This window comes from Actinacidiphila acididurans, from assembly GCF_016918855.1.
In the GTDB taxonomy this organism is placed as follows: Bacteria; Actinomycetota; Actinomycetes; order Streptomycetales; family Streptomycetaceae; genus Actinacidiphila; species Actinacidiphila acididurans.
This window is the reverse complement of sequence record NZ_JADKYB010000005.1, coordinates 459,572-502,652: the sequence shown is the minus strand read 5'-3', so window position 1 is coordinate 502,652 and position 43,081 is coordinate 459,572. Positions and strand designations below refer to the sequence as shown.

General features: G+C 71.8%; 41 protein-coding genes, 1 tRNA gene and 2 pseudogenes (1 of these 44 only partly in view). 13 read left to right on the top strand and 31 right to left on the bottom strand.

What is annotated here, in order from left to right; translation table 11 throughout:
* Positions 1–646, top strand: a 646-nt coding sequence (locus ITX44_RS12405; protein ID WP_205357169.1) for a M23 family metallopeptidase, incomplete at its 5' end; no start/stop codon positions are given.
* Between the two features lie 411 nt (positions 647–1,057).
* On the opposite strand, the gene ITX44_RS12400 is transcribed toward ITX44_RS12405, so the two are convergent.
* Positions 1,058–1,717 carry an NADPH-dependent F420 reductase gene (locus ITX44_RS12400; RefSeq protein ID WP_205357168.1) on the bottom strand — a complete coding sequence of 220 codons (660 nt, stop codon included), beginning with the start codon at positions 1,715–1,717 and terminating at the stop codon, positions 1,058–1,060.
* Positions 1,718–1,816: 99 nt separating this feature from the next.
* Here ITX44_RS12400 and ITX44_RS12395 point away from each other — a divergent pair, with 99 nt between their 5' ends.
* Positions 1,817–2,290 (top strand): winged helix-turn-helix transcriptional regulator, encoded by a 474-nt coding sequence (locus ITX44_RS12395; protein ID WP_205357218.1) that lies wholly within the window; start codon positions 1,817–1,819, stop codon positions 2,288–2,290.
* Between the two features lie 94 nt (positions 2,291–2,384).
* On the opposite strand, the gene ITX44_RS12390 is transcribed toward ITX44_RS12395, so the two are convergent.
* From ITX44_RS12390 to ITX44_RS12345, 10 genes are all read right to left on the bottom strand, one after another.
* On the bottom strand, positions 2,385–2,690 hold the full coding sequence (locus ITX44_RS12390) for a hypothetical protein (protein WP_205357167.1): 306 nt from the start codon (positions 2,688–2,690) through the stop codon (positions 2,385–2,387).
* A 230-nt stretch (positions 2,691–2,920) separates the two neighbouring features.
* Positions 2,921–3,928, bottom strand: a complete 1,008-nt coding sequence (locus ITX44_RS12385; RefSeq protein ID WP_205357166.1) for a beta-ketoacyl-[acyl-carrier-protein] synthase family protein — start codon at positions 3,926–3,928, stop codon at positions 2,921–2,923.
* A 78-nt stretch (positions 3,929–4,006) separates the two neighbouring features.
* Positions 4,007–5,005 (bottom strand): MBL fold metallo-hydrolase, encoded by a 999-nt coding sequence (locus tag ITX44_RS12380; protein WP_205357165.1) that lies wholly within the window; start codon positions 5,003–5,005, stop codon positions 4,007–4,009.
* A complete protein-coding gene (locus ITX44_RS12375) occupies positions 5,002–5,937 on the bottom strand; it encodes an MmyB family transcriptional regulator (RefSeq protein ID WP_205357164.1) in 936 nt (311 codons plus the stop codon). The genes ITX44_RS12380 and ITX44_RS12375 overlap by 4 nt, the downstream gene beginning before the upstream one ends.
* A gap of 180 nt (positions 5,938–6,117) precedes the next feature.
* Entirely contained in the window at positions 6,118–7,203 is a 1,086-nt protein-coding gene (locus ITX44_RS12370) for a helix-turn-helix domain-containing protein (RefSeq protein WP_205357163.1), read from the bottom strand.
* A 277-nt stretch (positions 7,204–7,480) separates the two neighbouring features.
* Entirely contained in the window at positions 7,481–7,873 is a 393-nt protein-coding gene (locus ITX44_RS12365; protein WP_205357162.1) for a very short patch repair endonuclease, read from the bottom strand.
* 226 nt (positions 7,874–8,099) lie between these two features.
* Complete coding sequence (locus tag ITX44_RS12360) at positions 8,100–9,350, bottom strand: PrsW family intramembrane metalloprotease (RefSeq protein WP_307795225.1); 1,251 nt, start codon at positions 9,348–9,350, stop codon at positions 8,100–8,102.
* 316 nt (positions 9,351–9,666) lie between these two features.
* Positions 9,667–10,380: a tRNA (guanosine(46)-N7)-methyltransferase TrmB gene (gene trmB, locus ITX44_RS12355; RefSeq protein ID WP_205357216.1), complete on the bottom strand. Its 714-nt coding sequence runs from the start codon at positions 10,378–10,380 to the stop codon at positions 9,667–9,669.
* Between the two features lie 343 nt (positions 10,381–10,723).
* The gene (gene lhgD / locus ITX44_RS12350) at positions 10,724–12,040 is read right to left on the bottom strand and encodes an L-2-hydroxyglutarate dehydrogenase (RefSeq protein ID WP_205357161.1); all 1,317 of its coding nucleotides are present in this window, start codon (positions 12,038–12,040) and stop codon (positions 10,724–10,726) included.
* Positions 12,041–12,119: 79 nt separating this feature from the next.
* Complete coding sequence (locus ITX44_RS12345; protein ID WP_205357160.1) at positions 12,120–13,535, bottom strand: NsdA family TPR-like regulatory protein; 1,416 nt, start codon at positions 13,533–13,535, stop codon at positions 12,120–12,122.
* A 1,431-nt stretch (positions 13,536–14,966) separates the two neighbouring features.
* Between ITX44_RS12345 and ITX44_RS12340 the strand changes: the two genes are divergently transcribed.
* From ITX44_RS12340 to ITX44_RS12320, 5 genes are all read left to right on the top strand, one after another.
* Complete coding sequence (locus ITX44_RS12340) at positions 14,967–17,237, top strand: asparagine synthase-related protein (RefSeq protein WP_236060394.1); 2,271 nt, start codon at positions 14,967–14,969, stop codon at positions 17,235–17,237.
* Between the two features lie 264 nt (positions 17,238–17,501).
* Complete coding sequence (locus ITX44_RS12335) at positions 17,502–18,818, top strand: DNA polymerase III subunit delta' (protein ID WP_205357159.1); 1,317 nt, start codon at positions 17,502–17,504, stop codon at positions 18,816–18,818.
* Positions 18,819–19,616: 798 nt separating this feature from the next.
* Positions 19,617–20,780, top strand: coding sequence for a hypothetical protein (locus tag ITX44_RS12330; protein WP_205357158.1), 1,164 nt, complete (start codon positions 19,617–19,619; stop codon positions 20,778–20,780).
* A gap of 88 nt (positions 20,781–20,868) precedes the next feature.
* On the top strand, positions 20,869–22,437 hold the full coding sequence (locus ITX44_RS12325) for an alpha/beta hydrolase (protein ID WP_205357157.1): 1,569 nt from the start codon (positions 20,869–20,871) through the stop codon (positions 22,435–22,437).
* Between the two features lie 114 nt (positions 22,438–22,551).
* Positions 22,552–22,625, top strand: a tRNA-Thr gene (locus ITX44_RS12320).
* Positions 22,626–22,670: 45 nt separating this feature from the next.
* Here ITX44_RS12320 and ITX44_RS12315 read toward each other — a convergent pair.
* From ITX44_RS12315 to ITX44_RS12275, 9 genes are all read right to left on the bottom strand, one after another.
* A complete protein-coding gene (locus ITX44_RS12315) occupies positions 22,671–24,059 on the bottom strand; it encodes a tyrosine-type recombinase/integrase (RefSeq protein ID WP_205357156.1) in 1,389 nt (462 codons plus the stop codon).
* A 67-nt stretch (positions 24,060–24,126) separates the two neighbouring features.
* Positions 24,127–24,327, bottom strand: a complete 201-nt coding sequence (locus ITX44_RS12310; RefSeq protein ID WP_205357155.1) for a helix-turn-helix domain-containing protein — start codon at positions 24,325–24,327, stop codon at positions 24,127–24,129.
* 171 nt (positions 24,328–24,498) lie between these two features.
* On the bottom strand, positions 24,499–25,791 hold the full coding sequence (locus ITX44_RS12305; protein ID WP_205357154.1) for a DUF3631 domain-containing protein: 1,293 nt from the start codon (positions 25,789–25,791) through the stop codon (positions 24,499–24,501).
* Positions 25,788–26,693, bottom strand: a complete 906-nt coding sequence (locus tag ITX44_RS12300) for a bifunctional DNA primase/polymerase (RefSeq protein ID WP_205357153.1) — start codon at positions 26,691–26,693, stop codon at positions 25,788–25,790. The genes ITX44_RS12305 and ITX44_RS12300 overlap by 4 nt, the downstream gene beginning before the upstream one ends.
* Before the next feature lie 86 nt (positions 26,694–26,779).
* Entirely contained in the window at positions 26,780–27,118 is a 339-nt protein-coding gene (locus tag ITX44_RS12295) for a hypothetical protein (RefSeq protein ID WP_205357152.1), read from the bottom strand.
* 16 nt (positions 27,119–27,134) lie between these two features.
* Complete coding sequence (locus ITX44_RS12290; protein WP_205357151.1) at positions 27,135–27,641, bottom strand: hypothetical protein; 507 nt, start codon at positions 27,639–27,641, stop codon at positions 27,135–27,137.
* A complete protein-coding gene (locus tag ITX44_RS12285; RefSeq protein ID WP_205357150.1) occupies positions 27,629–28,474 on the bottom strand; it encodes a phosphoadenosine phosphosulfate reductase in 846 nt (281 codons plus the stop codon). Before ITX44_RS12285 ends, ITX44_RS12290 begins: the two co-directional genes overlap by 13 nt.
* A 208-nt stretch (positions 28,475–28,682) precedes the next feature.
* Complete coding sequence (locus ITX44_RS12280; RefSeq protein WP_205357149.1) at positions 28,683–30,842, bottom strand: FtsK/SpoIIIE domain-containing protein; 2,160 nt, start codon at positions 30,840–30,842, stop codon at positions 28,683–28,685.
* 84 nt (positions 30,843–30,926) lie between these two features.
* Entirely contained in the window at positions 30,927–31,187 is a 261-nt protein-coding gene (locus tag ITX44_RS12275) for a DUF6257 family protein (RefSeq protein WP_307795224.1), read from the bottom strand.
* Between the two features lie 60 nt (positions 31,188–31,247).
* Between ITX44_RS12275 and ITX44_RS12270 the strand changes: the two genes are divergently transcribed.
* On the top strand, positions 31,248–31,418 hold the full coding sequence (locus ITX44_RS12270) for a hypothetical protein (RefSeq protein WP_205357148.1): 171 nt from the start codon (positions 31,248–31,250) through the stop codon (positions 31,416–31,418).
* A gap of 55 nt (positions 31,419–31,473) precedes the next feature.
* Here the strand turns inward: ITX44_RS12270 and ITX44_RS12265 are convergent, their stop codons facing one another.
* The 8 genes and pseudogenes from ITX44_RS12265 to ITX44_RS12230 all read right to left on the bottom strand — a co-directional run bounded on the left by ITX44_RS12265 (position 31,474) and on the right by ITX44_RS12230 (position 35,398).
* The gene (locus ITX44_RS12265) at positions 31,474–31,983 is read right to left on the bottom strand and encodes a hypothetical protein (RefSeq protein ID WP_205357147.1); all 510 of its coding nucleotides are present in this window, start codon (positions 31,981–31,983) and stop codon (positions 31,474–31,476) included.
* 419 nt (positions 31,984–32,402) lie between these two features.
* Positions 32,403–33,131 (bottom strand): annotated as a pseudogene (locus ITX44_RS12260) (protein spdB); the annotation flags it as partial.
* On the bottom strand, positions 33,128–33,361 hold the full coding sequence (locus ITX44_RS12255) for a hypothetical protein (protein ID WP_205357146.1): 234 nt from the start codon (positions 33,359–33,361) through the stop codon (positions 33,128–33,130). The pseudogene ITX44_RS12260 and the gene ITX44_RS12255, both read right to left, overlap by 4 nt.
* A complete protein-coding gene (locus tag ITX44_RS12250) occupies positions 33,358–33,702 on the bottom strand; it encodes a hypothetical protein (RefSeq protein ID WP_205357145.1) in 345 nt (114 codons plus the stop codon). Before ITX44_RS12250 ends, ITX44_RS12255 begins: the two co-directional genes overlap by 4 nt.
* Positions 33,699–33,998: a hypothetical protein gene (locus ITX44_RS12245; RefSeq protein ID WP_205357144.1), complete on the bottom strand. Its 300-nt coding sequence runs from the start codon at positions 33,996–33,998 to the stop codon at positions 33,699–33,701. The genes ITX44_RS12250 and ITX44_RS12245 overlap by 4 nt, the downstream gene beginning before the upstream one ends.
* 85 nt (positions 33,999–34,083) lie before the next feature.
* Positions 34,084–34,554: a transcriptional regulator gene (locus ITX44_RS12240; RefSeq protein WP_205357143.1), complete on the bottom strand. Its 471-nt coding sequence runs from the start codon at positions 34,552–34,554 to the stop codon at positions 34,084–34,086.
* Positions 34,555–34,823: 269 nt separating this feature from the next.
* The gene (locus tag ITX44_RS12235; protein WP_205357142.1) at positions 34,824–34,994 is read right to left on the bottom strand and encodes a hypothetical protein; all 171 of its coding nucleotides are present in this window, start codon (positions 34,992–34,994) and stop codon (positions 34,824–34,826) included.
* Between the two features lie 17 nt (positions 34,995–35,011).
* Positions 35,012–35,398, bottom strand: coding sequence for a RapZ C-terminal domain-containing protein (locus ITX44_RS12230; RefSeq protein WP_205357141.1), 387 nt, complete (start codon positions 35,396–35,398; stop codon positions 35,012–35,014).
* A 769-nt stretch (positions 35,399–36,167) separates the two neighbouring features.
* Between ITX44_RS12230 and ITX44_RS12225 the strand changes: the two genes are divergently transcribed.
* The 3 genes from ITX44_RS12225 to ITX44_RS12215 all read left to right on the top strand — a co-directional run bounded on the left by ITX44_RS12225 (position 36,168) and on the right by ITX44_RS12215 (position 38,045).
* Complete coding sequence (locus ITX44_RS12225) at positions 36,168–36,950, top strand: GntR family transcriptional regulator (RefSeq protein ID WP_307795223.1); 783 nt, start codon at positions 36,168–36,170, stop codon at positions 36,948–36,950.
* Positions 36,947–37,450 (top strand): GNAT family N-acetyltransferase, encoded by a 504-nt coding sequence (locus ITX44_RS12220; RefSeq protein ID WP_205357140.1) that lies wholly within the window; start codon positions 36,947–36,949, stop codon positions 37,448–37,450. Before ITX44_RS12225 ends, ITX44_RS12220 begins: the two co-directional genes overlap by 4 nt.
* A gap of 361 nt (positions 37,451–37,811) precedes the next feature.
* Positions 37,812–38,045, top strand: coding sequence for a GntR family transcriptional regulator (locus ITX44_RS12215; RefSeq protein WP_205357139.1), 234 nt, complete (start codon positions 37,812–37,814; stop codon positions 38,043–38,045).
* Between the two features lie 289 nt (positions 38,046–38,334).
* On the opposite strand, the pseudogene ITX44_RS12210 reads toward ITX44_RS12215, so the two are convergent.
* Both ITX44_RS12210 and ITX44_RS12205 read right to left on the bottom strand, forming a co-directional pair.
* Positions 38,335–38,670, bottom strand: a pseudogene (locus ITX44_RS12210) (tyrosine-type recombinase/integrase); the annotation flags it as partial.
* Positions 38,671–38,685: 15 nt separating this feature from the next.
* Positions 38,686–39,879, bottom strand: coding sequence for an Arm DNA-binding domain-containing protein (locus tag ITX44_RS12205; RefSeq protein WP_205357138.1), 1,194 nt, complete (start codon positions 39,877–39,879; stop codon positions 38,686–38,688).
* A 194-nt stretch (positions 39,880–40,073) separates the two neighbouring features.
* Between ITX44_RS12205 and ITX44_RS12200 the strand changes: the two genes are divergently transcribed.
* Both ITX44_RS12200 and ITX44_RS12195 read left to right on the top strand, forming a co-directional pair.
* On the top strand, positions 40,074–40,334 hold the full coding sequence (locus ITX44_RS12200) for a helix-turn-helix domain-containing protein (RefSeq protein WP_236060393.1): 261 nt from the start codon (positions 40,074–40,076) through the stop codon (positions 40,332–40,334).
* A gap of 119 nt (positions 40,335–40,453) precedes the next feature.
* On the top strand, positions 40,454–41,413 hold the full coding sequence (locus ITX44_RS12195) for a recombinase family protein (RefSeq protein WP_205357137.1): 960 nt from the start codon (positions 40,454–40,456) through the stop codon (positions 41,411–41,413).
* A gap of 13 nt (positions 41,414–41,426) precedes the next feature.
* On the opposite strand, the gene ITX44_RS12190 is transcribed toward ITX44_RS12195, so the two are convergent.
* On the bottom strand, positions 41,427–43,081 hold the 3' portion of the coding sequence (locus ITX44_RS12190) for a helix-turn-helix domain-containing protein (RefSeq protein ID WP_205357136.1). Its footprint extends 4 nt past the window's final position; 1,655 of the gene's 1,659 nt are visible here — the last part of the coding sequence; its start codon lies off the right edge, out of view — the gene reads right to left on this strand; the stop codon is at positions 41,427–41,429.

Genomic DNA, 43,081 nt, shown 5'->3' with positions numbered 1-43,081 from the left:
CACCACCCCCGCCCCCACTCCCACCGACCCCGGCGAGGCGCTGCGGGCCCGCATCCTCGGGCAGGTCGCGGCCCAGCGCGAGGCCGTCGCCCGGGCCGAGCGCGAGGTCGCCGAACGCGCCGCCGCCCGCGAAGCCGCCGCCCGCAAGGTGCGCGAGCAGGCTGCCGCCGCGAAGGCGGCCGCCGAGGCCAAGGCCCGCTCCGAAGCGGAGGCCGCCGCCAAGGCCGAGGCCGAACGCCTGGAACAGCTCGCCCGCTCCTACACCACCCCGCTCGCCTCCTACACGCTCACCGCGGGCTTCGGCGAGGCCGACCTGTGGGGCAACTTCCACGCCGGGCAGGACTTCTCCGCCCCCACCGGCACCCCGGTGCACGCCGTCCACTCCGGCACGGTCACCTCGGCCGGCTGGGCCGGCGCCCAGGGCTACCGGGTCGTGCTCACCCTCGACGACGGCACCCAGCTCTGGTACTGCCACCTGTCGACCATGGTCGTCACCTCCGGCCGCGTCACCACCGGGGACACCATCGGCCGCGTCGGCGCCACCGGCAACGTGCCCGCTCCTCACCTCCACCTCGAAGTCCGTCCCAACGGCGGCGAACCGGTCGACCCGCTGCCCTGGCTCGCCTCCCACGACGCCACCGCCTGACCCACATCCCGCACCACCCGAGCACATCCCCCCGCCCCCGGCGGCCCTGGCCGACACCCCCCCTAAGCCAGGGCCGCCGGTCTGTCGTCCCGCCACCCCCGAACAGCGGGTGCGCTTCCCTGCCTTGCCGTGCCCCCGAGGTCGCCGGGGCGCCCTTCTCCTTTCGCCCGAATCTGCCTTCACCATCTGAACGTGGGCCCCCGCGCGGCACGGCCGGCCCTGAGCCCGCACCGTGGCCCGCTCAACGGCCCCGCCCGCCCGGACGCCGGGACCGACCGGCCCGAACTTCCCGACGGGGCCGCGCCCCCGACCAGCCCGGCTCGGACCAGCCGAACCAACCGGACAGACCCGCTGCCGACCTGTCAGGCCCGGACCACCTGACCCGAACCGGCCCTGACCGGACCCATCCGCTCAGCCCGCGGTCGCCGACTGCTCCTTCGTCAGGACGGGCACCCGCGGGATCGCCGCGTTCGGGTCCTGGCCGGAGAAGGCCAAGGCGATGACGAACCCGGCCACTTCCTCCAATTGCCGGGCCCGGTTGAGCGAACCGAGGACGGTGGGATGGCCGCCCGCGTCGCGCACCAAGGTCGAGACGGTCCGCAGCGCGGGCTCCTCGTCGCCGGCGAGCACCACTGTGACCGGCTCGCCGCCCGTGCCCCACTGCTCGGCCGGGAAGAGATGGAAGCCCTTCACGACCTGGGCGCCCGGAGCCCAGTCGGCGATGTGCTCGGCCGCTGCCCGGCCGTCGGCCGGCAACAGCACGCCCACCCCGTGCTCGACGGCGTTGGTCGGGTCGATCAGCGGGGTCCCCGCCAGCGACCCGGCGTCCGCGCCCGCGGCCCGGAGGATGTCCGGCACACCCTCCCAGGCCACGGCGAGCAACACCGCGTCCCGTCCGGTGACCGCCTCCGCGGGGGAGTCCGCCGCCCTCGCCCGGCCCCCGATCCGGCTCGCGGCCACCACCGCCCGGTCCCGCGAGCGGCCTGCGATCACCACCTCGTGCCCTGCCCGGTCCCATACCGTTCCCAGGGCGACGGCGAGGGCGCCGTTGCCCAATATCCCGATCCGCATGGCCATTCCGCTCCTTCAGCAGCTCGTCTCGACGACGGCTACCGTAGGAAGGCCGTTACGCACCGACCGGTAGGGAACGGATGCGCGACCATGACCGCGATGGACGAGAACCGCAGACCTGACACGTACGCGCACGACCACCACGACCACTGCGAGACCGTGCTCGCGGACTGCCGACTGCGTGCGGGTACCGAGCTGTTCGCCCACACCTGGGACCCGGTCGTACTGGCGGCGCTGAGCATCGGGCCCCTGCGCCGCAGCCGCCTCCTTTCCATGACCGGCGGCATGAGCGACAAGGTACTCACCGACACCCTGCGCCGTCTGCTCGCCAACGGACTGGTCGCACGCCTCCACTACCCCGCGGCGCCGCCCCGCGTCGAATACCAGCTCACCGCTCTCGGCACTTCACTGGTCGAAGGACCCATGCGCGCCCTCGGCGACTGGGCCGTCCGGCACGGCGACGAACTCCTCGAGGCCCAGGAGCGCGCCGCGCGATCCGCCGGGCCCGAACCTGAATCCCCACCCGAGCCCGATCCCGTGCTCGCCGTCCCCGCCGAACGCCGGGCAAGCTGACCGACCGACCGGCACAGGCACCCCGCGGCGACACGTCGCCCTCGCCGCCCGCGGGCCGGGGCCCCGCAACCCCGGCCCGGCGAAGGGACCGCCGCTACTTCGTCCCGCGCCCCGCGACCGCCCACGAGGCCGCGGCTATGCCCCCGGCCACGGTGAACACCGCAGGCCAGGCACCGACCTTCTTCGCCAGCGGATGGGATCCGGCGAAGGCCGCTATATACGCGCCCGTGAGCGCCGTCGCCGTCCTCGCCCCGGCCCGCTGCTGCCACCCCCGGGCCGCGACGGCGCCCGCGGCGGCCAGCGCGACGCCGCCCAGCTCACGCCGCTTGGTCCACCGGGCCACCCCGTACCCGCCGATCAGTCCGCCCGCCGCCACGACGCCCGCGGAAACCCCAGCCATCACGTCCTCCTCGATGCTTCTCGACACCCCTCGGCTGTCTCGCCGATCTCGATGTCCCGAGGCTAACCCGGCCCGTGAAGCAGCCGCGCAAGGCCCTGTGGATAACTCCCCAGGCCTTGCGGAGCCGCAGTGAAATCGCAGGTCAAACCCTGTGGATAACGTGATCGGCGAAAATCGGGGCATCGTGCAGACTGGAGTTCCGGCTGGGCGGGGACCCGGCCGGCCGGGCCCTAGTCCCGCCAGCGCACCCGCAGCGCGGCGGTCACGAAGCCCGGTCCGAAGGCTGCGATCACTCCCTTTGTCCCGTCGGCCGGGTGGGCCGGATCCTCCAAGGTCCGGCGCATCACGTCGAAGATCGCGACGCCGCCGCCGTTGCCCAGCTCGCTCAGCGTGGCCCGGGAGTGCCGGACGAAGTCGTCGGCGACGTCCAGCCCCTTGACCACATTGTCCAAAATCGCCGGACCACCCGGATGGACGATTCCGAACTCCGGATCGGGCGTCCACGCGACCATCTCCGGCATCACGTCGGTGACCGCGTCGACGGCGGCCTTCGTGCTGTCGAAGTGGTAGCCGTCCGCCTCCACGCGCAGGTAGTACGCGCGCGTAGAGGCCGGCAGCCAGTACTCGAAGGTGTCCTCCACCACCAGGCCGGGGCCCGGGCCCAGCGGCTCGTCGGTGACCAGGCAGGCCGCCGCCGAGTCGGAGAACAGGAGTTTGTAGATGAGTGCGTTCACACCGCTGTCGGCCCCCTGGTATACGGTCGACAGCGTCTCGGAGATCACCACGAGCACCCGCCGCCGCCCGGCGGCGATCAGCCGGGAGGCCTGCACCAGAGCCTGGGCTCCCCCCGCACAGCCCAGCTGGGTCATCGGCACCCGTGCGACCCGAGGCGACAGCCCCAGGTCCTCGACGAGATGGACGTCGAGGCCGGGGATGGACAGGCCCGTGCTGTGCGAGGTGACGACCGCGTCGATCTCGGCCGCCGCGATGTGGTGGTCGGCGAGTGCCTGGCGCGCCGCGCGCACGCCCATCTCCCGGACGTGCCCGTACGCCGCCGCGTTGCGGTCCGCCAGCTCACCCTGGCGCGCCACTTCCTTCAGGGGCGCCACGAAGCGCCGCGTCTCCACCCCGATGCGGCTGCCGAACCTGTCGATGATCTGCGGCCTGGGGTGGTCGGGATGGTCGGCGTGGATCTGCGCGATCACATCCGCCGTGGCGACCACGTGCGGAGCCAGCACGACGGAAGGACGCGACACATGAATCGGTACGGCGGGCAAGCCGGGTCTGACAGGCACGGCAGCTCCTCTCACACGAGATCAGGAGACATCAGGCACGGACACGACCTCCGGCGCACCGCCGGCGGGCACGGTGAACCCGGCGGCGAAGTCGACCAGATGCAGCAGGTCCGGGGGCGTCGAGGCGCCGTCCAGCGCGCGGTACTCGATGGCGGCCAAGATCGCCATCCGCTCCGTGAGGCCCCAGTGCGGGCGCGAGTCGCCGTCGATCAGCTCCGCCGACACCTCCGTCAGCGGGCGCCCGGCGGCGTGCCCGGCGTGGATCGCGCCGCGCAGCTCCAGCAGGTAGTCGGCATACACGCGCACGTCCGCCGGTGTCATCACCGGCCCGTGCCCGGCCACGACCAGCCGCGGGTCGCACTCCAGCACGCGCAGGGTCGCTCGGTGGATCTGCTCGATCGGTCCGGCCCAGTGCACGGGGTGGTCGTCGCTGAACACCACGTCGCCGGTGCAGACGATGCCCTCGTCCGGCAGGTGCACGATCAGGTCGCCGACGGTGTGCGCCGGCCCGACCTCCAGCAGACGGACCGTCACTCCGCCCACGTCCAGGGTGAGTTCGCCGGAGAAGGTGCGGTTGGGGGGCGTCACGGGGACCCCGCCGAAGTCGCCGTATCTGCCGAAGTGCCGCCTGACGTACGCGCCCAGCGGAGAGTCCGGATCGCTGCTCGCGACCAGGTGCGCCAGTTCGGCGGGAGCCGGTTCGGCGCACAGGTGGTGGGCGTTGGCCTCGGTGCCGATGATCTGCGCTGCGGGGAACAGCGCGTTGCCGTAGGAGTGGTCGCCGTTGCCGTGGGTGTTGACGACCGTGTCGATCGCCGTGCCCGCCGGCAGCACCTGCTCGGCCAGTTCCTGCAGGTGCCGGGTCATGTCGGCGGTGTAGGGGGTGTCGACCAGAAGTGCGGTGTCCTGCCCGGTCACCAGGACGCAGTTGGCCATGCCCCAGGTCGCGTGGCCGTCCGGCAGCCACACGTGCACACGGGGGGTCAGTTCCCGCAGGCCGCGGGGCAAAGGGATGCTCATAGCGCCTCATTGTGGTGTGGGTCGGACGGGGGTGTGCTATGAGTCTCGCCACAAGGTGGTCGGTCCTCGCGATGCACCTCGTAGCGCTGGTCGACCGGGGCCTGCGCCGGGGCGAACACCGGCGTCCCCGGGTCGGGCCGCTCGTTCTGGTCGAACAGCACGAACATCAGCCGCCCGCCCGGCACCCCGAAGGGCCCGGCGGCGCACAGCGTCACCCAGCCCAGGCCCAGTTCGGCGTGCAGCAGCGGCCGGGCGCCGTCCGCGCGCGGCTGCACGTACTCCGCGGTCGGCTTCTCGAAGTACGGCGCCACCAGCGGGTCCCGCTTGGCGTCGGCCTGCAGCCGGGCCAGCACCCGGTTGTGCGGGTTGGCGGCGACCGCGGCCCGCACCTGCGGCACCAGCAGCGGCAGCCAGTCCGTCTCCCACTCGGCCAGCGTCACCCGGGCCGACGGCTCCAGCAGCATCCACCGCATGACGTTGTCCGGCACGGCGCGCCCGGGGAACATCGTGGTGAAGGCGGAGTTGTACGCCACCATGTCCCACGCCACGTCGTTGACGTACGCCATGACGTTCGTGGCGGCGAGCACCCGCTCCCAGGGCCGCGGCACCGCCGTGCCCAGTTCCGGGTCGAGCCGGAAGGCCGGCGGGGACCCGGTCGCGTACAGGACCAGGGCCTCCCACTCGTGGTCCGACAGGTGCAGGATCCGCGCTATGGGGGCAAGCACGTCGGCGCCGATGTTGGCGAGCTTGCCGCGTTCCACGTAGCCGTACTTGTGCTCGGGCCAGCCCAGCAGGCGGGTCATGTGCTCGTGGGTCAGGCCCTCCACCTTGCGGCCGCGCGGGTCGTTGCGCGGCGCGAGCCCGAGGTCCGTGGGGTCGACCCGTGCGCGGGCACGCGAGAGCAGCGTCTGCAAGGCCTCGCGGTTGCGCATGACTCTTCCCCTGTCGTCACTCGCCGGGCGCGCCGAGCGGGCCGCGCGCGGGTCCCGTACGGCTTCCCCTCCGTACGGGACCTCGCGCGGCATGTCCGTCGACGTCGTACCGTCAACATACGGGACGTCGAACGGACTTCCGCAAACGTACGGGGTCATCCCCCATACGTTCCACAGAAGCTACAGGTCTCTGGGGTCCAGTTCGCGCGCGAGCTTGTAGCCGACCTCGAAGCGGCTGCCCGCGCCGAGCCGCTCCATGAGGGAGGTCATCACATCCTGCACCGCGGTGGTCTCGATGCCCAGCTTCCGGGCGATCCGGTCGTCGCTGTAGCCGTTGGTCATCAGCCGCACCACCGCGCGCTCCTGGGGGCTCATCTCCGCGTGGTGCGGGCGTGCGCCGGCCCGCGACAGGGGAGTGGCCCGCTGCCAGTACGACTCGTATATCGAGGCGAAGGACTGCACCAGGACGGCGCCGCGGATCCGGATCATGGACTCCGAGATGTCGCCGAGGCTGCCCGGCAGGCACACCGTGTGCCGGTCGAAGACCATCATGTCGTGGGCGACGTGGTCCACGACCCGCACGGTGACGCCCATGTCGGACAGGTCCTGGAGCCGGCGGGCCTGCCCGGGCGCGCTCAGCATGGTGCGCGGGTACAGGGCGCGCACCCGGATGCCGCGCCGGGCCAGCCGGGCCAGGCCCTCCGGGGCGTCGCAGGCCATGCCCTGGTAGGCGGTGTCCAAGGTGTCCCGCAGGGTCGCCGCGATGTCCCGCAGCGCCCGGTCCCGGCCGGCCGGCCCGGTGAACTGGTCGACGGCCACCTGCTCCTGGCGCCGCGCCGCGGCCGGACGGAAGACGGTCAGCAGCTTCTGGGTGGCGTCGTTGACGGCCAGTGCGCTCTGGAGCTGCTCCTGCACGTTGGCGGTGTAGCGGCCCATCACCACCGCCAGCGCGGTCTCGGGGTCCACGGTCTCCACCCGGCCGTCGGCGATCCGGATGAGCCCCATCTCCTGCAGCGTGCGCCAGCCGGCGGCGGCCCGCTCGCCCTCCAGGCCGGCCTTGCGGGCGATGTCCTCGCAATCGCCGCTGCCGTACGCGGCGGCAACCTCGTACAGGGCCACGGCGGCCGCCATGTCCCGCAATTCGTCCCGCTGCCGGGCCGCGGCCACGCGCCCCATCGGCGCCCTCAGCGCTTCAGTCACTATGTCCATCGTCTCGGATGTCACCGCCTTGGACTTCCATCGCCCGTCCCGAACGTCGTCGGTCATGGCCGCTCCTTCGGCACGTCGCGAGCCCCCCGTCCTGCCGCGGACCCGTTAGGCACAGAGTGTTACAGCGGCATCACTGGTTTTCCAGGTCGAATCCGTCGAGGGAATAAACGGGACGAAGGGGGCGCACGGCGTGCACCCCCCAGGCGCGCGCCGCCACGAGTCCCCCGGGGGCGTACGCCGGGCGCGAGCCGTCGCCCGCCGTCATCAGCCGGCCGCCACAGACCCCCTCCGGGCCCGCCCGGAGGAACCCGTCCACCGCCGCGTCCGCGCCGCGCTACGACCGCTTGGACCCGCCTCGGGCCTCCATGACGACCTCCGCCACGCGGTCCGCGACGGAGAGGGGGTCCTCGTGCTCCCAGAAGCGCAGGACCGTCCAGCCCTGCTCTGCGAGCCGGGACGTCGTCTCTGTGTCGCGGGCCATGTTGCGATCCAGCTTCGCGCGCCACCACTCGGCGTTGGCCTTGGGCTGTGTGGCGTGCTTCGGGCAGCCGTGCCAGAAGCAGCCGTCGAGGAAGACGGCGACCTTGGGGCCCGGGAAGACGATGTCGATCGTCCGGCGGGGGAGACCGGGGACGGGCCGATGAAGGCGGTAGCGGTGGCCGGCCGCGAAGAGCAGCCGACGTACGGCGACTTCAGGACCCGTGTCGCGGCTGGCCTGGCGACTCATGCGAGCTGACACGCCCAGTGAGGAGGGCTTCACGGCCATTGAGGATCTCATGCGGTGCGAGGGACGTGATCGATGGGTGATACAGGTGACCGGCCGGGCCGGCACGGCCCGCGAAGCAGCCCTCCGCGGGTGCAGGCCCGCCGGCTCGCGTTGGGGCCGCGCGGTGCCGGGTACAGCCCGAGGGCACGTATGAGGCGGCGGCCAGGCGGGGCCCTCACCCATCCTCCTACAGCCGCCCCCGCCCCGGCCTGCCGCCGTACGCACCCCCCGGAGGGGCGGGCCAGGAGGGCGGCCACGAGGGAGTGCGGGGCGGGGGGACGGGTGGGGTCCAGAGGGGGGTGGTGGGGCGGGGGTGGGCGGCGGAGAGGAGGGCGGGTTGGGCGACGGATTTGCGTTGCCAGAGGTGGTGGAGGAGTTCGGCCTCGCGGGTGCGGAAGTCGGGGGCGGGGGCGCCCCGGGTGGCCGCTGCCCGAAGGAAGGCGAGGTGCGTGGCGAAGGCCGTGTAGTCGCGTACCGCGCGGGACGCCGCCTCGCCGCCCGCGGCCCGGGCCTGGCGCCGCGCCGTCGCTCTGATCTTCATCGAACCCAGTGCCGCCGGCTCCGGCAGGGTCAGCCAGCCGGCTGCCGCGTACACCGGCAGCGCCGCCCGGATCGTGCGCAGTTCGCCCGCCCGCGCCCAGAACGCCAGGCACACCACCAGGCCGAACACCGGGATCATCACCGCCACGTACACCGTCAGGAAACCCAGCGGCGAAAGCTGCGAGGACCCGTTCCACGTCCCGTGCAGCCCCATCGCCAGCAGCCACCCGCCCAGCGGCGGCAGCCACCGCAGCCGCCAGCGCCGGCCCGGCCGCGCAGTCGCCGCGATCGCGAAGCCGATCCCGGTCATCGACGTGAACAGCGGATGCGCGAACGGCGTCATCAGCACCCGCACGATGAAGGTCGCCGCCGTCGTCGAATCGAGGAAGTTCGAACCCAGCGCCCGGTCCTCGCCGAACGCGTTGCCCAAGTAGAGGATGTTCTCGGTGAACGCGAACCCCGTGGCCACCAGCCCGCTGAGTACGATCCCGTCCAGCACCGACTCGAAATCGCGGCGCCGGAACAGGAACAGCAGCAAAATCGCCGTGCCCTTGGCCGACTCCTCCACCAGCGGCGCCACGAACGTGGCCCCCAACCGGTCGGTCTGCGACGGACTCGCCGACAGAGTCGAGGCCAGCAGCTTGGCCCCGTACTCGTTCGCGAACAGCGCCACCAGCGTCGCCGCGCACGCGCCCCAGGAGAAGGCGAACACGACGTTCCGCCAGGGACTGGGCGCCACCCGGTCCAGCCACAGGAACACCCACACCAGCAGCGGCACCGGCAGGATCGCCAGCGCCAGTCCCACCAGGAACGGCTCGGTGCCTATGTGCCGGCGCACCAGCGCCAGGATGACCACCCCGCACACCGCCAGCGCCGTGAACAGCCCCCCGGTCCGCACCCCCCGGCTCTCCCAGAACCGCGGCCGCGGCGCGTACTGAGCCGTCCCGCCCGGCCAACCCCCGCCCGGCACCGCACCGGCGAAGCCGCCACCGGCCAAGTCGCCGCGGGCGAAGCCGTCACCGGTGCAGCCGCCATCAGCGAAGCCTCCGTCAGCGAAACCCCCACCGTCCGGGCCGCCCTCATGACGATCTGAAGAACGGTCGGCGTGGTCGGAGGAAGACGGGGACGAGTACGTGGCCACCTGTCGACAGTACGGGGGCCCGGGGGGCGCGCGCGAGAGTACGGACCAACCCGACCGAATCCGCCGCTACCGCTCACACCCGCGTGAACAGCAGGTCACGCACTACGTGACCCTTCGCCAGCCCCTGCCGTTCGAACTTCGTCATGGGCCGGAAGGCCGGGCGCGGCGCGTATCCGGCACAGGCGTTGACCAGCCCCGGCGCCGCCGACAGCACCTCGAGCATCTGCTCGGCGTACGGCTCCCAGTCCGTCGCGCAGTGCACGGTCGCGCCCGGCCGCAGCAACGGCGTCACCAGGTCGACGAACTCCGGCTGTATCAGCCGCCGCTTGTGGTGCCGGGCCTTGGGCCACGGATCCGGGAAGAACACCCGCAGGCCCGCGAGGGAGCACGGCGCGAGCATGTCCCGCAGCAGGACGACAGCGTCACCGTTGGCGACCCGCACGTTCGTCAGGCCCTCCCGGTCGGCCAGCGACAGCAGATTGCCCTGGCCCGGCGTGTGCACGTCCACCGCCAGGATCCCGGTGCCCGGATCGGCGGCGGCCATCCGCGCGGTCGCCTCGCCCATCCCGAAGCCGATCTCCAGCACCACCGGCAGCGGCCCGTCGAACAGCTCCGCCAGGTCCAGCGGGCTGCCGTCCAGCTCCACCCCCCACCGCGGCCACAACCGCTCGATCGCCGAGCGCTGCGCGGGCGTGATACGGCCCCGGCGGGCGTGGAAGGAGCGGATACGGTGCTCCTCCCGCGAACCGGCCGGATCCGGGGACGGGCCCGCGCCGGGCGCGAACATGCCGGTCGTACCGGCGCGGTCGGCGGGGATGTCGCCGGCGGCGTGGGCGGTGGCGGGGGACAGAGGTGAGCTGGACACGATGCCTTCGATTCTACGGTGACCCGCCCGCGCCCCGGCCGCCCGCCGGTGGGCCGCCGGACCGGGGGATACCCGGCGCCGTACAGCCGTACAGCCGTCCACCCGCGCAGCCGCACGCCGGAGTCGCCGTACGTCCGCACGGCCCGCCCGCGCCCCGGCCGCCCGCCGGTGGCCGGCCCGGACCGGGGGATCTCCGGGCCCGCCCGCGCGCACCGGCCGCCCGCCTCCACGCGCCCCCGCGTACGCGCCCCCGTACCCCCTTCGCCTACAACGCCTCCTCCACCCGCCGCACGATCTCCCGGGCGATCGGGAACGCCGCGGTCGCCGCCGGAGAGGGGGCGTTCAGGACGTGGACGAAGGGCGGGGCGCCGCCGAAGAGGAAGTCGTCCACGAGGGTGCCGTCCGGCAGCACCGCCTGGGCCCGCACCCCGGCCGGCGCCGGCAGCAGATCGGCCGGGTTCAGCGCCGGCAGCAGCCGCCGGGCCGCGGCGGTGAAGGCCCGCTTGGACAGCGAGCGCCGGACCTCGCCCACCTCCTGCCGCCAGTGCCGGCGGGCGATCCGCCAGGTGCCGGGGAAGGCCGCGGTGTCGGCCAGGTCGCGCAGGCTGACCGTGCCCCGGCCGTAGCCCTCGCGGGCCAGCGCCGGGACCGCGTTCGGCCCGAGGTGCACGGTGCCGTGCACGTCACGCGTGAGGTGGACGCCCAGGAACGGGAAGTCGGGGTCGGGCACCGGGTAGACCAGGCCGCGCACCAGGCCGCGGCGGGCGGGCGCGAGCTCGTAGAACTCGCCGCGGAAGGGGACGATCCGCATGCCCGGGTCGTGCCCGGCCAGCCGGGCGATGCGGTCGCTGTGCAGGCCCGCGCAGTTGACCAGCACGCGGGTGCGCACCGGCGGTCCGCCGGCGGCACGGATCGTGACCGGGCCGCGGGGGTCGTCGTGGTCGATGGCGGTGACCGGCCGGCCGTAGTGGATGTCGCCGCCGGCCGCCCGGACCAGGCCGGCCAGCGTCCGGGCGACCGCCGGGAAGTCGCACACCCCGGTGCTCGCCACATGGATCGCGGCCAGGCCCGACACGGCCGGCTCGGCCTCGGAGATCTGGGCCGGGCCGAACTCCCGGATGGCCAGCCCGTGCTCCCGGCCGCGTACCGCCAGGGCGTGCAGTCGCGGGAGTTCCGCCTGCTCGGTCGCCACGATCAGCTTGCCGGTGACCGCGTGCGCGATGCCGTGCTCGGCGCAGAACTTCGGCATCTCCACCGAGCCGGCCAGCGCGTACTGGGCCTTCAGCGACCCCGGGCGGTAGTAGATGCCGCTGTGGATCACCCCGCTGTTGCGGCCGCTTTGGTGCAGTGCCGGGCCCGCCTCCTTCTCCAGCACCAGGATCCGGGCGCCGGGCCGGGCGCGGGAAAGGGTGTACGCGGTCGCCAGCCCGACGATGCCCGCGCCGATCACCGTCACGTCCGTCACGTGCGCCACATCCGCCGCTTCCGTCGCGTCGACGGCCGCGACACCTGCGTCGTCGCTCGCGCCGTCACCTGCGTGGTCACGAGCGCCGTCACCTGCGTCCGTACCGGGCCTGCTCATGGCTGCGGGTCCTTTCGGGCCGGCCTTCGGGTACGTGCCCCGCCTGCGCGCGCGGACGGCACCGCGTCCGCCCGCATGATCATGCCGGAGCGGCCAGCAGCGGGCGAGCCCTTTCGCGCAGTTCGAGAACGCGCGGTTCGTGGTTGTACGGCTCCAGGCGGTGCAGCAGGTCGCGGACGTACTCGGTGGTACGCGCCGAGGAGATCCGCCCGGCCACCTCGACCGCCTTGGTGCCGGCCGCGCACGCCGCGTCCAGGTTGCCCGACTCCAGCTCCGCGACCGCCGAGACCACCAGCCGCAGCCCGTGCGAGCGGACGAACTCCTCGGTGGGCCGGGCCAGCGCCGCCTCGGTGAACCGCTGCACCTGCCGGGGTATGCGCAGGTCGCGGTAGCACTCGGCGGCGTCCGCGGCGAGCCGGTCGTAGGAGTAGAAGCCCAGCCAGCTCGGATCCGGGTCGCCCTCGCGGGCCCGCTCCAGCAGCGCCTCGGCGGCCGCCAGGGACGCCCCGCAGGCCGCCGCCTCGCCGGCCTTGGCGTGCGCCCGGGCCTCGACCAGGTGGAAGAAGGACATGGTGCGGGCGGTGGCCAGGCCCCGGTTGCGCTCGATGGCGGCCTGCGCCAGGTCCACCCCCTCGTCGGCGAAGTTGCGGTACGTGGCCTGCAGTGACATCGATGCCAGTACATAGCCGCCGAGCGGCACGTCGGCGGCGGCCCGGGCCAGCCGCAGCGCCTGGATGTAGTAGCGCTGCGCGGCCTCCTGCTGACCGGTGTCGAACGCCATCCACCCGGCCAGCCGGGTCAGTTCCGCGGTCGCGCCGAACAGCGAGCGGCCCACGTCGTCGCTGTAGGAACCGAGCAGCAGCGGCGCCGCCTCGACCCGCAGGCACTCCGGCACCATGCCCGACCGCCAGTCGCCGCCGCCGTACTTGGAATCCCAGCGGCGCGCGTCCTCGGCGGCCTCGCGCAGTTTGGAGACGTCCGCGTGCCCGACATGGGTGGTGCCCGGCGCCGGGTCCTCGCGCGCCACCGTGGCGTCCGCGGGCGTGATCAGCCAGCGCGATGCGGGAGTGACGTAAGCGCTCACTGCGAAGGATCCGGCCAGGGACTGCCAGATTCCGGCGCCCCCGGGGCCGCGGCGGCTGCCCAGGTCCAGCCGCCACAGATCGGTGGCTGATTTCACCGCCTCCGACACGTCGCGCGGGAAGGCGAGCCCGACTTCGGGCGCCGGGTCCGCGTCGGCCAGGCCGATCTCGTGCAGCGGCACCGGGCGGCCCAGTTTGCTGCCGATCGCGGCGGCGATCAGGTGCGGGGCGGCGCCCTGCGGCACCATGCCCTTGGTGACCCAGCGGGCCACCGACGTCTTGTCGTACCGCAGCGTCAGACCGCGTTGCGCGCCCAGGTCATTGACCCTGCGGGCGAGTCCGGCGTTACTGATGCCCGCCAGAGCGAGAAGACTGCCGAGTTTCTCGTTCGGCCCGCGGTGTTCTCTGTTCACTGCGGTTCACCTCGTGATGCCGCTGGGGGGCAGGCCGGCCGGCCTGGACTTGTCATGGGGTGCGGGGGTCTCCCTCCCCCTGAGTCCGGTTCTGGCCACGGCCCCCGCTGCTCGCACGGCCGGCGCGGCGCATCGCCGGTTACCCGAGCCGCGCGTACGGGTGCGAACCGGGTACACCCAGCGTAGTTCGCCGCATCCCGACCGTTAAGAGGCTTGTTCCGGATGGCGCGAAACCGGCCCCCCGCGCCGCACTCGTACGACACCCTCCGGAGTGTGCTCCCGGTATATGTGGCCGTGCGCCCGGCCGTGCGCCTGTGCGGCCCTCGGCGGACAGCGCTTGCATGGGACCGTGGGTCGGCCCGCGGCCCTGTCAGGCGGCTATGGCGGGGTGGGGCGGGCCAGGGGGTTCCGTCGCCACAATCCCCGCGGGCGGCGGACCGGCCCGGGGGGCGCGTACCCGTCCCCCGGGCCCTCGACACCTGCGGCCCGGCCCGCACCGGTCCCCGCTGCGGCCTTGCGCCGACCTTGAGCAGGTCCTGAATCCGCCTCGGGTCGGCCCCGGTTCGGGCTCGGGCCGGCCCCGGTTCCGCCCTGTACCGGCTCCGTATCGCCCCTGTACCGCGACGTACCACCTACGTACCGGCCCTTGTATCGGCTCGGTGCCTGCACGCTGCCACCTCCGTATCGCCTCGCTATCGCCTCCAGGTCATCCCCACATCGCCTCCGCGCCGCCCGAATCCGTCCGGTCTCCCCGCGCCCGAGCGGTCCGTACGGTGCCGCGCCCGCCGCCTCCGTACGCCCTGACCTCGCTCGTCCCGGTCGCCGCAACCGCACCCGACCGCCCCAGCCGCACCACCCGTCCCTGTCCGAATCCGCCCCCCTTCCGCTCTCCTTGCGGGCCCCTTCCGTGTCCGCTCCGCCCTCGATCCGAAACCGGCCGCTGTCGCAAACCACCCCGAATCGGCCGTCGGGCCGACGCTGTTCCGACCGCCCTGCACCCACCCGATGTTGACGCTGCGTCACCATCGAGCCCTCTTCGGGCCTGATCACTTGGCCCTCGAACTTCCGCCAGGGCGCCGGAGTTTGGCGCGTTTTCGACGTTTGCTGTCCGAGGCCGGGCTCGCTTTCCGGGTGGTCGGCTTCCGCTTCCCGCCTCGGCTTCGGCGGGGCCCGTCTTACGCCCTTGCCCGGTCCCTGAGCGGCCCCGATCCCGTCGCGTACTGCACCCGGCCACCCGTTCCGGTCGCCGGGTGTCATCGAGCGCTGTCCGCCCGTGGTCGCGGCGACGACCCGGTGCTCCTTGGTGCACCCATGCGCCTCTTTGCGCGCTTCCCCATGGCAGCATGGTCTTCCGGACATCACACGTGGCGGCGGCGCGGGGCGCGGCAAGGGTGCGAGCGCCCCCGGCTGTCCACAGCCTGTGGAGGCGCGATGCGGTGGTTGGTGGGGTGGAGTCGTGCCACCGCGGATCCCGTCACCGGCGCGCGCGGCCGCGAGCTGCAGCCGGTCGGCGCCCAACTGCTGTGGGCCGGGCCCGATCCGCTGTGGGCGGTCGGCGACTGGCGGCCCGACGAGGTGCGCGTGGTGTACGCCGACCCGGCCGGCGGCGCGTCCCGCAACGGCAACGGGCACGGCAGAGGCGTACCCGGCGCCGAGGCGTACGGGCAGGCGCATCCGTACGCCGGCGGTGCCGCCTACGACGGCTCCTACGACCGGCGGCAGCACGGCACGGCCGCCCCGGGCGTCACCGGCTTCAGCTTCTCCGGCGGACTCGGCGGCGCGGGTGCCTCCGGCGCCGCCAGGGACGCGGGCGGCGTGGCACGGCTGGCGGTCCTCGGTCGCTGCGGGGCCAGCGACGCGGAACTGCGGCTCGGGCTGGTCGCCGCGCGCGGCGGGGCGCTGCGACACGTGACGGCCTGGCCCGGCAGCTACACGGCGGTGCTGCAGATAGGGCGCAGAATCACGGTACTCGGCGATCTCGCCGGGGCGCGGCCGGTTTTCCACACCCCCTGGTCCGGCGGCACCGCCTACGCCACCGCCGCGCTTCCGCTCGCCGACCTGATCGAGGCCGGACTCGACGTCACCCACCTCGCCGCCACCCTCGCGCTGCCCGACTCTCCCGAGGCGATCGGCGACGGCACCCCGTACCTCGGCGTGCGCCGGGTGCCGCCCGGCCACGCGCTGATCCTGCGCGACGGCGCCCCCGAGATCAGCGGCTACGAGCCGACCGCCTCCCTCGCCTCCGGCCACCACCAGGCCACCGCCGCCGACGCCGAAGCCGCCGTGGCAGGCGTACGCGACGCGCTCGTGGAGGCCGTACGCGCCCGACTCGCGCAGCCCCGCTACGTCCCCGACCCCGACGAGGCCCCGGCCCCCGGCATCGGCGCCGACCTGTCCGGCGGCGTCGCGTCCGCCACCCTGGCGCTGCTCGCAGCCGGGCTGCCCGGAATGCCCGGCACCCTTCCCGGCACCCCGGGCGCGCTGGCCGGCGAGCGGCTGCTCGCGGTCACTTTCAACGACCTGGCGGCGGGCGGGCTCGCCCTGCGCGAGGCCGAACTCGAACGCGCCCGGCGCATGGGCACCGACCCGCGGCTGCGGCACGTGGTGGTGGCCGGCGGCCCCGAGGCGCTGCCCTACGCCGACCTCGCCGCGGGCCCGCTGGCCGGGCCGCTCACCGACGAGCCGGGCGCGCCCCTGGTGATCGCCGAACGGCACCGGCAGCGGCTGTCAGCGGGCGGCGCCGACCACCTGATCGGCTACGGCGCCCGCCAGGTGCTCGACGCCCACCCCGCGCGCCTGGCTGACCTGCTGATGGACCGTCGCCGCCGCTCTCTCGTACGTCCGGTCGCCGCGCTGACCCGCGCCGACGGCTCGGCCGGGCACCCGGCGCTGGTGCCGTTCACCGTGCCGCTGACCGTCTACCGAGCCGCCCGGCGGCTGGCCCGCACCCCCTACCAGCGCGCAGTGGAGGACACCGCCGCCCTTCTGCTGTCCGGCACCCTGGCCGGCGCCGCGGGCGGCCCCCTGGACGCCTCTCTCGCCGCCATGGCGTGGGTCCGGCCCGGGCCGGCGGCCGGCTGGCTCACCGGGGAGGCACTGGCTGAAGTATCGGTTCGCCTCCAGGACGCCGCCCGCCGCCCCTGGCCGCTGGAACGCCCCGGCCAGCGCCGCGCCCGCGCCGCCCTGGCGCGCCAGGCCGCCGACTTCCGCGTCTACGAACAGGCCGTCGCCGTCCCCTCCCAGCGGCTGCACGCCCCCTTCCTCGACAACCAGGTGGTACGCGCCGGCCAGATGCTGCCCGCCGCTCTGCGGGTACGGCCCGGCGCGCGCGCCCAGGTGCTGCGCGAGGTCCTGTCCGGCGCGGGGGTGCGCGAACTGCCGCCCGGCTGGGGCTCCGGCTCGTCCCCGGCCACCGGCCCTGCCCTGCGTGCGGGCCTGAGCACTGCCCTCGACCCGCTGCTCGACCTCTTCGACGCCCCGCTGCTCGCCGACGCCGGCCTGGTCGAGGCCCGCGTCGTACGGCACGTGCTGCGGGCCGCCGCCCAGGGCGAGCCAGTGGCCCTCGACGGCATCGGCGACCTTGTCGCCACCGAGGTGTGGCTGCGCCGCCTGCTCGCTCGGCGCGGCTCCTGCTGGACCGGCGGGGCGGACGCGCCGGAGCAGCGGGCGGTGGCGTCGGGGGTGCAGCGGCTGTCGCTGTGAGGGGGCTCTTCGCGGGGTGTCTCGGGCGGGGCTCGCCGTATCCCCGCAGGTGGGGGCGGTTGGCGGGGGCGTTGTCAGTGGGGTGCTCCACAATGGTCGGGCGCGGGTTCGTCCGGGCGTGACAGCGGCGGTGCGGGTCCTGCGGTGCGGGGCCCGGGGGGACCGCGGCGGACCGGACAGGTGACGGGACGCGCGGGCGCGTACGGGTGTGCGCTGGGCGCTTACGGATGACGGATGACGGCACGGACGAGGGTGGTGAGGGACATGGCCGTATGGGACGACGTGATCGGTCAGCCCCAGGTGGTGGCGGAGCTGGCGGCCGCCGCCGCGGATGCCGACGCCCTGGTCGCGGCCCAGTCCGAACGGTCGCTGGTGACGACGGTCGAGCGGGCGCACGCGCTGGAGGAGGCGGCGGAGTCAGGGGAGGGGCCGGAGGCCGCCGACTCGGGTGCGGGTACGGATTCGGCGGGGGGGCGGGCCCGGGGCGGGCGGATGACGCACGCCTGGCTGTTCACCGGGCCGCCGGGGTCGGGCCGGGCCACCGCGGCGCGGGCCTTCGCGGCGGCCCTGCAGTGCGTCAGCCCCGACAAGGCGCTCGGCGGGGCGCCGGGCTGCGGGTTCTGCGACGGGTGCCATACGACGCTGTCCGGCACCCATGCCGACGTGGAGACCGTACGTACCGACCTGCTGTCGATCGGCGTCAAGGAGACGCGTGAGCTGGTCCGCCGGGCCAACCTCTCCCCGGCCGGGGGCCGCTGGCAGGTGATCCTCATGGAGGACGCCGACCGGCTCACCGAGGGCGCCGCGAACGTCCTGCTCAAGGCGGTGGAGGAGCCTGCGCCGCGCACGGTGTGGCTGTTGTGCGCGCCCTCCGTGGAGGACGCGCTGCCCACCATCCGCTCCCGCTGCCGTCTGCTGACGCTGCGCACCCCCTCGCCCGAGGCGGTCGCCGACGTCCTGATGCGGCGCGACGGCATCGACCCGGCGCTGGCCACCCAGGTCGCCCGCGCCACCCAGGGCCACATCGACCGGGCCCGCCGCCTGGCCACCGACGAGGCCGCCCGCGCCCGCCGCGCCGACGTACTGCGCCTGCCCCTGCGCCTGTCCGACATCGGCGGCTGCCTGCGCGCCGCCCAGGAACTCGTCGACGCCGCCACCGAGGACGCCAAGGCCGTCGCCGAGGAAATGGACGCCAAGGAGACGGAGGAGCTGCGTCAAGCCCTGGGCGCCGCCGCCGGCGCGGGCAGCCGCATGCCCCGCGGCACCGCCGGCGCCATGAAAGAACTCGCCGACCGCCAAAAGCGCCGCGCCACCCGCACCCAGCGCGACACCCTCGACGTCGCCCTCACCGACCTCGCCGCCTTCTACCGCGACGTCCTCGCCCTCCAACTCGCCGGCTCCCCCGCCCGCATAGCCAACACCGAATCCCACGACGCCATCCACCGCATCGCCTCCGCCTCCCGCCCCGAACAAACCCTCCGCCGCATCGAATCCGTCCTCGCCTGCCGCGAAGCCCTGGACGCAAACGTGGCGCCTCTGCTGGCCGTCGAAGCGATGACCCTCGCTTTGCGGGAGGGCTGAACGTTCTTTTTGCGGGGCGCCCTTGAGGGGGCGGGCCGGTGGGGGTGGGTGCGAGTCGGGGGCGGTTCCCGGCCTGTGGCCAGGGGGTCTCTGCCGACTCGGCGCTTTGGGTTTGTGGCTGGGGGCGCTGGTGCCCACTGGCTTGCGGCCGGGGCGCTGGTTGCGGGGTGTGCCTTGTTGGCTTGCGACGCCTGCCGTCCGGGCCTGCCTCGGGGCTACTACGGCTTGTGGTGCGCCGCGTGTCACGGCCGAGAGGCGTACCTGCGTTGCTGCGACAGGGGGTTACTCGCGCCTGGCGTTACGGGTGTGCCGGTTCGATGCCCGTCCCGGTGCGGTCGAAGGCAGCCTGGGCGAGGCATCGGCGGGGCGGGCTCCTCGGGTGCGGCTTGGCGCCTTTTACCGTTCTTCGCTTCCTTTCGTGGCCGGGCGCGGGGGCGCCGGTACGAGGTGCGGTCCGCGGTCGCGTCCTTTGACTTCCTGCGCTCACCGGCCGCGCGGACGGTGCCCCGGGTGCGGGCCTGCCGATACGCGCTCGTGCCCGCGCCCACCACCTCGAGCCCAGTCCAGCTGACGCAAACCGCTTGCCCTCCGCCCCACGTCGGACCCCCTCGCACTCTCCACCCGTTCCTGCACCGCCCCGGCCGGGCGGGCCCGGCGCCCTACCCCGTCACCCCACCCCTCCTAGCGGCCACAGGTCTTCCCGGCAGGGAGAAAGCCGTACCGCTGATCGGGTGGTCGAAGGGAGGGCGTGGGGCCGGGTTCCCCGGGTGGGAGGGTGGGGCATTGCATGGTGCGGCCATGATCGCGCCCTTGCTCATGTCGCTGCTGGTTCTGGCCGCCGCCGCGGCCCTGGTGCTGGGGCGGCGGGCGGTGCGGTACTGGCGGAACGAGCGGGCTGGGCGGCCGTACGAGCTGGCCGAGGACCGGGCGGGGACCGTGGCGCGGGCCGCGGCGGCCGGTGGGGCGGTGCTGGTGGCGGCCGCGCTGGCGGGGACGCTGGTGAGCGGGGCGGGGACGGGGGACGACGGCGGGGCGAAGGCGGGGCCGGCCGCCGCCACGGCCGCACCCGCGGAGAGCCGGACCGGGACGCCCGTACCGCCGCCGCCCCCGCCACGGACGCCGGAACCCGCGCCTCCGCCGCCCCGGGTGCGCACCCTGGGCCACCTGGCCGGCGGCACCATGGACTTGCTGCCGGACGGCACGAGGGTGTGGTTGCCCCCCTGGTACGACTCCCCGCGTGCGGCCGGGGTCGCGTACCCCGTGGTGCTGGCCCGCGTCACGGCGCCCGCTGACGGCGACCTTTACGCCGGTCTCGCCCTGGGTGTCGAGCGGCGGGTCGCGGACGCCTTCATCGTGGTGGCCCCGCCCGACTGCGCGCGCCCCGCCGGACCCGTGCTGGCCGAGGTCGCGCGCCGATACCGCACCCTGACGGCCCCCACCGCCCGGGCCGCGCTCGGCGTCGGCCCGGGCGCCGCCTGCGCCGTACGCGACGCCTTCGCCGACTCGGCCGGCTGGGCCGCGGCGGTCGGCGTCTCCGGTACGTACCCGAGCGCGGCCCCGGCGCCCGCCCCCGGCCCGCGCCTCCCCGTACTCCTGGCCCTCCCGGCGGGCGAGCCGGACACCACCGGCTCCTCGGCCCGCGCCCTGCGCACCGCCCTGCACCGGCACGGCACCGAGGTGCGCCTCCTGGACGGGGTGGCGCAGCGCCGCGAACTGTTCGTACGGATCGCCGGCTTCCTCACCGAGAAGCTCGACGGACCGGCGCGCGGGGCCGGCACCGGACCCGTACCGACCGCCTCGTCCGTACCCACCACCGAGCCCGTACCCACCACCGCGCCCGTACCGCGGACCCGGCCCACCGACGTACCGCAGCCGCAGCCCACCGTCCCTGCCTCGCCCCATGTGCTGGCCGTCACTCCGAAGCCGACCGTCACTCGTGAGGGGGCCACCGTAGTCCCGTAAATCATCCGAAAGAGGACAGCTCATTCCGGGGTGGGCGCACCGCGCCGGTTACGCTCGCAGTCACCCGACGGGAGGACCCGAGCCGCCGATGCACGCCACGCGCTTGTTCCGTATCCCCGCCACCGTGATCGCGGTGACCGGCCTGCTGCTGTCCGCATGTTCCACCGGGGGAGGCGGGCACGGCGCGGCGGCGTCCTCGCCCGTACCCTCGGCGTCGGCCGGCTCGCTGACCCCGCTGCCGACCGCAAGTCCGGCGAACCTGGCGCCGTACTACCACCAGAAACTCTCCTGGCGGGACTGCGGCGCGCCCGGCTTCCAGTGCGCGAAGATGAAGGTCCCGCTGGACTACGCCCACCCGTCCGCCGCCGACGACCTGACGCTCTCGGTGGCCCGCAAGAAGGCCGCCGGTCCCGGCAGCCGCCTCGGATCGATGCTGGTCAACCCGGGCGGACCGGGGGGTTCCGCCATCGACTACCTGCAGTACGCGGCGCTCGGCTACCCGTCCGCCGTCACGAGCCGATACGACATGGTCGGCCTCGACCCGCGCGGGGTGGCGCGCAGTTCACCGGTGGAATGCTTGTCCGATCGGCAGATGGACGCGTACACCGAGGTCGACACGACGCCCGACACAGCGGCCGAGATCACGGACCTGACCAGCGCGGACAAGTCGTTCGCGGCGGGCTGCGAGAAGCGCTCGGCGAAGCTGCTGGCGCATGTCTCGACGGTCGATTCGGCGCGCGACATGGACGTGCTGCGAGCGCTGCTCGGCGACGCGAAGCTGACGTACGTCGGAAAGTCGTACGGGACCTTCCTCGGCGCGACCTACGCGGGGCTGTTCCCGCAGCGGGTCGGGCGGCTGGTGCTGGACGGCGCGATGGACCCCTCGGTGAGTTCGCTGGAGGGTAGCCGGCAGCAGGCGGGCGGGTTCGAGGTGGCGTTCGCCGCGTTCGCGAAGGACTGCGTGAAGCAGTCCGGGTGCCCGCTCGGCACGTCGCTTGACGCGGCCGGCAAGAACCTCGACGACCTGTTCCGCAGGCTCGACGCGCACCCGCTGGCCACGGGCACGTCGCGCCCGCTCACCGAGGCGCTCGGAACGACGGGCGTGATCGCGGCGATGTACGACCAGGAGGCGTGGCCGACGCTGCGGTCCGCGCTGAGCAGCGCGGACCAAGGCGACGGCGGTCCGCTGCTCAAGCTCTCGGACAGCTATTACGAGCGGGACAACAGCGGAAAATACAGCAATCTGATGTACGCCAATGCCGCCGTGAACTGCCTCGACCTCCCCCCGGCCCTGCACACGCCGGCCGACGTCGAACGCGCCCTCCCCTCCTTCCGCGCGGCCTCCCCCCACTTCGGCACCACGCTGGCCTGGTCCTCCCTGGTGTGCGGTTACTGGCCGGTCCCCGCCACGGGCCGCCCCCAGCGCATCGCCGCCAAGGGCGCGGCCCCCATCCTGGTCGTCGGCACCACCCGCGACCCCGCCACCCCCTACGCCTGGGCCGTCTCCCTGGCCCACCAACTCTCCAGCGGCCACCTCCTCACCTACGTCGGCGACGGCCACACCGCCTACGCCCGCGGCTCCGACTGCATCGACTCCTCCGTCAACGCCTACCTCCTCGCCGGCACGGTCCCGGCCGCCGGAAAGCACTGCACGTGACCCCGACCCTCGCCCCGTCCGGACCACCCCCCGCGACCCTGTAGACTTTCCACCGCTGCGGCTGCCACCCGCCGTCCCCCGGGACGCACCGGCCCCCGCCGCACCCCGCAACAAGCCGCCTTAGCTCAGTTGGCCAGAGCAACGCACTCGTAATGCGTAGGTCTCGGGTTCGAATCCCGAAGGCGGCTCACCCGAAACCCCAGCTCAGATCGCTCTGAGCTGGGGTTTCTCGTTCATCGGATGCGACGGCGGCGGCGTGCGCGGTCCGCCTTGCTATCGGTGGTCTCAGTTCTGGTCTCAATGGGGGCCGTGAGGGGCCGGGGGATGACCGTCTCCCCGATGCGATCCATGGCGGCCTTGGCCATGTGGTTCCGGCCCTGGACGTACCTGCGGGTCTGGGTGATCTGGGTGTGCCGAAGGATCTCCATGATGGTCACGATGTCCACGCCCAGCTCGTTCAGAATCGTGCCGGCGGTGTGGCGGCTCCCGTCGTACAGGCGCCGGTCGTCAATGCCCGCTTCGGCCAGGAGTTCCTTGAACTCCTCCCAGTCCTGTCGCGGGTCCAGTGGCCGGCCGTCCGGCCGGGTGAACACCGCGCCGTACTCCTGCCAGGCATCCCCGGCGGCGGCCTTCGCTTCCTCCTGCTGCTCCCTGTGCTCGCGCAGGTAGGGGATGAACGGCGGCGGGATCGGTACCGCGTTCCTGCTCTTCTTCGTCTTGGGTCGGGTGTACGTCAGACCGCCGTCTTTGCGGTCCGGGCATGCGCTCGCGTGCCTGGTGCACGTCTTCGCGCACGGCTTCGGACACCCACGCTTGTAGCCCTTGTGCACGGTGCAGTCCTGCGGGCAGGGGTCGAAGCGGTGCAGTCGCATTCCGCATTGGTGCGGGTCGTCGCAGCCATGCCGCCACGTGAGTCGCTGAAGCTGCCACTGCGGGTGGAACAACTCCCCTTCCAGGTCCACATACGACCAGCGCAGACCGAGGCATTCGCCCTGCCGGAATCCCATGCCGACACCGACCACCCACCGCATGTAGGTTGGCCGCTTGACCGCGGCGGCAAGGAAGGCTTTCGCCTCCTCGATCGTGAACGGATTCGCCTCGGTCTCGTCCAGACTCGGCGGGTCCACGAGCGTCGCCACGTTCTCAACGACCATCCGCCGGCGGTGGGCGATTTTCAGGGCCCGCGACAGAATGCGGTGCACCTTCAGGACGTGCGACGGTGCATGCCCGGCGTCCAGCATCGCCCGATACATCCGCTCAAGGTGCTCAGGCTCCAGCTTGTCGAGCCGGTGCTGACCGATACCCGGGATGATGTCATTGCGGGTCTTCGACCAGTAGTCATCGAGCGAACGTGGGCGGAGTTTGAGGCTGGCAATGTCGGTGAGGTAGGTCTCCATCCACTTCTGCACAGTGGGCTTTCGACCAGCCTTCGGGGCACGTCCCCTGTCGCGCAACGCCTCCAATTCCTTGACCTTGCGCCTGATTTCAACTTCGGTCTTGGCCCGGCGGTGGCGCCGGTCGGGACTGCCGTCGCTCTTGACTCCCATGGTGACGCGGCCGTGCCACCATCCGTCACTTCCGAGGTAGATGGACGATTCCATGTTGGACTTGCGGGGGCTCACGGTTCCTCCGGAAAGGACCGGGGGCGAGCCGACTTGTTCGACTCGCCCCCGGTGGTGTGCTGGCGAACTAGCGGCTCTGATCGGAGAGAGCGGCGGCGAACCGCTCCAGCTCGGTGTGGTGGATGCGGCGGGACCGGCCGCACTTGACGAAGCGCAGGTTGCCGGCGGCCATCAGTTCGTAGATGGTCGACCGACCAAGGGCCAGAACTTCCGCAGCTTCCTCGGGGCGGTAGAGGAGACGGGGCATGGGTGCCGTGGCGGTGCTCATGTAGGTGGCTCCTAGGTGAGCGGGACTGGGACCCCTCTGGGGAGTCCGCTACATCCGCTACGCCGCTACATTGCAGGTCAGCGGTGTGTTTTTTGTAGCGGACGGGTGGGATGTAGCGGCTACGGCCAACTGCGGGGGTCGGGTGTGTAGCCGCTACATCGTGGGTTGCCGCTACGGATTCAGGTGGTCTGAGCTGGGTTGTAGCGGCGTAGCGGCTGTAGCGGACTTGCGGGGGGCGCAGTAGCGGGCCCATGCGTCTTCGAGGTCCGCGGCGTGGAAGCCCTTGAGGATGCCGCCGCTGGTGCGGATGTTGCGGGAGCGGATCGGTTCGTTGTCGGCGGTCATGTACTCGGCGAGCATCCGTGAGAGGCGCCGGTTGTCCAGGGGCTTGCCGTCCAGGTCGGCCCAGGGGGCGTCGTCCAGGGCGTTGAGCCGGTCGAGGATGGCGATGGTGGGCAGGCGGTCGATGCCGACAAGGACGTGGTCGCGCAGGTCGGTCAGCAGCCGGATGCCGATGCTGTGCTTGTCGGTGGACTGGGCTGCTCGCACCAGGGCCACGCAGGCGGCGCGGGCCCGCTGCGGCCAGGTTCCGCCGGCCGCGTCGGCGACGGCGAGCAGGGGTTCCCACACGTCCGCGGGGCGGTCGGTGATGCCGTCCGGCATCTGCGGCCAGGTCTGGCGTACCTGCTCGCGCACCTGCTCCGCCCACGCGGCCAGGCGGTCGCGCAGGGCGTTGCCTTCGGCTTCGTGCAGGCGGGCGCGGAAGGGTTCCACGTGCTCGTTACGGGCGCGGCGGCGCATGCGGATGATGACGGAGCGGGTCAGGATCGTGTCGGGCAGGGAGCCGAGTCCGGCGACGGCCACCGCGGCGTAGGAGGGGAAGGGGGTGACGGTCTGACTGTCGCCCACGCACCGGTAGGTGACCCCGGTCCGGCGGTGCCCGGCATTGAGGAACCCGCGCAGTTCCTCGTTCTCGCCTGCCTTGGGCCCGAATACGGTGTCGATCTCGTCGAAGAGGATCGTCGGTCGTCCCTCCGGGCCGGAGACCGCACGGAACAGGGCGGCGGCGGAGGCGTTGACGGCCACCATAGGCCGGGGCGCCAGGGTCTCCACGATCTCCAGGGCCCGGGACTTGCCCGACCCCGGTTCGGGGGAGAGGAAGGCGATGCGGGGGGTGGAGTCGAAGCAGTCGAGCAGGTGCGCGTGCGCGTCCCACAAGGCCACGGCGACATAGGCGGCTTCGGCAGGGAAGACGTTGAAGCGACGGTGGAAGGCTTCGACCTCGTCCAGCAGGGCCGCGCCGTCGCTGCTGGGGCCAGGGCGAACAGCAGAGGGGACGCCCTTGCGGGCGGCGTTCTTCGGCGCGCTACGGCCGGTGGGGAGCGCGGCCGGTTCGGCGGTGCGGGGCTGGTCGGGGGGTGCGATGGGGCTTTTACCCTGCGGGCGGGGGTCGGGGGTGGTCATGCCGTCTCCCGGGGCCAGGCGGAGCGAATGGAGTAGTCCAGGGCCTTGCGGATCGTGGCGCGGCACTCGGCCGGCGGCAGTCCCGCCGACTCCCCCGCGCAGGTAAAAGCCGTTTCCACGGCGGTGCGGTCGAGGTCGCCCCACGCCACGAACCGGCCCACGGCCCGCACCGCGCGCAGCAGTTCGGCTTGCCGCCCGCCTTCGGCCGTGCCCGCGACGGTCGCGGTCTCCCGTTCCAGGACGACCGCGGCCAACCGCGAGGCGTTCCGCACGACCGTGGGCCGGAACGGGGTCACTGCGGGCTTCTGAGGGGCCGTCAGAGCCTTTTGGAGCCATTCGGGTAGATTTGCAACCGGCCGGTCGTACAGGACCGTGTACGGGCCTTGTGGGGTCGTGCTGCCGGGGGCGACGACCTGTCCGCCCCATGCCCGGGTGTCCACCTTCCGGGCGAGGGTGCCCGCGGTGTTGCCCAGCCGGGCCCCGTTCGGGGCGAGGAAGTACAGATGCCGTCCGCCGGAGGGGGTCCGGATGGTGCGGGTGGTGGGGACGGCCTCTCCGGCGCGCTCGCAGAGCGCCAGGAAGGATTCCACGCCGTCAGGCGTGCCCTTCTCGTCCTTGGGCTTGAGCGTGTCCAGGTCCACCACCAGCAGCCCGGCGGGGCCGGTGGCGATGCCGACGTTGAACGGGCCGCTCGTCCAGCAGCGTTCGATGCGGCCTGGATCGGTGGTGGCGCGCTGCTCGAACGTGCGGTGCCCGCCGGTGCAGTCGCCGGTACCGGGGCAGCGCCGTTCGCCGTGCAGCGCGGGGACCTTGCCGCCGGGCCGCAGTGGAATGACGGGCCAGCCGCGGCCGGCCGCGGCCAGCGCCGCGGACAGCAGCGCGGGTTGAGCGGGATAGGTCATGCTGGGGGTTCTCCAGTTCCTCGAAGGGTGCTGGTACCGGGGCGACCGCGTGTCTTTGGCGAGAGGTGCGGTCGCCCCGGGCGGGGCTAGAACGGCGGTTCGCTGCTGTAGAGGTGGCGGTTGCGCCGGTAGTCGATGGCCGTAGCGAGGCGGGCGGCGGCGTGCGGGAGCCACAGCTTGAGCAGCGGGTGGAAGGGCGCGCACGGGCAGGGGTCGATGTCCGGCTCTTCCTGGTACGGCGAGCCGGACTCGACTTCGCCGGTGCCATCGCACTGCGGGCAGTTGGGCACGGGGGTGCGGTGCAGGGCGAGGATGGGCCGGGGGCCGATCCACCGGCCGCGGCGGGTGGTGTCCACCCAGCCGGGCCAGTAGCGCACAGCGAGCCGCGGCCGGCCGACGATGCGGCGCAGGCGCGATGTGGTCAAGGGGTGTCCTTGCGGGTCAGGCGGCGGGTTCTTGTTCGCTGGACCACCCGCCGGTGATGATCAGTTGGATGACATCGGGCGCGTAGCCCTGCCGGGTGAGCTGTTCGTGCAGGCGCGCGGCTTTGCGGCGTTGCAGTTCACGGGCTTTGATCCGGTCGATCTGGTGGGCGCGGCGACGCTGTTCAACGGGCCGGTCGGCCCATACGGCGTAGCACTCGGCGTGCGCCGGCCAGCCGGACAGACCCGTGGAGCGGCAGCGGGTCGGCTCCCCGCAGTGCTCGCACGGCCGCACGGCGCGGCCCGGGCACTCCGGTTGGTGGGCGGTCCACTTGGCCACCAGGGCAGCGACGGCTTCGGCGCCGTGGGCGGTGGCATGGGCCCCGCACCGGCAGACACACACCGCGACCGGAACGGCCGGGCTGATGTGGGCGAACGGCCGGTCGGGGTGAACGGGGGCGAAGACCTGGATGCCGGGGCATTCCAGGGTGGGCCGCAACCGCGGGTCGGGATTCACGTCATGCACCAGCCGGAATCGCAGCCGGTGTCGATGTCGTCGGTGTCGAACAGGACGTCCACGCCGTCCGGGATGGCCTCGCGGAGCGGCCGGTTGAAGCGCGTCAGGTAGACGTGGTCCTTGCCGAGTTCGTCGCGGCGGGCGTTGAGGAGGTCTTCGAGCTGGCAGGCGCGCTCGAACAGCTCGGGTTCGGTGCGGCGCATCTCGTGCCAGGTCTCAGGCCGGTGGAACGGACAGAACCAGCACGATGACTTCGGCGGGATCGGGAGGCCGGCGGAGCGGATGATGCGGGCGCAGTCGATCCGGCGCATCCCGCGTTCCAGCAGCGGGTATTCGATGCGCTCATGGGGTTCGCAGCGGCGGTTGTTGGCCCGTGCGATCTCGTCCAGGCTGATGCCGATCCCGACCGTGGCCGGGCGGTCGGCGGTAGCGCCGCGCCGCCGAAGTTCGTCGCCGACGACCTTGATTTTGAACTGGGCGGTGCACGAACGCGTGCCCGGGGCCCCGTTGGACATCCGTACCGGGATCTTCAGCGAGCGTGATCCGGGGCGCGTCAGGTCCTGGAAGAGCGTGCGCTTTTCCTTGGTGCGCTTCATGACCCGGTCCAGCACGACCAGTTCGAGGCCGTGTGCCTGCGCGTAGGGGATGGCGTAGTGCTGGAGGTAGGTGAGGGTGGCGGGGTTCTCGGAGTCGTCGCCGACGTTGGCCATGATGAACGTGCGGTAGTCCAGTTCACCGCGGGCTGCCAGCACCAGGGCGGTCATGGACTGCACGCCCCCGCCGAAGCTGAAGGACTTCAGTGGTTCGGCGGGGGCGGGGGTGATTGTGGTGGGGCTTTCCATGTGCGGTGTGCTCCCAACGGGATGGTCACTGTCCGTACAGGGAGTGGGGCAGGGGTCACCCCTCGGAACCCGTGTTTTGGGGGTTTCCGCAGGTCGTGGTGGGGTGCTCCACTGCCCCACTGGGGTGCCGTTGCGGCACGTCAAGGCCAGTGGGGTGGGTTCAGTGGGGTGGTCAGTGGAACTCCACTGAACCCGCCGTGCCTCACTGTCACTCTGTGTTGTCGTCGGGGGTGTTCTGGCGGTTGTTGATGGCGTCGCGGACGTGGTCGCGGGAGACGACCGCGTACCCGTCACGCAGGGGTGCCTCGGCGCCTGCTTCGGCCAGGACGCGCTTGAGGTCGCGGGGGCTCCAGTCGCGGTAGGCGGCGGGGTTGTGCTCGGCGAGCCGCTGCAACACCTCGGTCGTCCGCGCCCGGGGTTCGTCCCGGAGCACGGTCAGGATGTCGGCGAGCGGGTCAGCCTGCTCCCGGTCCTGCCCGCCCGCCACGGTCGCGGGGGTGATGCCCTGCCGCAGTGCAAGGGCGCGCTGGACGACGGGGGTGACCTGGTCGGTGTCGGTGTCCTTGCGGACGTAGTAGGCACGGACCAGCTCGAACGCGTTCGAGGTGAACCCCACGGTGAGGGCGGTGCCGATGTTCTCGGCGGGGTTGAGGGTGGTGGCGGTGATGCCGGCGCGGTGCTTGCCGGTGCCCAGCAACCCGTCGTTGGCGACGTGGTCGCCGACCGCGAACGCCACCCGGTGACTGGTGTTGCGGGTGACGTCCTTGGGGATGCTGGACGCGGTCGGCGAGACCGTGACGAACACCAGGGTGATGCCGACCTTGCGGGCCTTCTTGAGTACCTTGACGGCCAGTTCGGCGGCCTCGGCCCCGTACTTCTTGTGCTCGAACAGTTCGTGGCACTCGTCGTAGACCACCACTCGCGGGCGCATCCGCGGGTCCCGCTGCGCCAGCTCGCGGGTGAGCTTGACCGTGTCCCCACCGAGGGCTTCGAGTAGCTTGCCGCGTTCGGTGACCTCGTCGCGCAGGGCGCGCAGGGATTCCAGGGCGGCTTCGGCCTGCTCGTCGTCGTCGCCCTTGACCAGGACGCGCAGGCGTTCGCGCATTGGGTCGTAGTCGACGTTGTAGGCCATGACGTACACGTCGATCTCGACCAGCGGGTCGAGCATCGCCCCCAGCAACAGCCCCACGACCAGGGACGACTTTCCCGAGCCCATGATGCCGCCGACCATGTAGTTGGAGGCCATGAGCTTGCCGAAGACCGGCTCCCCGCGCTGGGAGACACCCACCGGCACGCCCTTGAAGTAGTCCGCGCTGCCGTCCGTGAGCAGCGGCCACGGCGGCACCGCACCCGACAGTGAACCCTGGTCGGCCACCCACAGATCCAAGGTGCCCGGGGCGTTGCGGGGCTCGGTCGGCCAGACCTCGACGGGCAGGCGCAGCAGGTTGTGGGCGAGCACGTCCTTCTTGCCGTTGATCATCTCAACGGTGACACCGAGGGGGAGCTGGAGTTGGGTGTGCCAGCCCTTGCCGAGGCGGGTGGTGGGCTGCACCCACCGTGCCTGCCAGCCCTGCTTGAACGCCTGGTTGAGCGGGCCGATGCCCAGGTGCCGCAGCGCGTCCAGGATCGCTCCCTCGTCGGGGACCATGTCCCGGGAGTCCTGCTCGGCCGCGGGCAGGGCCCAGTTGGGTGCGGCCTGTCCCTTGCGGCCGGTGTTCCACACTCCGAGCAGGGCCAGCCACGGGCCGAGCAGCACGGCCGGTCCCCACACCATGTGGATGATCAGGACGGCCCACCGGATGGCGTTGATGGTGAACACGATCGGGGCGATGACCTGCGCGGGGTCGTGCTCGCCGATCGCCAGCACCATGCCCAGCCCGAGCAGTCCGCCTGCGGTGCCGGCGGTGCCGACCGCAGCGGACCTGACGATCTGCTGCGGGGCCGTGAGCAGGTCCATGCGGCGCTGGTGACGCTCCTTCCGGAAGGCGGCGGCGCGCTGCTCCCACTCCAGCGCTGTTTCGTGCTGTCCTACGGCTTCGGCGGCGCGCATCATCCGCTCGTGCCGGGCAACGGTGCGCCCGTCCCAGGCGCGTTTGGCCAGGATGCGGGTCCCGCCCAGCACGTAGGAGCCGTGCCGCACGGCAAGCCGTACACCGGCCCGGGTGCGCTCGTCGGTGGCCACCACGCGCACGGTGCGGGCCGCGTGGCGCAGCCCCGCCCGCCCCGCGGCGGCCTTTCCGGCGCCGGGGATGCCGGAGGGGATGACGACCCCTTCGAGGACCGGCCGTGGTGCCTGCTCGGGGACGGGTTTCGTCAGATCGGGTACGGGTCGGGGGCGGTGGTCGTCAAGGTCGATGATTTCGGTCATGCTGGGGTTTCCTGCTCTCCTGTGGAGGGTGTGGGCCCGGGCCGGCCGGTGTCTTGGCGGATGTGCGGCCGGTCCGGGGCGGATTCACTTGCCAGCCGCAGCAGCGGCGGCGGCCTGCTCGGCGCGCTTGCGGGCGCCGTCGAGGATGCGGTCGAGTTTGAGTTTCAGGTCGGACAGGTCTACCTCGTCACCTGCGATGCCACGCTTGGCCATACGCGCGATCAGCCACGCCACACGCGCGGCTTCTGTGCTGGTCAGAGGCGGGTCTTCGGGGTGGGTTCGGATCATGGCAACTCCCGTTCCGGGCGTGCAATTGATCTGATGGTCCGTCAAGTTGTAGGCCATGTGGTCGATGCCGTACGTTCCGTGATCGACAGGCGGTCGATCATGAAAGGGCGTGGCCGCATGAAGTTCACTCTGGTCGGTTTCGTTGCATGTCTGCTGGTGGCACTGTCGGCGACAGCGGCGGAAGCCATGTGCCTGCCCTTGACGGCTGGCACGCACGGCAAGAGCGCAGTCGAGGCGCAGTGCATGCCGAGCCGGTCAGTGCAGTTGGCGCCGGGCACCGCGGCCTGACTCGGCAGCCAGTGGCGAGAGCCGGTGGCGTCAGGCGAGTCGTCGGGGTCTGGGATCAGTGGCGGGTGATGGTGCCGCCGGTGGCGCGTCCGAACAGGCCGTGGGCGGTGACGTGCTGGTGGACGACCGTGGTCGACCGGTCGGCGGAGCGGGCACCGGAGCCGAGCAGCAGGCGCAGCAGCGCGGCCGATCCGGTGGCGATGGCAAGGGCAATCGCGGCGGTGAGCAGTCCGGGGCCGGCGGTGGCGATCAGACCGAGGCCGTAGCCGATGCCGGCGGTCGCACCACCGACACCGATCCCGCCGGAGGCGATGACCAGCGCGGCGCCCTTCGCGCGGCCCGACACGCGGGTGTCGACCGGCACAAGCGGCGCGGGCTGTGCGGTGGTGTAGCCGGTGACGACCTGGCCATCGGGCAGGACCACCGAGGCGACCGAGGGAACCGGCTGCGCAGCGTGCGGGTATCCGGTGAGTGGCTGCGGCTGGTACACCGCCGGTATGGGTGCCTCGGTCTGGCGGTCGGCGAACGGTTCCGGGGGCTGGTGGGGTGCGGGCAGGGGGGACATGGGATGGGTCTCCTGTCGTGTCACAGGGCGGCGGGGGTGCCGGGCTGTTCGCCGTCGTTGCCGGGGCGGACGAGGGACAGCGGCCGGCGGGCGGTGACCTCGGCGAGCAGTTCCCGCAGGGTCTCCGGGCGGCCCCCGATTGCCTTGCGCAGGTCGGTGACGGTGGCATCCGGGTGCGTCTGGAGGTGGGCGGTCACGGCGTCACGGCGCTCGTCACGGGACATGCGCCGCGCCACCTTCCCCGAACCGGTGACCGGCGTGCGGGAAGGCTTGGTGACCCGAGCACCGGCGTGTTCCGCGGGGGGCTTGGTGACGGGAGCGTGACCGGAGTGAGCTGCGGAAACCTCCACACCGGTGACGCCCGCACCACCATCACCGGGCACAGGCTCAGCCGTGCCGGTGACGGAGGTGGTCACGTGTTCCCGAAGTGCGGCTGCTGGTGACTCCAGCATCGGCGCCACGGGCTCGACCGGGCCCCAGACGGGCAACTCCCACCGGGGCTGTGACTCGCGTGTGACGGCGGTCGTCACGGAGGCAAGAGCTTGCCCGGTGTCCTGTCCGGTGCGGGTCTTCTCCAGCGTCGACCACGCACCGGACAGGGTCGCCGCGGTCCTGGCCTGGACACGCGCGATACGGGCCCCTGCGGTCGTCACGGCCTCCAGTCGGGTCTCCTCGGCGGTCGCTTCGGCCCGCAGCCGGGCCCGGGCAACGGCCGCGGTGTCGCGGGCTTCCTGCTGAATACCGCGGATCGCAGCGAGCGCGTCCGGGGTCAGCGCGGTGCGCTCCCACATGCCGTGCACCAGCCACAACGCCTTCGCAGCGATCGGCAGCCAGGCCACGGCCAGCCACGCGCCCGGGGAGGACTCGCCCAGCGCATGCGCCACCAGGACACCGGTGGCCAGCAGGCCGAAGCACCAGCCCACCGCAGTCACGGCGGCGGAGTGGTCGCCCTGAGCGGCAAGGCGGCGCTCGTAGGACAGGGTGGCCAGCCATCCGCCGTCCAGACCGAGGCCGACCACCAGGGCGACCGGCCACGGCATCGCCTGTCCCAGCCACATCACGATCACGGCCAGCGTGAGAACCATGGACACGACCGTCATGGCAACGGCCGGCAGCAGCGTCAGCAGCCTCTTCACCGCGGCCTTCATCGCTCATCACCCCCCGGTCGGCCCCAGCCGGTGAGCTGCACCGGCCCGGGACGCATCCCGGCATCAGCGGCAAGGTCCAGGACCAGGGCGACAGCGAACACGCCGACCAACACCAGCCGGACGATGACCGGCGGGTGGATGCCCAGCAGCCACGCCCAACCGGCCAGGATGGCCAGCAGCCGCACGCGGCGGGCGGCCAGCAGCAGCGCGCGGTGCGGGGTGGTGTTCACTGCACGCCCCCCGCCTGCTCGGGCGCGGGCACGTCGGAGAAGCTGGTCAGCTCGATCCGCACGCCCGCGTACTCGCCGGTGGCCTTGAGCACCCAGGTTCGGTCGTCGCTTTGGGTGTCGCAGGTGACCGCGTGTGGGTCGATGCCCAGCACCGCGCGCCAGGTCTCGAACGCCCGCAGGTCGTCGTGCAACCACACGTCCAGCCGGTCGGGAGAGAGGTCACTGAAGCGGATCGTCCCCGCCGGCAGGTCGGGGTGCTCCGACAGCAGCAGCCGCAGGGCGAGCACCGGCCCGCTCACGTCGGCCAGCGTCACCGTGGCGGTGAAGGTCTCGGCGCTCATGCCGCGGCCCCCCTCCGGGAGCTCCGGCGGCGGACCGGCGCGGCCGGGCGGATGGTGGGGGCCAGGGCCAGCAGCTCCGGCATGGTGCGGCCGATCGTCTCGACCGCGAGTGCGGTGGTGCGGTCGAACAGGGCGGGGTCGTCGGCGAGGATGTCCCGCGCCGCGGCCTCCCGCGCCGCGCGGTCCTCGTCGCTCTCGTCCTCGACCCCCAACCACAGCTCCAGCGGGGTACCGAGGGCCAGTTCGAGGAAATCGGCAGTGGTGGTGGCCTTGTGGGGGCCGATGAAGTCGTACATCAGGAGTCTCCGGGGATGGGTGTGGGCCCGGACCGGCCGGTGTCATGGGCGGATGTGCGGCCGGTCCGGAGCAGTAGGCGAAGAATCAGATGAGGGTGATGAGCAGGACTGCGACCAGCAGCGACAGGTGGTGGAAGGACTGGTCAAGGGCGTATGCGCCGGTGCCCAGGTGCGCCGCGGGCTTGCCGTTGGCGGTGACCGGGTGGGCGGGGTGGTCCGGCGTGCCCAGCGAGTAGAAGCCACCAAGACCGAGAGCAGCGGCCAGTGCGGCGAGGGTGGTGCGGCGGTCGGCCCACCAGTGGGTGACCGCATCCACCCCCAGACCCGCCACCAGCCCCCACACCGACAGGTGCAGGCCCAGCAGCGCGGCGGTCGGCAGGAGTACGGCGAGTTTGGTGAGGGTGAGGGTGGCCACGTGGCGGGTGTCGGCGAGCCTTCCGGCCCAGCCGGGCAGGCCCTTGGCCGCGGACTGAGTCGAGGTCTGCACCCAGTGGTCACCCACCGAGTGCGCCACGAACAGCGCGGCGAACACCGCGGCGAAGATGCCCGGGTTCACTTGCCGCTGCCGTTCTCGGAGCGCTTGTTGGCCTCGCGGACCTTGTCCGACAGGTCCTTGCGCTCCTCCTCGGTCAGGCCCGGGGATACGTCGATACGATCCATCACGGATCGCCCTCCTGGTTGAGTCAGGTTGGTGGTCAAGTCCCGCCGCGGTGTTCCAGCACCGTGGCGGGGCGTGCAGGTGCGAAGCGGGGTTTCCCGGCGCTCCCCACCGCCCCCCGACCGTGGCCGGGGGGCGTCTGGGCAACACGGGGCGGGGCGTTCGGGTCAGCGCTGGTTGTCGCTGTTGCCGATGACGCCGTTGGCGACCAGGTTGTCGATGACCTCGTTCATGGCGTCGTGCAGGTCCTCGTGGCGCGGGTCCTCGGTGGACAGTTCCGAGGCCATCTGGGCGGTGCCGGTGAGGTAGTTCTGCAGGTCGTTCACGGAGCCGGACATAAGGGGTTCCTTTCGGGTCAGCGGTTGACGACGGGCTTGGTCAGGTCGCGGTGGTGCACGGTGACGGTGTGGCCGTCCGCCCGCAGGCGCTCGGCCAGGGCGTTGGCGAAGGTGGGTGCGCGGTGTCGGCCCCCGGCGCATCCGTCGGCGACGCTGACCGTGCCGGCGCTGGGGCCCGAGGCGAACGCGGTGACGGCCGCGGCCACGGAGGTGACCAGGTCGGCGATGCCCGGGGTGTTCATCACTGCGGTCCGTACCGGCTCGTCCAGGGCGGTCATGTACCGCAGTTCCGGCGAGACGTGCGGGTCGCGGAAGTGCTCGCGCAGGTCCACGGTCAGATGCGCGGCCGGCGGAGCATCGTGCAGGTACCCGAACGAGACGATCTCGACAGTGCCTAAGCTCACTTCTGGTCCCTCCGAGGGATCGAAGGACGCACCCCGCCCGCTGCCAGGCACCGGGGTGCGTCCGCTGTGTGACGCTGCTGCTCAACGGCTTCGAACAGCCACGGCCACCCGACATCCGTTTGGGCATGTCGGGGGCCGTGCGCGTTCGACGCACGCGCGCCATCGACCAGCCCCTAGCCCCACGGGGCCAGCCGGTCGGTGGCACGCACATGACGCGAAGGGTTCACAGCCGGGCGGGTCAGGTTCCGGCCGCGCCCGGCGTATGTCGGCGACCCATTCCGGGTCTCCTCTCGGCTGATGCGCTGGTCTGGGAACCGGCGTGATCGTTGGCCGTGCCATTGGCGCGACCCCTGCCCACCCCCGGGTGACTCGGTGGGACAGGCCCCTTTTCTTGCCCCCGGGAGGAGTGGCCCGGGGCCGGTGATCCACGACCGGCGGCGTGCGGCCCGGGTCGCCCCGAGCGGTCTCCCGAGCCCTCACCAGGGCCGGAGACGGCCTCCCGAACCCGAATCGCTGGGCTGGAGGCGGCTCCATCGACCACCCGAGTGCAGGTGGCTGGAGCGGCACCCTGTTCAGTTCTCAACCAACCAGCGCTCCCCTCCCGCCCCACGACAGGACGTTCAGGCGCGCAAGCGACCGGAGATCAGTCGCTGTAGCTATTGTCCGTACAATGGCTACAGTCAGGATGTTGGCAGGCGCACACGGCAGTGTCAAGTGCATTGGCCGCATTGACTGGACAATGGCTACAACCTGCGAGTTTCATGGAGGCGTGACCGTGAACCGGCTCGGGCGAGACCCGATGTACCAGCAGATTGCAGACGCGCTCAGGGCTCAGATCGACGTCGGAAGCCTTGAACCGGGGGCCAAGCTGCCCACCGAAGCTGAGATGCGAGACAAGTACGGCGTCTCGCGTGAGACCGTGCGCAAGGCGCTTGCCCTGCTCGTCAATGAGGGGCTGATCGTCTCAGCTCGGCCGCAGGGTCACTTCGTGCGCCGACGTCAGCCCATGGTGTTCCGGCCGCAAGCAGAGTTCCGGAAGCGTCCGTGGAGCCCGGAGATGGACGCCTTCGTGACCGAATACTCCGCGGAGGGCCGCGAGCCGCGCCAAGAGATCGAAGTTGCGATCGTGGAACCTCCGGCGGACGTGGCCAAGCGGCTCCACCTCGAATCCGGCGAACTGGTGGCAGTGCGCAAGCGAGTCCGGTACCTCGACGGAGAGCCGTTCAACATCAATGACAGCTACTTCCCGCTGAACCTCGTGCGTGACTCGGAGATCATGCGGCCGGAGGACATTGGCCGGGGTGCGAACGAGGTGCTAGCCGAACTCGGGTATCGCCAGGTGCGCGCCCTGGATGAGCTGTACGTGCGGATGCCCACACCGGACGAGACGCACCGCCTCGACTTGGGGCCCGGAACGCCCGTGGCTTACCACATCGCCACCGGCCACACAGAGGAGGGCAAGCCGGTCCGGGTCGCCATCACAATCCTGCCGGGGGACCGACACGTCATCTCGTACGAGCGGCGGCGCGAGATCCCGAGCGAGGAAGCGTGACCGACGTGGCCATCCGGCCGGCGCAACCTGGCGAACTCCGTGTCGTAGAAGACCTCCTGCGCGAGGCATCTGCATGGCTCGCCTCGCGCGGGATCGACCAGTGGCAGTTCCCGCCGCACCGCGACCGCATAACGCAGGCATTGCGGCGTGGTGAAGTCTTCCTCGCCACCACTGATGGCCTACCCATGGCCACGCTGCAACTGGACGACCACGCTGACCCGGAGTTCTGGACCACCGAGGACAAGCCGGGGGACGCGCTCTACGTGCACCGCATGGCAGTGAGCCGGAAGTTCGCCGGATCAGGTGTCGGCGGCACGCTCCTGAACTGGGCATTGGAGCGTGCCGCCACGGCGGGCAAGCCATGGCTGCGGCTTGACGCGTGGAAGGACAACCACGGTTTGCACCGGTACTACGAGAGCCAGGGCTTCACCCTGGTCCGGGTGATCGACTTGCCGCACCGAGGGTCCGGGGCGCTGTTCCAGCGGCCTACGGTCCGCTAACCGCGGGCATCTCGATACGCCTGCCAGAGGGCCGCGGCCTTGTCGCATTGGAACGCGGCCCTCCGGCATTCCTCGCAGTCCCATGCATGGTCGACGTAGGCCCTGTACGCCGCTTGCGCCTGCCCCTCAAGCGTGCTGCTGGCCAGCGCGGTGAGAGGTTTCGGTCCATCGCCTGTGTCCAGCCCGTGCCCCTCGGTACGCTCGGCCATGTCGGCTCCTCAGCAGTCGGCCACTCCCCCGGACCGGCGACACGGTCGTGGGGGTTTTTCCTGCTCAGAAGGTACCGCTATATGCCGCCACATGGTGCCCCATACGGCCATCTGCGGATGCCCAGTGCGGGGCGGCGCCGTACGTTCCGGCTATGAGCGGAGACTTCCCGCAGTACGTGTACGTGCGGGTCGCAGACCAGGTGGAAGCCGAGATCAGGTCCGGCCGACTGCCGGTCGGGGCCCGCTTGCCGAACGAACGGGATATGGGAGCGCAGTACGGCGTAGCGCCCGGGACCGCGCGCCGGGCCGTCGCGGAACTGCGGGAGCGTGGATTGGTCGTCACGCTCCCCAACAAGGGCACCTTTGTTGTGGCTACCCCGGAGTGACCCGCATCGGGCCCCGATGCGCGGGTCTCAGTTGCGGTCTCGATTGGGATTCGATCCACGGGAGTCCGTAGTAGTCCAGCCGGGTCCGAATTGCGTCCCGAGCTGCGGAGACGGACTTGCACGGACGATCGCGGATCGTAATCGGACAACTCGTAATGCGTAGGTCTCGGGTTCGAATCCCGAAGGCGGCTCCACCCCTGACCAGGCAAAACAGTTCGAACAGAAGGCCCCCATGAAGATCGCGGGGGCCTTCTGCGTGAGCGGATGGGAACGCTCTGGGAACATGCCGTCAGGCAGCGTCCCGCTCGGGAACATCAGGCGCTTCACCCGCGTCCCCGTCGTCCTTCTGGCCGTCCTTCCCAGCGGGCTCGTCGTCGGCCGCGGGCTTGGGTATGACGCGCTGGCGTGCGCGGGGAACGACAGCGACGGTCGCCTCGGCGGCCTCGCGTTCGACCTCGGCGAGGACGGTGGTGTAGATGTCCGAGGTGACGCGAATCGAGGAATGGCCGAGCCTGCGTTGAACGGCGACCATTGCCACGCCGGCGCGCAGGGAGAGGGTCGCCGAGCCGGGCCGGAGGTCGTGCAGGCGGATCGGCGGAAGGTCGGCCTTCTTGTAGAGGCGTTCGAAGCGGTCGGAGAATTATTGCGGGTGGTACTCGGTGCCGTCCTCCAAGGTGAAGACCCGGCCGCTGTCAGTCCATTCGCCCGTGGTGTCGAGCCATTCCTGCCGCTCGGCCTGCTGGCAATCGCGCCACCAGCGCAGGAGGTCCGTGGTGTCCTGGTCGAGCGCGATGTCGCGGATGTTGTCGGACTTCGGGGTGTCCTCGTGCGGCTCGTACGCGACGGTGACGATCTCCTCGGTGATGTGGATGACGCTGGCGTCGAGGTCCACCTCGGACCACGGGAGGGCGCAGGCTTCGCCCCGTCGCAGGCCGAGGAAGGCGATGATCACCCAGAGGGGATAGAGCCGGTCGTAGACGACGGAGTCGAGGAACGTGCCGGTCTGCTCGGGAGTCCAGACCATGACGGGCGACGGCTTCTTCCCGGTCTTGCGCCAGGCTTCGACGCGGGACGCGGTCCACTCCAGTGCCTTGGCCTTGCGTACCCGGGGTGTCTGGACAAGGGCCGCCCAGTTGTCGGTGATCATGCGCCGTTTGCGGGCGTCCTCCAGGGCGGAGCTGAGTGCCATCTTGATCCGGTGCTGCGTGGCCGGGCCGGTTTGACGGCGGGGACGGGCGAGAGCGGCCTTCAGGTCCGACTTGGCCTTGTCCCACGTCTGCCTGAGCTGCGGGTCCCGAGGAGTTGCCGCGTCCCGCCATGCCGCGTGGGTCTTCTGCTCGGCCTCGCGGGCCAGTTGGGCGTCTTCCTGGTTCTTCTGCCTCACCGCGTTGTCTGCCTGGATAGCGACGAACATCTCGTCCAGGTGGCGGGGGCGCAGTTCGCGGAGCTTGACGTGCCCGAGGTACGGGGTGAAGTACAGGCGCAGGTAGTCGTCGTAGCTCTTCTTGGTGGTGGCCTTGAGGTCGTGCTGGCCATCCAGCCAGCGGCGCAGGTACTCGCCAGTGGTTTCGTCGGACAGGACGTCGACGCCGGCTTGGGCGTCGCGGTAGACCTTGGCGGCTGCGGCGGCTGCCTGCTGCTGGGTCTTGAACCCGCCCTTCTTGGGGTGGCGCCGCTTGCCGCCGGGGCCGGCGGGGATCTCGATGGAGTAGTACCAGGAGCCGTGGTCGCGCTTCTTGAGCTGGGGGCACCGCTTCTCCAGGTAGCCGACCTTGGGGGTGGGTCGTCGTTGAGGATCGGCCTGCCCGCCTTGTCGATCAGTGGGCCTTTGCACGCGCACCGTTTATAGGTCTTGTCTTCGAACACGGGTGTCCTTGGCTCTGCTGGCCGGAGGCCAGGTCGGTCGGATGCGTGTGGACCTTGGGATGCGTGATGCTGCAAGATCCTTCTTCATCTTGTGAGGGCTGTCGGACACTGCTGTAAGGTCACCTACAAGTTGGCGCGGGGGAGATTTGCGCGGTAACGGGCATGGCAGAGCGAAGCGGTGGCACCGAGGCAGCGGTCGAGTCCGGTGCCATGGGCGTGGAGGAGCTCTTGGCGCTACCGGCGACAGTCAACGTCGCAACGGCCGCACGGGCTTTGGGTATCAGCCGAAACAAGGCTTACGTGCTCATCGGCAAGGGCGAGTTCCCCGTGCCGACGCTGCCACTGGGCGGCACGGTACGAGTGCCGACCGCAGCTCTGTGGAAGGCGCTGGGAGTGGATCGAACGGCTGGCGCCGACGGCTGAGATCGACCTGGCGGGACGGCTGGTATTGACGTTCAGCTTTGCCAGAGTATGACCTATCTTCTGTAGAGTTTTCGTGAAGGTTGGCTGGGGGGTCGGTACTAGGGCGAGGGGTCGGTCAGGTGCCACGGCTGTTCGGGTTCGAGGACACCGCGTTCCGGAAGGTACGCGAATCGGAAGCTGCGGCTGTGCGGGGCGCAGCCAGCCGTCGCCTGCTGAGGCAGTCGTACCCCGAGATCAGTGAGTGGCTGAACTCCGAGGGGCACCGCACGACCCGCGGCGGGACGTGGCGGCCGGCGACGGTGGCGAACGTGCTCGATCACCCGGCCATCGCCGGCCTCGCCGAGGACGAGAACGGCGAGCTGGTGAGCACCGGCGGGCCGCAGGTCATCTCACCGGAGGACTTCAAGGCCATCCGTGCGCTGCGCCCGTCCAACGACCCGGACACGAGCAGGGCAGAGCAGCGTGAATACCTGCTCACCGGGAACCTGAGCGAGTGCGGCCTGTGCACGTGTCCGCTGGATGCGTCGCCTTCTGCCAGCGGGGCGCGGGGTTACCGGTGTACGCCGAGCACGCGGCAGCATCCTGGTGGCTGCGGACGGGTGCGGGTCAAGGCTGACTTGCTGGAGGCGTACGTCGCCGAACACGTCCTGGCCGAGCTGTCCAAACCCCGGGTGCACGCCCTGGTCGAGGCGGCACGGGGTGACGTCCTGGCTGAGGCCGAGCATCTTTGGGCGGGAATCGAGGAGGATCGCAAGCGGCAGGCTGAGCTGGGCAAGGAGTACGCCCGGCGGGAGATCTCCAAGGAAGCGTTCAAGACGGCTGACCAGACGCTGACGCAGAGCATCCGGCAGGCGTCGGTCAAGGCTAGGCTCCTTGAGCAGGTCAAGGACGCCCCGTTGGGGGGTGTCCGCGATCTGGTGCGGTGGTGGGGGCACGCGCCGTTTGCGTCCCGGCGGGGCCTGGTGGTGCTCACGCTGGAGCGGGTGATCGTGTACCCGGCTTCGGGGAAGGGGTCGCGGACCGTGGACAGCGACCGGGTGGCGTTGGACTGGCGGAGCTGGAGCCGGATCGCCGACTAGCTGCCGGGTCGGGTCAGCCTCCCGCGCAGCCGACCGTCAGTTCGTCGTCACTGTGCTGCTTCCAGGGCAGCGTCAGGATTCGCGCGCCGTGTGCTGGCGACGGTGAAGAGCTTCGTGACGTAGGGCGTGCGCCTACTCCGGGGAGGGCCTTGATGTCGCCGGTGACGAACAGGGCGATGACGACGTCGTGGGCGCCGGCGGAGCCGGCCAGAAGCGTTCGCTGCAAGAGCTGTTCGGCGCTGCGCAGATGACCCCGGACGGTTTGCGGGTGTACGCCGAGTTCGGCCGCCGCAGTGTCGGCGTTGGTGTTGTGGGGGAGCCAGGTCAGGAGCGTCCGGTGCAGATCCCGCCCGTCACGGGCCAGGGGCGCGAGGAACCGCTCGGCCCAGGCCCGGACTTCCGGGAAGGACAGTGATTCTTGGAGGATCGGTGGGCTGGCTGCTGGTCTGGCCTGGGCCTTCGCGTCGATCTGGAGTGCGAGGTCGAGCACGGCGCGTGCGTGTACATCGTTCAGGTTGAGCTGGAGGAGGTCTCCGGCTCGCTTGATGCGGCCGGTGACGGTGTTGCGGTGCACGTCAAGGGTCTTGGCTGCTTCGGCTGCGGGAAAGCCAAGGGCCACTCGTATGGTGTTGACCAGTTCGTCACGCTCGATGTGCGGTGTATCCAGGAGCGGACTCAGCAACGATGCGGCCCAACGATGAGCGCCCGAGGCGACCACGTCAGCGATTTGCGCATGCCCGTTGAATTGCCATACGCGCTCCGGCACATGATGTGCGACGTTGAGGGCGTACGTCGCACCCCGGTGGGCTTCCGTGGCCCGAGAGACGTCTGTTGTCTGGCTAATCCCAAGATAGTGACTCTCACGGTCCTTGATGACGGCGCGCAGGATTGAGTCGACCCGGCTGTGACGCTCCGGCGCACTCGGCGTGTGATCTGCCGGTACTATGACGGCGAGCTGAGAGTCTTTGTGCGGGCTCGGGGCCACAAGCGCCCCGGCGGGTGCCTGCTTGCGCGGTCCGGAGTTCTCATGCCTGGATGCCGACGTGTCGGCGATCGCTGAGGTGATGGCATGGGCCGTGTCGTCGCGGAAGCCGGGAGGGCAACTCACAAGGTACAAGCGGATCGAGTCGGTGAGCAGACCCGGGGTGAGGACGGCCGCCGACCGCCGGGCCAAGGCGACCTGGCCGCCGACCAGCATCTGAACGATCGCCGTGTGCACCGTCATGGTGGCCTCACGTACGCGTCGCTCGGCGGCGGCTGCCCTCGCTCCCGGGAGAAGAAGTGCGATGAGGTCGGCGACGTGGCTGACGACTTCGGCCATCTGCGTGCTGTACGGCTCGCTGCGGGCCGCGGCGAGAACCGCATGCGGAGCGTCCGGGCCGATAGCGAGCAGCCGGGCTTTGAGATCGCCCTCGTCCACCACCGCCGACATCAACTCTCCTGTTGCCAGACGAGGCAAGGCTTCGTGCACTGCGGGCGGCAGTAGGGTCCACGCTGTCTCGGAGGACTGCGCAAGGACCTCGCCGCCCGATCCCCGCAGGGCTGCGTGGCCGTCGATGGCCTCCGCCAGCCAGGCGATCAGTCGCGGCAGGCTGGGGTCTGTCGCTTGACGCCGTATCTGTTCCAGGAGCCCGCGGTCGAGAGGTCCGTGCCGTATCTCCTGGCTGC

Bases quoted from the DNA above. Each gene is read 5' to 3' on its own strand.
- ITX44_RS12305 (WP_205357154.1), bottom strand. From the start codon at position 25,791: ATGACCACCCCCGACCCCCGCCCGCAGGGTAAAAGCCCCATCGCACCC.
- lhgD (WP_205357161.1), bottom strand. From the start codon at position 12,040: ATGAGCAGGCCCGGTACGGACGCAGGTGACGGCGCTCGTGACCACGCA.
- ITX44_RS12275 (WP_307795224.1), bottom strand. From the start codon at position 31,187: ATGGCCTACAACTTGACGGACCATCAGATCAATTGCACGCCCGGAACG.
- ITX44_RS12270 (WP_205357148.1), top strand. From the start codon at position 31,248: ATGAAGTTCACTCTGGTCGGTTTCGTTGCATGTCTGCTGGTGGCACTG.
- ITX44_RS12300 (WP_205357153.1), bottom strand. From the start codon at position 26,693: ATGACCTATCCCGCTCAACCCGCGCTGCTGTCCGCGGCGCTGGCCGCG.
- ITX44_RS12340 (WP_236060394.1), top strand. From the start codon at position 14,967: ATGCGGTGGTTGGTGGGGTGGAGTCGTGCCACCGCGGATCCCGTCACC.
- ITX44_RS12310 (WP_205357155.1), bottom strand. From the start codon at position 24,327: ATGAGCACCGCCACGGCACCCATGCCCCGTCTCCTCTACCGCCCCGAG.
- ITX44_RS12285 (WP_205357150.1), bottom strand. From the start codon at position 28,474: ATGGAAAGCCCCACCACAATCACCCCCGCCCCCGCCGAACCACTGAAG.
- ITX44_RS12365 (WP_205357162.1), bottom strand. From the start codon at position 7,873: ATGAGTCGCCAGGCCAGCCGCGACACGGGTCCTGAAGTCGCCGTACGT.
- trmB (WP_205357216.1), bottom strand. From the start codon at position 10,380: ATGTTCGCGCCCGGCGCGGGCCCGTCCCCGGATCCGGCCGGTTCGCGG.
- ITX44_RS12390 (WP_205357167.1), bottom strand. From the start codon at position 2,690: ATGGCTGGGGTTTCCGCGGGCGTCGTGGCGGCGGGCGGACTGATCGGC.
- ITX44_RS12235 (WP_205357142.1), bottom strand. From the start codon at position 34,994: ATGTCCGGCTCCGTGAACGACCTGCAGAACTACCTCACCGGCACCGCC.
- ITX44_RS12370 (WP_205357163.1), bottom strand. From the start codon at position 7,203: ATGACCGACGACGTTCGGGACGGGCGATGGAAGTCCAAGGCGGTGACA.
- ITX44_RS12265 (WP_205357147.1), bottom strand. From the start codon at position 31,983: ATGTCCCCCCTGCCCGCACCCCACCAGCCCCCGGAACCGTTCGCCGAC.
- ITX44_RS12395 (WP_205357218.1), top strand. From the start codon at position 1,817: ATGGACGAGAACCGCAGACCTGACACGTACGCGCACGACCACCACGAC.
- ITX44_RS12375 (WP_205357164.1), bottom strand. From the start codon at position 5,937: ATGCGCAACCGCGAGGCCTTGCAGACGCTGCTCTCGCGTGCCCGCGCA.
- ITX44_RS12280 (WP_205357149.1), bottom strand. From the start codon at position 30,842: ATGACCGAAATCATCGACCTTGACGACCACCGCCCCCGACCCGTACCC.
- ITX44_RS12400 (WP_205357168.1), bottom strand. From the start codon at position 1,717: ATGCGGATCGGGATATTGGGCAACGGCGCCCTCGCCGTCGCCCTGGGA.
- ITX44_RS12250 (WP_205357145.1), bottom strand. From the start codon at position 33,702: ATGAGCGCCGAGACCTTCACCGCCACGGTGACGCTGGCCGACGTGAGC.
- ITX44_RS12215 (WP_205357139.1), top strand. From the start codon at position 37,812: ATGAGCGGAGACTTCCCGCAGTACGTGTACGTGCGGGTCGCAGACCAG.
- ITX44_RS12380 (WP_205357165.1), bottom strand. From the start codon at position 5,005: ATGAGCATCCCTTTGCCCCGCGGCCTGCGGGAACTGACCCCCCGTGTG.
- ITX44_RS12245 (WP_205357144.1), bottom strand. From the start codon at position 33,998: ATGTACGACTTCATCGGCCCCCACAAGGCCACCACCACTGCCGATTTC.
- ITX44_RS12200 (WP_236060393.1), top strand. From the start codon at position 40,074: ATGGCAGAGCGAAGCGGTGGCACCGAGGCAGCGGTCGAGTCCGGTGCC.
- ITX44_RS12330 (WP_205357158.1), top strand. From the start codon at position 19,617: ATGATCGCGCCCTTGCTCATGTCGCTGCTGGTTCTGGCCGCCGCCGCG.
- ITX44_RS12325 (WP_205357157.1), top strand. From the start codon at position 20,869: ATGCACGCCACGCGCTTGTTCCGTATCCCCGCCACCGTGATCGCGGTG.
- ITX44_RS12335 (WP_205357159.1), top strand. From the start codon at position 17,502: ATGGCCGTATGGGACGACGTGATCGGTCAGCCCCAGGTGGTGGCGGAG.